This window comes from Vulcaniibacterium tengchongense, assembly GCF_003814555.1.
Classification (GTDB): Bacteria; Pseudomonadota; Gammaproteobacteria; order Xanthomonadales; family Xanthomonadaceae; genus Vulcaniibacterium; species Vulcaniibacterium tengchongense.
In genome coordinates this window covers 45,611-101,331 of record NZ_RKQN01000003.1, presented here as the reverse complement: position 1 = coordinate 101,331, position 55,721 = coordinate 45,611, and the positions used below count along the sequence as shown (strand labels likewise).

47 protein-coding genes (1 of these 47 cut by a window edge) are annotated in these 55,721 nt (G+C 73.0%); 17 read left to right on the top strand and 30 right to left on the bottom strand.

Annotation, left to right across the window (positions count from 1 at the left end):
- Both asnB and EDC50_RS10935 read left to right on the top strand, forming a co-directional pair.
- Positions 1 to 257 carry the 3' portion of an asparagine synthase B gene (gene asnB, locus EDC50_RS10940; protein WP_123770527.1) on the top strand. 1,438 nt of this gene lie to the left of the window's left edge, so the window shows 257 of its 1,695 coding nt (coding positions 1,439-1,695); its start codon lies beyond the left edge, outside the window; its stop codon occupies positions 255 to 257.
- 139 nt (positions 258 to 396) lie between these two features.
- Complete coding sequence (locus EDC50_RS10935; protein ID WP_158635685.1) at positions 397 to 999, top strand: COG4315 family predicted lipoprotein; 603 nt, start codon at positions 397 to 399, stop codon at positions 997 to 999.
- Between the two features lie 5 nt (positions 1,000 to 1,004).
- On the opposite strand, the gene EDC50_RS10930 is transcribed toward EDC50_RS10935, so the two are convergent.
- Genes EDC50_RS10930 through EDC50_RS10915 form a run of 4 tightly spaced genes read right to left on the bottom strand, consistent with a single transcriptional unit; the run spans position 1,005 to position 4,311 of the window.
- Positions 1,005 to 1,238 (bottom strand): hypothetical protein, encoded by a 234-nt coding sequence (locus EDC50_RS10930; protein WP_123770525.1) that lies wholly within the window; start codon positions 1,236 to 1,238, stop codon positions 1,005 to 1,007.
- 52 nt (positions 1,239 to 1,290) lie between these two features.
- Positions 1,291 to 2,331 (bottom strand): lysylphosphatidylglycerol synthase domain-containing protein, encoded by a 1,041-nt coding sequence (locus EDC50_RS10925; RefSeq protein ID WP_123770524.1) that lies wholly within the window; start codon positions 2,329 to 2,331, stop codon positions 1,291 to 1,293.
- 1 nt (position 2,332) lies between these two features.
- On the bottom strand, positions 2,333 to 3,550 hold the full coding sequence (gene clsB / locus EDC50_RS10920; RefSeq protein ID WP_123770523.1) for a cardiolipin synthase ClsB: 1,218 nt from the start codon (positions 3,548 to 3,550) through the stop codon (positions 2,333 to 2,335).
- A complete protein-coding gene (locus EDC50_RS10915; protein ID WP_123770522.1) occupies positions 3,547 to 4,311 on the bottom strand; it encodes an endonuclease/exonuclease/phosphatase family protein in 765 nt (254 codons plus the stop codon). Before EDC50_RS10915 ends, clsB begins: the two co-directional genes overlap by 4 nt.
- Before the next feature lie 194 nt (positions 4,312 to 4,505).
- Between EDC50_RS10915 and EDC50_RS10910 the strand changes: the two genes are divergently transcribed.
- From EDC50_RS10910 to EDC50_RS10890, 5 genes are all read left to right on the top strand, one after another.
- Entirely contained in the window at positions 4,506 to 5,678 is a 1,173-nt protein-coding gene (locus tag EDC50_RS10910) for a zinc-dependent alcohol dehydrogenase (protein WP_123770521.1), read from the top strand.
- A gap of 341 nt (positions 5,679 to 6,019) precedes the next feature.
- Complete coding sequence (locus tag EDC50_RS10905; protein WP_158635684.1) at positions 6,020 to 7,957, top strand: S9 family peptidase; 1,938 nt, start codon at positions 6,020 to 6,022, stop codon at positions 7,955 to 7,957.
- A 79-nt stretch (positions 7,958 to 8,036) separates the two neighbouring features.
- Entirely contained in the window at positions 8,037 to 8,276 is a 240-nt protein-coding gene (locus tag EDC50_RS10900; RefSeq protein WP_123770519.1) for a hypothetical protein, read from the top strand.
- A gap of 124 nt (positions 8,277 to 8,400) precedes the next feature.
- Complete coding sequence (locus tag EDC50_RS10895) at positions 8,401 to 9,369, top strand: MBL fold metallo-hydrolase (protein WP_123770518.1); 969 nt, start codon at positions 8,401 to 8,403, stop codon at positions 9,367 to 9,369.
- A complete protein-coding gene (locus tag EDC50_RS10890) occupies positions 9,366 to 10,262 on the top strand; it encodes an SDR family oxidoreductase (RefSeq protein WP_123770517.1) in 897 nt (298 codons plus the stop codon). Before EDC50_RS10895 ends, EDC50_RS10890 begins: the two co-directional genes overlap by 4 nt.
- 108 nt (positions 10,263 to 10,370) lie before the next feature.
- Here EDC50_RS10890 and EDC50_RS10885 read toward each other — a convergent pair whose 3' ends face one another.
- Entirely contained in the window at positions 10,371 to 10,973 is a 603-nt protein-coding gene (locus EDC50_RS10885) for an RES family NAD+ phosphorylase (RefSeq protein WP_123770516.1), read from the bottom strand.
- Positions 10,970 to 11,506: a hypothetical protein gene (locus EDC50_RS10880; protein WP_123770515.1), complete on the bottom strand. Its 537-nt coding sequence runs from the start codon at positions 11,504 to 11,506 to the stop codon at positions 10,970 to 10,972. The genes EDC50_RS10885 and EDC50_RS10880 overlap by 4 nt, the downstream gene beginning before the upstream one ends.
- An 80-nt stretch (positions 11,507 to 11,586) precedes the next feature.
- On the opposite strand from EDC50_RS10880, the gene EDC50_RS10875 reads away from it, so the two are divergent.
- Both EDC50_RS10875 and EDC50_RS10870 read left to right on the top strand, forming a co-directional pair.
- Positions 11,587 to 12,450 (top strand): SDR family oxidoreductase, encoded by an 864-nt coding sequence (locus EDC50_RS10875; protein WP_123770514.1) that lies wholly within the window; start codon positions 11,587 to 11,589, stop codon positions 12,448 to 12,450.
- 133 nt (positions 12,451 to 12,583) lie between these two features.
- Positions 12,584 to 13,828: a BON domain-containing protein gene (locus EDC50_RS10870; protein WP_158635683.1), complete on the top strand. Its 1,245-nt coding sequence runs from the start codon at positions 12,584 to 12,586 to the stop codon at positions 13,826 to 13,828.
- A gap of 218 nt (positions 13,829 to 14,046) precedes the next feature.
- Here EDC50_RS10870 and EDC50_RS10865 read toward each other — a convergent pair whose 3' ends face one another.
- From EDC50_RS10865 to EDC50_RS10860, 3 genes are read right to left on the bottom strand one after another with little or no spacing between them, the layout of a single operon-like run.
- The gene (locus tag EDC50_RS10865; protein WP_158635682.1) at positions 14,047 to 15,921 is read right to left on the bottom strand and encodes a hybrid sensor histidine kinase/response regulator; all 1,875 of its coding nucleotides are present in this window, start codon (positions 15,919 to 15,921) and stop codon (positions 14,047 to 14,049) included.
- Complete coding sequence (locus tag EDC50_RS16405; protein WP_158635681.1) at positions 15,918 to 16,133, bottom strand: hypothetical protein; 216 nt, start codon at positions 16,131 to 16,133, stop codon at positions 15,918 to 15,920. The genes EDC50_RS10865 and EDC50_RS16405 overlap by 4 nt, the downstream gene beginning before the upstream one ends.
- Positions 16,133 to 17,464, bottom strand: a complete 1,332-nt coding sequence (locus EDC50_RS10860; RefSeq protein WP_158635680.1) for a sigma-54-dependent transcriptional regulator — start codon at positions 17,462 to 17,464, stop codon at positions 16,133 to 16,135. Before EDC50_RS10860 ends, EDC50_RS16405 begins: the two co-directional genes overlap by 1 nt.
- A gap of 241 nt (positions 17,465 to 17,705) precedes the next feature.
- On the opposite strand from EDC50_RS10860, the gene EDC50_RS10855 reads away from it, so the two are divergent.
- Complete coding sequence (locus EDC50_RS10855; protein ID WP_123770510.1) at positions 17,706 to 18,212, top strand: hypothetical protein; 507 nt, start codon at positions 17,706 to 17,708, stop codon at positions 18,210 to 18,212.
- Positions 18,213 to 18,222: 10 nt separating this feature from the next.
- On the opposite strand, the gene EDC50_RS10850 is transcribed toward EDC50_RS10855, so the two are convergent.
- Positions 18,223 to 18,867, bottom strand: coding sequence for a DUF4142 domain-containing protein (locus EDC50_RS10850; RefSeq protein ID WP_158635679.1), 645 nt, complete (start codon positions 18,865 to 18,867; stop codon positions 18,223 to 18,225).
- Positions 18,868 to 19,150: 283 nt separating this feature from the next.
- On the opposite strand from EDC50_RS10850, the gene EDC50_RS10845 reads away from it, so the two are divergent.
- Both EDC50_RS10845 and EDC50_RS10840 read left to right on the top strand, forming a co-directional pair.
- The gene (locus EDC50_RS10845; RefSeq protein ID WP_123770508.1) at positions 19,151 to 20,317 is read left to right on the top strand and encodes a hypothetical protein; all 1,167 of its coding nucleotides are present in this window, start codon (positions 19,151 to 19,153) and stop codon (positions 20,315 to 20,317) included.
- A gap of 25 nt (positions 20,318 to 20,342) precedes the next feature.
- Positions 20,343 to 21,089, top strand: a complete 747-nt coding sequence (locus tag EDC50_RS10840) for a ferritin-like domain-containing protein (RefSeq protein WP_123770507.1) — start codon at positions 20,343 to 20,345, stop codon at positions 21,087 to 21,089.
- A gap of 369 nt (positions 21,090 to 21,458) precedes the next feature.
- Here the strand turns inward: EDC50_RS10840 and EDC50_RS10835 are convergent, their stop codons facing one another.
- From EDC50_RS10835 to EDC50_RS10820, 4 genes are all read right to left on the bottom strand, one after another.
- Complete coding sequence (locus EDC50_RS10835) at positions 21,459 to 21,887, bottom strand: CBS domain-containing protein (RefSeq protein WP_123770506.1); 429 nt, start codon at positions 21,885 to 21,887, stop codon at positions 21,459 to 21,461.
- A 108-nt stretch (positions 21,888 to 21,995) separates the two neighbouring features.
- Entirely contained in the window at positions 21,996 to 22,367 is a 372-nt protein-coding gene (locus EDC50_RS10830; RefSeq protein WP_123770505.1) for a sensory rhodopsin transducer, read from the bottom strand.
- Entirely contained in the window at positions 22,364 to 23,560 is a 1,197-nt protein-coding gene (locus EDC50_RS10825; RefSeq protein ID WP_123770504.1) for a D-arabinono-1,4-lactone oxidase, read from the bottom strand. The genes EDC50_RS10830 and EDC50_RS10825 overlap by 4 nt, the downstream gene beginning before the upstream one ends.
- A gap of 7 nt (positions 23,561 to 23,567) precedes the next feature.
- The gene (locus EDC50_RS10820; RefSeq protein ID WP_123770503.1) at positions 23,568 to 23,945 is read right to left on the bottom strand and encodes a sensory rhodopsin transducer; all 378 of its coding nucleotides are present in this window, start codon (positions 23,943 to 23,945) and stop codon (positions 23,568 to 23,570) included.
- A gap of 105 nt (positions 23,946 to 24,050) precedes the next feature.
- On the opposite strand from EDC50_RS10820, the gene EDC50_RS10815 reads away from it, so the two are divergent.
- On the top strand, positions 24,051 to 25,013 hold the full coding sequence (locus EDC50_RS10815; RefSeq protein ID WP_123770502.1) for a TIGR03885 family FMN-dependent LLM class oxidoreductase: 963 nt from the start codon (positions 24,051 to 24,053) through the stop codon (positions 25,011 to 25,013).
- A 102-nt stretch (positions 25,014 to 25,115) separates the two neighbouring features.
- Here the strand turns inward: EDC50_RS10815 and EDC50_RS10810 are convergent, their stop codons facing one another.
- The 4 genes from EDC50_RS10810 to EDC50_RS10795 form a co-directional block, all read right to left on the bottom strand.
- The gene (locus EDC50_RS10810) at positions 25,116 to 26,732 is read right to left on the bottom strand and encodes an alpha-amylase family glycosyl hydrolase (protein ID WP_123770501.1); all 1,617 of its coding nucleotides are present in this window, start codon (positions 26,730 to 26,732) and stop codon (positions 25,116 to 25,118) included.
- Between the two features lie 24 nt (positions 26,733 to 26,756).
- Positions 26,757 to 28,433 carry an ABC1 kinase family protein gene (locus EDC50_RS10805; RefSeq protein ID WP_123770500.1) on the bottom strand — a complete coding sequence of 559 codons (1,677 nt, stop codon included), beginning with the start codon at positions 28,431 to 28,433 and terminating at the stop codon, positions 26,757 to 26,759.
- A gap of 198 nt (positions 28,434 to 28,631) precedes the next feature.
- Entirely contained in the window at positions 28,632 to 30,809 is a 2,178-nt protein-coding gene (locus EDC50_RS10800) for a hypothetical protein (protein ID WP_123770499.1), read from the bottom strand.
- A gap of 167 nt (positions 30,810 to 30,976) precedes the next feature.
- Entirely contained in the window at positions 30,977 to 33,502 is a 2,526-nt protein-coding gene (locus tag EDC50_RS10795; protein ID WP_123770498.1) for a TonB-dependent receptor, read from the bottom strand.
- Positions 33,503 to 33,800: 298 nt separating this feature from the next.
- On the opposite strand from EDC50_RS10795, the gene EDC50_RS10790 reads away from it, so the two are divergent.
- Entirely contained in the window at positions 33,801 to 35,477 is a 1,677-nt protein-coding gene (locus tag EDC50_RS10790) for a trehalase family glycosidase (protein ID WP_123770497.1), read from the top strand.
- Positions 35,478 to 35,585: 108 nt separating this feature from the next.
- Here the strand turns inward: EDC50_RS10790 and EDC50_RS10785 are convergent, their stop codons facing one another.
- The 9 genes from EDC50_RS10785 to EDC50_RS10745 all read right to left on the bottom strand — a co-directional run bounded on the left by EDC50_RS10785 (position 35,586) and on the right by EDC50_RS10745 (position 48,194).
- Positions 35,586 to 36,296 carry a response regulator gene (locus tag EDC50_RS10785; RefSeq protein WP_123770496.1) on the bottom strand — a complete coding sequence of 237 codons (711 nt, stop codon included), beginning with the start codon at positions 36,294 to 36,296 and terminating at the stop codon, positions 35,586 to 35,588.
- A gap of 93 nt (positions 36,297 to 36,389) precedes the next feature.
- Positions 36,390 to 39,059 (bottom strand): sensor histidine kinase, encoded by a 2,670-nt coding sequence (locus EDC50_RS10780; protein WP_123770495.1) that lies wholly within the window; start codon positions 39,057 to 39,059, stop codon positions 36,390 to 36,392.
- 130 nt (positions 39,060 to 39,189) lie between these two features.
- On the bottom strand, positions 39,190 to 39,807 hold the full coding sequence (gene kdpC / locus EDC50_RS10775; protein ID WP_123770494.1) for a potassium-transporting ATPase subunit KdpC: 618 nt from the start codon (positions 39,805 to 39,807) through the stop codon (positions 39,190 to 39,192).
- Between the two features lie 40 nt (positions 39,808 to 39,847).
- Entirely contained in the window at positions 39,848 to 41,908 is a 2,061-nt protein-coding gene (kdpB, locus tag EDC50_RS10770; protein WP_123770493.1) for a potassium-transporting ATPase subunit KdpB, read from the bottom strand.
- 81 nt (positions 41,909 to 41,989) lie between these two features.
- Positions 41,990 to 43,717: a potassium-transporting ATPase subunit KdpA gene (gene kdpA / locus EDC50_RS10765; protein WP_123770492.1), complete on the bottom strand. Its 1,728-nt coding sequence runs from the start codon at positions 43,715 to 43,717 to the stop codon at positions 41,990 to 41,992.
- Positions 43,718 to 43,808: 91 nt separating this feature from the next.
- Entirely contained in the window at positions 43,809 to 43,901 is a 93-nt protein-coding gene (locus EDC50_RS10760; RefSeq protein ID WP_123770491.1) for a potassium-transporting ATPase subunit F, read from the bottom strand.
- An 11-nt stretch (positions 43,902 to 43,912) separates the two neighbouring features.
- Positions 43,913 to 44,623: a TorF family putative porin gene (locus tag EDC50_RS10755; protein ID WP_242002937.1), complete on the bottom strand. Its 711-nt coding sequence runs from the start codon at positions 44,621 to 44,623 to the stop codon at positions 43,913 to 43,915.
- A 172-nt stretch (positions 44,624 to 44,795) separates the two neighbouring features.
- The gene (locus EDC50_RS10750; protein ID WP_123770489.1) at positions 44,796 to 46,991 is read right to left on the bottom strand and encodes an MGH1-like glycoside hydrolase domain-containing protein; all 2,196 of its coding nucleotides are present in this window, start codon (positions 46,989 to 46,991) and stop codon (positions 44,796 to 44,798) included.
- Positions 46,992 to 47,180: 189 nt separating this feature from the next.
- Positions 47,181 to 48,194: an alpha/beta hydrolase gene (locus EDC50_RS10745; protein ID WP_123770488.1), complete on the bottom strand. Its 1,014-nt coding sequence runs from the start codon at positions 48,192 to 48,194 to the stop codon at positions 47,181 to 47,183.
- Between the two features lie 73 nt (positions 48,195 to 48,267).
- Between EDC50_RS10745 and EDC50_RS10740 the strand changes: the two genes are divergently transcribed.
- The gene (locus EDC50_RS10740) at positions 48,268 to 48,939 is read left to right on the top strand and encodes an ArsR/SmtB family transcription factor (protein WP_123770487.1); all 672 of its coding nucleotides are present in this window, start codon (positions 48,268 to 48,270) and stop codon (positions 48,937 to 48,939) included.
- Between the two features lie 69 nt (positions 48,940 to 49,008).
- On the opposite strand, the gene EDC50_RS10735 is transcribed toward EDC50_RS10740, so the two are convergent.
- On the bottom strand, positions 49,009 to 49,470 hold the full coding sequence (locus EDC50_RS10735) for a DUF3574 domain-containing protein (protein WP_123770486.1): 462 nt from the start codon (positions 49,468 to 49,470) through the stop codon (positions 49,009 to 49,011).
- A gap of 211 nt (positions 49,471 to 49,681) precedes the next feature.
- Here EDC50_RS10735 and EDC50_RS10730 point away from each other — a divergent pair, with 211 nt between their 5' ends.
- Positions 49,682 to 52,102, top strand: a complete 2,421-nt coding sequence (locus tag EDC50_RS10730; RefSeq protein ID WP_123770485.1) for a TonB-dependent receptor plug domain-containing protein — start codon at positions 49,682 to 49,684, stop codon at positions 52,100 to 52,102.
- Positions 52,103 to 52,116: 14 nt separating this feature from the next.
- Here EDC50_RS10730 and EDC50_RS10725 read toward each other — a convergent pair whose 3' ends face one another.
- The gene (locus EDC50_RS10725) at positions 52,117 to 53,439 is read right to left on the bottom strand and encodes an Nramp family divalent metal transporter (protein ID WP_123770484.1); all 1,323 of its coding nucleotides are present in this window, start codon (positions 53,437 to 53,439) and stop codon (positions 52,117 to 52,119) included.
- Positions 53,440 to 54,140: 701 nt separating this feature from the next.
- On the opposite strand from EDC50_RS10725, the gene EDC50_RS10720 reads away from it, so the two are divergent.
- Positions 54,141 to 55,103, top strand: a complete 963-nt coding sequence (locus EDC50_RS10720; protein ID WP_025297891.1) for an IS1595 family transposase — start codon at positions 54,141 to 54,143, stop codon at positions 55,101 to 55,103.
- 187 nt (positions 55,104 to 55,290) lie between these two features.
- Here EDC50_RS10720 and EDC50_RS16890 read toward each other — a convergent pair whose 3' ends face one another.
- Positions 55,291 to 55,479 (bottom strand): helix-turn-helix domain-containing protein, encoded by a 189-nt coding sequence (locus EDC50_RS16890; protein WP_374321236.1) that lies wholly within the window; start codon positions 55,477 to 55,479, stop codon positions 55,291 to 55,293.
- Positions 55,480 to 55,721: the final 242 nt, after the last annotated feature.

The window sequence follows — 55,721 nt, the reverse complement described above, 5'->3', positions numbered from 1 at the left end:
CGCAGATCAGCGACCGCGTGTTCGCCGCCGCGGCCAGCCGGTTCCCGGTGAATCCGCCGCAGACCAAGGAGGCCTATCTGTACCGGCACATCTTCGAGCAGTTCTACCCGGGCCCGGCCTGCGCGGCGACGGTGCCGGGCGGCAAGTCGATCGCCTGCTCCTCGCCGGCGGCGATCGCCTGGGACGCGGCATTCGCGAAGATGGCCGACCCGTCCGGACGCGCGGTGGCCGGCGTGCACGAGGCGGCGCTGGCGTAGCGCGGCGCGGGCGCGGGGCTTTCGCGTGCCGCTCGCTCGAGCGGCACGCCGCCGCCGTGGCCGGGGCAACGACGCGTTCACGGCGATCGGACGCGCGCGCGCGTAACGTTCCCCGCGAACTTCCACCGATTCGATGCCCATGATCACCCAGCTTCCGCTGCGCGCGGTCGCCTTGGCCTCGGCGGTCCTGTTGCTCGTGGCCTGCCAGGAACGCCGCGCCGTCGACGACACCCGGGCGCAGCGCGAGGCCGGGCCGAGCACGCGGCCCGCGCCTTCCGGCGATCCCGTCGAGGGCACGTCGATGGAGGCCGCCTCCGGCGAGGCGCCGCTGCAACTGGCGATGTCGCGCACCGCGCCGGGCCACGTGGTCGACAATTCCGGCGCCGCCGTCTACGCGCTGGAGGGCAATCGCGACGGCAACAAGTGCGACCCGCGCTGCGAGGAGGTGTGGCCGCCGGTGATCGCGCGCACCCAGCGGCCGCAGGCGGGCGTGGGCATCGACGGCGGCAGGCTCGGCGTGGTCCCGCGCGCCGACGGCACCTTGCAGGCGACCTACGGCGGCCAGCCGCTGTACCGCTACTCCGGCGACGGCGGCACCGGGCGCACCTCCGGTCACGGCGTGCGCGATCAGTGGGGCCGGTGGTCGCTGCTCGGGCTCGACGGCCAGCCGCTGCCGGACGCGTCGCCGCAGCCGGGCCGCGAGGCCGGGCGCGCGGAGCGGCCCGCGCGGCAGGCGCGCTGAGCGCCTCACATCCGGTCTTCGAGGCCCTTGACCCCGGAACTGCGCGCGCAATGCGCGCAGCAGAAGACGCGGCCGTCGTGCTCGGCGCCGTGCCCGATCACCGCGCAGCCGCAGTGCGCGCAGCGCGGGGCCAGCGCGTGGATCGCGCATTCGAACGAATCGAAGGTGCCGCCGCGGTCGCCCTGGCGGATGGTGAAGGCCTTGTCGTAGTCGTTGCCGCAGACGTCGCATTTCGCCATGGGGACCTCCAGGCCGGGGCGCGCCGTGCCTGCGGCGCGCGGGGTTGGGCGGTCAGCAATCGCGCGGCGCCACCGTCGCACGGCGGCGATCCAACCCGCGTGAAAGCCCGCCGTGCTCGTGCGCGCCGCGCCGCGGCGCCGGCGCATGGCGCAGCGCGCGCAGGCGGCGCTCCAGCGGCCAGTACGCGAGCGTGGCCAGCAGCAGCGGCGCGACGTGGTAGAGCGCGCGGTACACCGCCAGCGCCGCGAGCAGATCCGCCTGCGGCGCGCGCCGCGACAGCATCGCCAGGAACACCGCCTCGAGCGCGCCCAGGCCCGCCGGCACGTGCACCATCGCCGCCGCCACCGCCGCGACCAGCATCACCGTCAGCACCTCGGGGTAGGCGACGCGCTGCTGCAGCAGCACGTGGATCAGCGCGGCCAGCACCAGCCAGTTCGCCGTCGACAGCGCCAGCTGCAGCGCCGCGGCCGGCAGCGTCGGCAGCTGCAGGCGTCGCCCGCGCAGGCTCCAGGCGTGGCCGTGCCAGCGGGCGCAGGCCAGCAGGTAGCCGGCGGCGACGCACAGCAGCGCCAGCGCGATCGCGCGCTGCGCGCCGCCTGGCAGCGCGCCGACGCCGGCGCCCAGCCGCTCCGGCAGCAGCAGCGGGCGCCACAGCAGCACGCCGCCGGCCAGCACCAGCCAGCCGAGCCAGTTGCAGGTCACCGCGAACGCGGCGATGCGCAGCACCGTCTCCAGGCGCAGCCCGGCGCGCGAATACAGCCGGTAGCGCACGCCGCCGCCGCCGATCAGCGCGCCCAGGCTCAGGTTGAACGCGTAGCCGACGAAGCCGGCCGCCGCGGTCAGGCGCAGCGGCACGGCGTGGCCGGCGTAGCGCCGCGCCGCCACCTCGTAGCCGCAGTACAGCAGGTAGCTGAGCGCGACCAGCGCCGCGGCCGCGGCCAGCCGGCCCGGGCGATAGCGCGCGACCGCATCGGCCACGGCCGGCCAGTCGATGGCGGCGGCTTGGCGGGCGATCAGCGCGCCCACCCCGGCCAGGAACGCCAGCGCGGCGATCCGCAGCAATACGCGCCTGCGCCGGTGTCCGCGCAGCATCTCAGCCCTCCGGGCGCGCGGGGTCCGGCGCGGTCACCAGCACCAGGTCGGGCGTGTGCGCCGGCAGCAGCCCGGCCCAGGAAGGGAAGTGGCGCAGCACGTGGTAGAACACCGACACCACGAGGTTGCGCAGCGGGTTCGGCGGCGGCAGCGCCTGCGCCTCGACCAGCCGGCAATGGTCGCGGATCAGCGCGTCCAGGCGCGCGCCGAGTTCGCGGTTGAACCCGCGGTCGCGGATGAAGACGTTGGCCTCCAGGTTCAGCGACAGGCTGAGCGGGTCGAGGTTGCTGGAGCCGACCGTGGCCCAGTCGTCGTCGATCAGCGCGACCTTGCCGTGGAACGGCCGCTCGCAGTATTCGTAGATCCTCACCCCGGCTTGCATCAGCTCGCGGTACAGCACGCGCGCGGCGGACAGCGCCAGCGGCACGTCCGGCTCGCCCTGCACGATCAGCGCCACCTCCACCGAGCGCCGCGCCGCGCGGCGCAGGTCGCGCAGGAAGCCATGGCTGGGGAAGAAGTAGGCGTTGGCGATCACGATGCGCCGCTCGGCGGCGGCGAAGGCGTCGCGGTAGCGGCGTTCGATCGCGGCCGAGCGGCCGGCGTTGTCGCGGTACTCGAACAGCACCCGCGCGCCGCCGGCGTCGCCGGCCGGCGCGGTCGCGGTCGCGGCACGGCGCGGCCGCCACTCCCGCCGTTGCGGCGGTTGCAGCGTGGCCAGCAGGAACCCGCGGATCTCGCCGACCGCCGGGCCTTCCAGCTCGACCGCGTAGTCGCGCTTGGCGGCAGGGCCGAAGTCGCTGAGGTGATCGGCCGAGTAGTTGATGCCGCCGACGAAGGCGAGCCGGCGGTCGACCACCAGCAGCTTGCGATGCATCCGCCGGAACACGTTCAGGCGCAGGCCGAACAGGGTCGGCTTGGGGTCGAACACGCGGAAGCGCACGCCGGCCTCGGCCAGGGCCTCGAGGAACCCCGGCGAGAAGCGCGGCGAGCCGTAGCCGTCGACGGTGACCTCCACGCGCACGCCGCGCTTGCCGGCGTCGACCAGGTGCCGGTGCAGTTCCAGGCCGACCTTGTCCTCGAACAGGATGAAGGTCTCCAGCAGCACTTCCTCGCGCGCGTGCCGGATCGCCTCGAACGCGCGGGCGAAGAACTGCTCGCCGTTCTCCAGCAACCGCACCCGGTTGCCGGCATGCCAGCCGGCGGCGTCGAGCGCCTTCATGCCGCGCCTCCCGCGGGCGGGTCGAGTTCGACGCAGGCGAACAGGGTGGCGTGGTCGGACAGCCGCGACCACGGCCGGTCGGCGAGCACGCGCGCCTGGCTGGCCCAGGCGTGGCGCAGGTAGATGCGGTCCAGCGGCAACACCGGCCAGCGCGCGGGAAAGGTGGCGGCCAGCCGGCCCGAACTGCGCTCGAACACCTCGTGCAGGCCGCAGGCTTCGACCCGGGCGTGGCCGCGGCGGCGCCAGTCGTTGAAGTCGCCGGCGACGATCAGCGGCGCGTCGGCCGGGACCTCCTCGTGCACGATCCGGCACAGCAGGTCGAGCTGCCGCCGGCGGTGCGCCTCGCGCAGGCCCAGGTGCACGCACAGCGTGTGCAGCTCGCGCCCGTCCGGCAGCGCCAGCGTGCAATGCAGCACCCCGCGCGACTCGTGCCCGGCGATCGAGACGTCGCGGTTGACCTGCTGGAGGATCGGATGGCGCGACAGCAGCGCGTTGCCGTGGTGGCCCGCCGGATAGGCCGCGTTCTTGCCGTAGGCGAACTGCGGCCAGAGGGTGTCGGCCAGGTATTCGTAGTGGGGCACCGCGGGCCAGGCCGGGTGGCGCCGGGAATGGCCGCTGTGCTCGCCGAGCACTTCCTGCAGGAACACCAGATCGGCGCGCTCGGCGCGGATCGCTTCGCGCAGCTCGGGCAGCACGAAGCGCCGGCTGCTCATGCTGAAGCCCTTGTGGATGTTGGCGGTCAATACGCGGAGCGATGCCATGCCTCGTCGTCGCGATGCCTGCAGCGCGGCAACCTTCGCATGCGCTCGGGTCTATGCGCGGTGATGGCCCGTACGGCAAGTTTTTCACCCTCGCCGGACGCGCCGGGAAGCGGCCGGGCGCGCCGGGCGACGAAAGCGGCCGTGGCACAGGAGTTGCGTCGCTGCAGGCAGGCGTTCTTCGACGGGAACCCGCGATGCAGGCTCTCATCTTCCATGGCACCCGCGACGTGCGCGTCGAGCGCGTCCCCGACCCGCGGATCCAGGACGAGCACGACGTGGTCCTGCGCGTCACCGCCACTGCCATCTGCGGCTCGGACCTGCACCTGTACCGGGGCAAGGTGCCCGGCATGCGCGATGGCGACATCCTCGGCCACGAATTCATGGGCGAGGTGGTGGACGCCGGCGCCGGCGTGCGCCGGCTGCGCCGCGGCGACCGCGTTGTGGTGCCGTTCACGATTTCCTGCGGCGATTGCTTCTTCTGCGAGCGCAAGCTCTACGCCGCCTGCGAGAACACCAACCCGAACCGCGGCGCGATCCTCAACAAGAAGGGCATCCCGCCGGGCGCGGGGATGTTCGGCTACACCCATCTGTACGGCGGTTATGCCGGCGGCCAGGCCGAGTACGTGCGCGTGCCGCACGCCGACGTGGGACCGCTGCGGGTGCCCGACGGGTTGGCCGACGAGCGGGTGCTGTTCCTGTCCGACATCCTGCCGACCGGCTACCAGGCGGTGCTCAATGCCGGCGTGGGCGCCGGGTCGAGCCTGGCGGTCTTCGGCGCCGGGCCGGTGGGCTGCATGACCGCCGCCTGCGCGCGCCTGGTCGGGGTCGAACGCCTGTTCGTGGTCGACCATCATCCGTACCGGCTGCGCTTCGCCCGCGAGGCCTACGGCGCGGAGGTCGTCGACTTCGACGAGGTCGACGATCCGGCCGCGGCGATCATCGAGGCCACCGCCGGGCGCGGGGTGGACGCGGTGGTCGACGCGGTCGGCTTCGAAGCCAAGGGCAGCGCGCTGGAGACCGCGCTCACCCAGGTCAAGCTGGAGGGCGCCAGCGGCAAGGTGCTGCGCCAGGCGATCGCCTGCGTCCGCCGCGGCGGCACGATCAGCGTGCCCGGCGTGTACGCCGGCTTCATCCACGGCTTCCTGGTCGGCGATGCGTTCGACAAGGGCCTGAGCTTCCGCCTGGGCCAGACCCACGTGCAGAAATATCTTCCTGAACTGCTGGAGCTGGTGGCGGAGGGCGTGCTGCGCCCGGAGGAGATCATCACCCACCGGTTGCCGCTGAGCGAGGCGGCGCGCGGCTACGACGTGTTCGACCGGCGCAAGGAGGATTGCCGCAAGGTGGTGCTGCGGCCGCAGGCCGCGTGAGGCGCGAAAGTTTTTCTGCGCGCCTGCAACGAGCGCGTCGGCCGGCGCCGCGGGTGCGCGCAGCGGCGCCGCGCCGTGGCACGCATCTTGCGCGACCAGGAGCGCCGGCATGTGCCGGCAAGCGGGCGAACGGAGGCAGGCGTGACCACGCAGCGCAACCACGAAGAGCAGGGCGGCCAGCGCGAACGCCGGGAGGGGCGCGGCCAGGACGACAACCGCCCGGAAGGCCGCGGCGGCAACCGTTGATCGCCATGAGCCCGCAGTCCGCGGATCCCGCTCTCCGACCCAGCGACGCCCCGGGGCCGCGCCCCGGGGCGTTTTCGTATCCCCAGGAGCGGACCATGAAGAAGCCGTTTACGGAACAGGACCTGTACCGCTATCGCTCCATCGCCGCCATCGAAGGCGCGGCCGGCGGCGAGAGGCTGCTGTTCGTGGTCAGCCGCGCCTTGCGCCAGGCCGACCGCTACGAGTCGGTGCTGTGGCGCCTGGACGCGGCCGATGGCGAACCGGCGCCGCAGGCGCTGACCTTGCCGCAGTTCAACGTACGCTCGCCGCGCCTGGCGCCCGACGGAGAGACGGTGGCGTTCCTCTCGCGCCGCGGCGACGGCGCCCAGGTGCACCTGCTGTCCCTCACCGGCGGCGAGGCGCGCCAGCTCGGCCGCAGCGCGCACACGCCGAGCTCGATCCAGGATTGGTCGCCCGACGGCGGCGCGCTCCTGGTCGCCGCCGGCATCGCCTGGGCGGAGGACGCGGACGACGATCCCAGGCGCCCGGGCAAGGCGCGGCCGCGCGTGGTGAATTTCCTGCCCTACAAGAGCGATGGCGGCGGCTCGCGGGTCGGCGAACGCACGCAACTGTTGCGGATCGACGTCGCCAGCGGCGAGGAGCGGATCCTGGTCGGCGGTGATTTCGACCTGGTCTGCGCGCGCTATTCGCCCGACGGTCGGCGCCTGGCGTACATCCGCGGGCGCGGCGGCCGGCAGCGCCATCGCGAGGACCTGTGGCTGGCCGACGCCGACGGCGGGAACGCGCGCCGCATGACCGACGACCTGGCGTCGGTGCAGGGCCTCGCCTGGTCCCCGGACGGGCGCCGGCTCGCCTTCGGCGGCTCGCGCACCGAGGGCGACTCGCGCAGCGCGCTGTGGCTGCTCGATGTCGGGACGGGCGCGCTCGACTGCCCGTTCGGCGACGCACTGGAGGTGGAAGGCAGCGATTTCGTCTGGCACGCGGACGGGCGCCGGCTGGCGCTGATCGCCGCGCGCCGCGGCCTGCACGAGATCGTCGTCGCCGACCTCGACCGCGGCACGCTGCGGCCGCTGCATGGCGGGCTGCGCCACGTGCTGGGCCTGGGCCGCAGCCGGGACCGCCTGGCGTTCGCCGCCGAAAGCCTGCGCCAGGCGTGCGAACTGTACTCGGTGCGCTGGGACGGCGACGACCCGCGGCGCCTGACCGCGCTGAACCGCCGCTGGTTCGGGAACCGGCGGCGGCCGCGGGTGGTCAAGCGCCGCTTCGAAGTGCCGGACGGCCGCGGCGGCCTGGAAAAGATCGACGCATGGCTGCTGCGGCCGCGCCAGGGGGACGGGCCCTTCCCGCTGCTGGTGGACATGCACGGCGGACCGCAGAGCGTGGCCCTGATCGACTTCAGCCAGCACCTGTACTGGTACCTGCTGTGTTCGCGTGGGTGGGCCATCGTCGCGCCGAACGCGGTCGGCTCGGGCAGCTACGGCGCCAAGTTCGCCGAGCGCCTGCGCGGGCACTGGGGCGAGCTCGACCTGCCGCAGCACCTGGCGATCGTCGACACCTTGCAGCGCGAGGGCGTGGCCGACGAGCGGATCGCCTGCGCCGGCAAGTCCTACGGCGGTTTCCTCGGCGCCTGGGCGATCGGCCGCAGCGACCGCTTCAAGGCGGCGGTGGTCTCGGCGCCGGTGGCGAACGTCGAATCCCATGCCGGCACGTCCGACACCGGGTACTACGTCACGCCCTACGCGATGGGCGGGGAGATCGGGCAGCGGCGCGGGCGCTACCAGGCCCTGTCCCCGGTGGAGTACTGCATCGATGTCCAGGCGGCGGTGCTGCTGCTGCAGGGCGAGGACGACCAGCGCTGCCCGCTGGGGCAAAGCGAGGAACTGTTCGCGCACCTGATCCGGTGTTCGCAGGCGCCGGCGCGGATGGTGGTGTACCCCGGCGGCAGCCATTCCCTCGCCTCCAGCGGCAAGCCCGGCCACCGCGCCGATTACCACCGGCGCCTGACGGCCTGGCTGGACGAGTGGACCCGCTGAATGCGTCGGCGCCGCTTCACTGCGCATCCGCGCGCGCGGTGCTTAGCTGCGTGCGGAAGAACCGCCGACAGGAGCGACCATGAGCAAGCGACGAGGCGACCGCCCCGACGCCGACGAAGTGCATACCGGCCAGGGCGAGTTGCGCAAGCCGATGGACCGCGGCGACCAGCCCGGCCAGGGCGCCGGCGTCGCGCCGCCCGACGACGGCCGCATGCGCGACCTGCGCCGCGATCCCGTCCGCGAGCCGCGCCGCGAGTCGCCGCGTTCGCCGCCGGACCGCGCCGAGCGAACGCGCGAACGCGAGGGCGGCGGCGGGTGAGCGCGATAGCGAGGAAAATCTTGCGGCCCCCGGAAAGATCGACATCCGCATCGGCCGCGGTCGGCGGCGTACCGGCGTTTCGGGTTGGCACGCTTCTGGCGTTTCCCCAGGCGAGGAAACGTCCATGCGCGTGCATCATCTCAATTGCGGCAGCCTGTGCCCGTTCGGCGGCCGCCTGGTCGACGGCCGCAGCGGCTGGCTCGCGCCGGCGCAACTGGTCTGCCACTGCCTGCTGATCGAGACCGGCAGCGGCCTGGTGCTGGTCGACACCGGGCTCGGGCGCGACGACGTCAATCATCCGCATCCGCGCCTGAGCCGCGCCCTGACCGGCCTGTTGCGGCCGCGCTACCGCATGAGCGAGACCGCGCTGGCGCAGGTCGAGGCGCTGGGCTACTCGGCCACCGACGTGCGCGACATCGTCCTGACCCATCTGGACTTCGACCACGCCGGCGGCATCTGCGACTTCCCGTACGCGCGGGTCCACGTCTACGCCGAGGAACTGAACGCCGCCACCCATCCGCGCGGATGGGTGGCGCGGCGCCGGTACCGGCCGCCGCAGTGGCAGCGCGCGGTGCAGTGGAAGACCTACACCGCGCAGGGCGAGCCCTGGTTCGGCTTCCGTTGCGTGCGCCAGCTGACCGGGCTGCCGCCGGAGATCCTGATGGTGCCGCTGGTGGGCCATACCCGCGGCCACTGCGGCGTCGCGGTGCACGACGGCCGGCAGTGGCTGCTGCTGGCCGGCGACGCCTACTTCCATCGCGACGAGATCCCCACCGAGGCGCGCGGCTTCCCGTCGGCCCGGTGCCCGCCGGGGCTGCGCCTGTACCAGCGGTTGATGGAGGCCGACCGGCGCAGCCGCCTGATCAACCAGGAGCGGCTGCGCCAGCTCGCCTACGGGTCCGGGCGCGAGGTGCGGATCATGTGCTCGCACGACCGGCTCGAATGGGAGCAGGCGCAGCGCGAGGACGGCCTCGCGCGCGGCAGGGCAACCGGACCGGACGCGCGCGGGCCGGCGCTCGCGGCGCGGGCCGCGGCCGATCCGCGTTCCGGCGAACGCATGAACCACGCACGCACTGGAGGAACCCGGGGATGAAGATTCCGCTGAAGCCGATCGAAGACCAAGTCATGGTGATCACCGGCGCCTCGAGCGGCATCGGCCTGTGCACCGCATTGCGGGCCGCCGAGCGCGGCGCGCGGCTGGTGCTGATCGCGCGCAGCGCGCACACGCTGCAGGAGCTGGCCAGCCATATCCGCGACGTCGGCGGCGAGGCGATCGCCGTGCCCGCGGACGTCGGCAAGCGCCAGGACATGCTCGAGGCGGCGGAGATGGCGGTGCTGCGCTACGGCCGCATCGACACCTGGGTGAACAACGCCGGGGTGGCGATCTACGGCCGCCTGAGCGAAGTCAGCGACGAGGACAACCGCCGCCTGTTCGACACCAACTTCTGGGGCGTGGTGTACGGCTCGCTGGCCGCGCTGCCGCACCTGAAGCGCCAGGGCGGTGCGCTGATCAACGTCGGCAGCGAGGCGTCCGAGGCGGTGATCCCGCTGCAGGGCATGTACGCCGCGTCCAAGCACGCGGTGAAGGGCTTCACCGACGCGTTGCGGGTGGAAGTCGAGCGCGTCGACAAGGCGCCGGTGTCGATCACCCTGATCCAGCCGACCGCGGTGGACACGCCGTATCCGGAGCACGCGCGCAACTACATGGCGCGCGAGCCCAAGCTGCCGAGGCCGATGATCGAGCCGCCGAAAGTGGCGGAGGCGATCCTGAAGGCGGCCGAGGAGGGCGGCCGCGACGTCAAGGTCGGCGCCCTGTCCAAGGTGCATACCACCATGTCCGCGCTGATGCCGCACCTGGCGGACCGCATGGAGGCGCTGCAGGAGGGCCGGCAGCAGCGCGAGGTGCCGCCGATCCAGCCGGAAGGCATCCTGTACCGGCCCAGCGAGAGCGGACGCATCTTCGGGCGCGGCAGCGCGCCGGCGTGAGCGGGCCCGGGGAACGGGCGGGAGGGGAACCGGGAACGGGCGGTCGCCCGCGCCGGTTCGTTCGCCGCACGGCGCCGCGCACGCCCCGTTCCGCTTCGTTGCCCTCGCTCACCCCAGGTACAGCCGCGAATCCACCGTCACCGGATCGCTGGACAGCAGCGCGAGCCTGTCCGCGTCGGGATGGTGCGGGTTGATCAGTACGTTGTGCTCGCGCGGCATCAGCGCGCTGGGCACCTTCAGCGCCAGCGACCGGCGCTCGCGTACCCATTCGTCGCCCACCCGCTGGACCTCGGGGCGGTAGGGGCGCTCGCGCCAGTGCGGCGGCGGCGCATCGACGGCGTGCACGCACTCCAGCGGCAGCGAAGCCACCACCAGGCGCAGGTCCTGGCCGGGGCGGTCCTCGAGGTGGGCGAGGAACTCGAGCAGCGCGCAGGCCGGCGACAGCGAGGCGTAGATCGCGCTGGTGGACGCGCTGGACCAGCGTCCCGCGCGCGGGGAGGCGCCTTCGGGCGAGAACGCGGTCGGCGCCGCGCGCTCGAGGACGATGCGGTAGACCAGCGCGTGCGGCGCCGGCTCGGGCACGGCCCGGGTCGAGCCGGGCGCGGTGGCCGAGGACGGGTCGCTGGCCGGGAAGGTGTCGGCGAGCTGCTCGTCCAGGTCGCCGTCGCGTTGCACTGCGCCCGGTCCGGGCTTCTTCGATGGACGGTTCATGGTTGCGGCGTTCCGTCGCGGCCCTCGCCGCCCTGCCGTTCGTTCTGCTCGCTCTGGATCTGGCTCGGCTGCTGCGCCGGCGGGGGCTGCTGGCCGCTGGCGCTGGCGCGCGCCCGGCAATCGAGCAGGTCCTGCCCGCTCATGCCCGCGCAGGTCGTGGCGCCCGCGGTGTCCGTGCCGGCGGCGGTGCCGGCGGCGGTGGCCGCGCCGGCGCTGGTTTCCGACCCGCTGCTGGCGGCGGTGCCGGGCGCACCGGGCGGGGCGGTGGTGTCGTTCGTGGAAGAGGGCGTCACCGGCTGCTGGTCGCGCCGGTCGCAACCGGCAGCGCCGAGCAAGAGGCCGAGCGCGACGAATGCGAGCATGGGTTTCATCGGCGGTTCCCGTGTCGGGCGTCGCACATGCGACGCCGTCTTCATGCCATCCGCCGCGTGCACGGCGCGCAAAAGGCGCATGCGGCGGCGAGCGCAGCGGCTGCGCGCGGACAGGAAATATTTGCGCGCCGCCGCCGGCGCCCGCGGCGCGGCCGCGTGCACGGCGCACGCCGCGCTGGCACAGGAATTGCGGGCCCGTAGGCGATCGAAAGCGCGACCGTGGCAGAGCCAGACGCACGCCGATGCAGAACCGCCAGACGCCCCCGCAGCCGCCGCAATCGCAGCCGCGCCAGCCCGGCCGGCAGGACCGGATGGTGCCGCCGCCGGAAAGCATCCGCGAGGGCTACCGCGGCGCCGACCGCCTGCGCGGCAAGGTCGCGCTGGTGACCGGCGGCGACAGCGGCATCGGGCGGGCGGTGGCGCTGCATTTCGCCCGCGAGGGCGCCGACGTCGCGATCGCCTACCTCGAGGAGGAGGCGGATGCGCGCGAGTGCGAGCGCCTGGTGCGCGAGGAGGGCGCGCGCTGCCTGCTGTTCCGGGGCGACCTCGGCGACGCCGGAACCTGCGCCGAGCTGGTGCGCAGGGTGGTGAGCGAGTTCGGCCGCATCGACGTGCTGGTCAACAACGCCGCCGAGCAGCACGCGGTGTCCGCGCCGGAAGCGCTGAACGAGGCGCAGGTCGAGCGCACCTTCCGCACCAACATCTTCGCCTACATCTTCCTGGTGAAGGCCGCGCTGCCGCATATGGCCGAGGGCGCGGCGATCATCAACACCGGCTCGGTCACCGGCGTGCGCGGCCACGACCGGCTGATCGACTACGCCGCCACCAAGGGCGCGATCCACGCATTCACCTTCTCCCTGGCCAAGGCGGTGGCCGAACGCGGCATCCGCGTGAACGCGGTCGCGCCCGGGCCGGTGTGGACGCCGCTGATCCCGGCCAGCTTTTCCGCCGAGCAGGTCGGGCAGTTCGGCCGCGACACCCTGCTCGGCCGCGCCGGCCAGCCGTCGGAGATCGCGCCGGCCTACGTGTACCTGGCCTCGCAGGACGCCTCGTTCGTCACCGGCCAGACCATCCACATCAACGGCGGAGGACACATCAGTGCGTGACGAAACGGCGCGCGACGGGCGCGCGGAACGAACCGGAACCGGAGAACTCAAGGCCGCCGCGGCCGAGGCCCTGCGCCTGGGCGCGCGGTGCCTCGAGGCCGGGTGGGCGATGCTGACTGGAAGGAGAGAACAGATGAACGAGCGAGAGACATGGCGTAACGAAGGCCAGGGCCGCGAACGCGGCTACGGCACGCAACAGCGCTGGCAGGGCAGCCGCGGCGGCGCGTACCAGCGCGACGACGACGAATCCCGGCGCGACTGGGACGAGAGCGGCACGCCACGCTACGGCAGCGGCCGCGAGCGCTCCGGCGAGTACGGCGCGCACGACTGGGACGAGGGCGGCATGCGCGGGCAATCGCGGCGTTCCGGCCAGCCCGGCTCCTACGGCCGTTCCGACGACGAGGCCGACGAGCGCGGCTGGGAAGGCGGCCGCGGCGGACGCTGGAGCGGCGCCGGCAGCCACGCGGGGAGCCGCAGCGGCTACGGCGAACAGGAACGCGGCTGGCAGGGCCAGGACTACGCCGGCGAGCGCGGCCGCGGGTCCGAGCGGATGAGCGGCATGGGCGGCGGCCTGGGCCGCGGCGCGGGCGGCGAATACTACGGCGGCGGCGCCGACCGTTCGCGCGGCGAGGAACGCGGCGCCCAGGGCTATGGCGAGGGCCGCGGCTGGCAGGGCTACGGCGAAAGCGAGTTCCGCGGCTACGGCGCGCACAACCAGGGCTACGCCGGCAGCCAGGACTACGGCCGGCAGGGCGGCTACGGTTCGCAGTCGCAGGGGTACGGCGCGCAGGGCTACGGGTCCTCGCAGGCGCAGGGCGGCTACGGCGAAGGCGGCAGGCGCGGCCAGGGCTCCGGCCGCGGCCAGTACGGCCAAGGCTACGGCGGAGGCGGCGCCCAGGGCGGCGGGATGCAGGGCGGCGAGAGCGGGCGGCAGACGAACTACCGCGGCCGCGGCCCGCGCCAGTACACCCGGTCCGACGAGCGCATCGTCGAGGACATCAACGAGCGGCTGACCGACGACGAGTACATCGACGCCAGCGACATCACCGTGCGCTGCTCGGGCGGCACGGTCACCCTCGAGGGCAGCGTCGACGAGCGCTGGATGAAGCATCGCGCCGAGGACATCGCCGACGCCTGCACCGGGGTCAAGCAGGTCGAGAACCGGATCCAGGTCAAGCCGCGCTGGCAGCAGCAGGGCGGCGAGAGCGGCATGGGCCAGCAGGCCGGCGGCCGCAGTGGCGGCAGCATGGGCACGAGCGGCGACGCGACGACCGGCTCGACCGCGGGCTCGACCTCCGGCGGCACCCTGAGCGGCGCCACCCCGGGGCGCAGCTCGCTGGACAACGGCGGTTCGGCCTCGCAGCCGAAGAGCTCGTAGGCCCGGTAGCGGCGATGCGCCGCACGACGCCCCGCCCGCGACGGGCGGGGCGTCGCGTATCCAGGAATCGTCGACGGGCCGATCCCGGTGAATCCGTCCTCGGCCACGCGCCGTCCCGGATGCAGCACGGCGCGGCGCGGGCGAACGATCGCCCATTGGGCCGATCCGGGCGCCCGTTCTCGCCTTGCCCGCCAACGCAGGCTGGCGATGCGCGTCTTCTAGCCGGCGGCCAGTGGCGCGCCCTGGCGCGCGTCGACCGGCCGGCGGCGCTGCTGCAACCCTTCCTCGATCGCGGCGACGATCTCCTCGAGCGTCGCCGGCTTCACCAGGTGCGCCTGGAACCCGGCCAGCGCCGACTGCTCGCGGTCGGCGGCCTGGCCGTAGCCGCTGTAGGCGATCAGGTACGGCGGCCGTACCAGCTCCTGCAGCGCGCTGGCGACCAGGTAGCCCGAGCGCTGGCCGGGCTGCGATTCGTGCAGCTCCAGGTCGCACAGCACCACGTCGAACGGCCGCGCGCGGCTGGCCGAGAGCGCGGCGTCCGCGTCCTCGGCGACCGCCACGTCGTAGCCTTCCAGCGCCAGCAGCGTGCGCAACGACTCGGCGATGTCGGCCTCGTCCTCGACGATCAGCACGCTGGCCGAGCGCGTCGCGCGGCGCAGAGGCCCGTCGGCCTCGTGCGGGGCGGGCGGCGCCAGCGCCAGCGGCAGGCGCACGGCGAAGCGCGCGCCCTTGCCGGGCCCGTCGCTGTGCGCCGACACGCGGCCGCGGTGCAGCTCGACGATGCTCTGCACGATGCTCAGGCCCAGCCCGAGCCCGCGCGACTGCCAGCCGGCCGATTGCACGAACGGCTCGAAGATGCGCCGGCGCTGGTCGTCGTCGAAGCCCTGGCCCTGGTCGATCACCCAGACCACGGCTTCGTTGCCGTCGCGCGCCAGCTCGACCCGCACGCGCTGGCCGGCGCCGCCGGCCTTGATCGCGTTGGACACCAGGTTGTCGAACACTTGCCGCAGCCGCGCGCGGTCGCCGTCGACCCAGCACGGCGGCAGCGCCGGCAGCGGCTCCAGGCGCACGCCGGCGTGGCCGGCGGCGGCGCGGTTGTCCTGCAACACCTCGGCCAGCAGCCGCACCAGTTCGACCGGGCCGCGGCGCAGCTCCACCTTGCCCTGGGTCACCCGGGAGATGTCGAGCAGGTCGTCGACCATCCGCCGCAGGTGCTGCCCCTGGCGGGCGATGGTGGCCAACGCCTGGCGCCGCTGCGTCTGGTCGGCGTCGGCGCGGTTCATCAGCGCGCAGGCGCTGGCGATGCCGGCCAGCGGATTGCGCAGTTCGTGGCTGAGCACGGCGAGGAAGCGGCTGATGCGTTCGTTCGCCGCCGCCAGGGTCTCCAGCGCGCGCTTCTGGTCCTCGATGTCGGTGCTGGCGCCGTACCAGCAGCGCACGCGGCCGGTCTCGTCGGCGATCGGCACGCCCTTCACCACGTGCCAGCGGTAGGCGTCGTCGGCGCCGCGGCGGAAGCGCAGTTCCACGTTCAGCGGCTCGGCGCGCTCCATCGCCTGCTTCCAGGCCGACAGGCCGCGCTGCAGGTCGTCGGGGTGGACGATCGCGCGCCAGTCCTCGCGCCCGCTCAGGCCGGTGTACTCGTACCAGAAGCGGTTGTGGTAGCGGATCGAACCGTCCGGCTCGGCGATCCAGACCATCTTCGGCAGGTGGTCGAGCAGCGCGCGCTGCTCGGTCTCGGCCCGCAGCCGCTGCTCGATCAGGTCGGCGCGGCGGCGCTTCTCGCTGCGCCGGCGTTCGCCGACGTCGGCGACCAGCCAGGCCAGGGCGGCGCCGAGCAGCGCGAACAGGGCGAGCTCGCTGGGCCCGGGGTGCGGCGCGCGCAGCATCGCGCCGAGCGACAGCGCCGCCACGGTGAGCAGGCCCGCGCGCAGGCCGAGCAGCAGGCTGGCGGCGATCACCGCGAGATAGCCGGCGCTGGTGGGCAAGGCGCCGGCGCGCCCGTAGTGCGCGTGCAGCGCCAGCGCCGCATAGGCCAGCGGCAGGGCCAGCGCGAGATCGCGCAGCCGCAGCAGCAGCGGCGACCGCCGGATCATGGGCCGGGCTCGGGGACGTCCTGCAGCAGGTCGCGGCAGCGGCGGCATGCGTCCTGGGCGCGGCCCAGGTTGCGCGCGACCTGTTCGGGCGGGGCCCCGGCGTCGAGCAGCGCGGCGGCGGCGGCGGTGGCCATGGCCACCCCGTTCAGCTCGTTGCGGAGCCGATGCATCCATTGCCGGAACTCGCCATCGGCCCGGGCGGAGGGATCCATCAAACCTGCCCCGTGCGACGCATCCGTGCGAGCTGGTTGTGGATCGTGCGGACGCTGACGCCGAGCGCCTTGGCGGTGCGGGTGCGGTCGTTGCCGAAGTGGGCGAGGGTCTTGCGCAGCATCTCGCGCTCGACCTCGGCGTAGCTCATGCCCACCGTGAACGTGACCGTGGCGGCGTCGTTGTGCTCCACGTGCGCGGCCGGCACGCGCCGGCCGCCGGGGCGCACGTGCACGACGTCGCCGTCGCCGGTCAGGAAGCCGCGCAGCACCGCGCTACGCAGCTCGCGCACGTTGCCCGGCCAGGTGTGCTGCTTCAGCGCCCGCTCGGTGCCGTCGGCGAAGCGCTTCTCGGTGCGGTAGGCCTCGTTCAGGCGTTGCAGGAACAGGCGCGCGAGCAGGATCACGTCGGAGCCGCGCGCGCTCAGCGGCGGCAGCTCGATCTGGAAGTCGGCCAGGCGGTAGAACAGGTCCTCGCGCAACGCGCCCGCTTCCACCGCCTGCCAGGGATTGCGGTTGGTCGCGGCGACGATGCGCACGTCGACCGGGATGGCGTCGGTGCCGCCGACCCGGGTCACCGCGCCGGTCTCCAGCACGCGCAGCAGGTACACCTGCAGCTGCAGCGGCATCTCGGTGATCTCGTCGAGGAACAGCGTGCCGTGGTTGGCCTGCTCGAAGTAGCCGATGTGGCGGGTGGCCGCGCCGGTGAAGCTGCCTCGCTCGTGGCCGAACAGGTGGCTGGCGAGCAGGTCCGGCGCGATCGCGCCCGCGTTGACCGCGATCAACGGGCCGCTGCGGCCGCTGCGGGCGTGCACCGCGCGCGCGACCAGCTCCTTGCCGGTGCCGCTGGCGCCGTGCACCAGCACGGTCGCGGCGGTCGGCGCGACCCGCTCGATGTCGCTCATCACCTGGCGCATCGCCGCGCAGTCGCCGACGATGCCGAGCCGCTCGCCCGACGGCGTCGGCAACGGTTGGCTGCGCGCGGCGGCGTTGCTGAGCAGGGCGTCGAATTGCTCCGGGCACAGGGGCTTGAGCAGATACTCGCTGACGGGCAGCGACACCGCCCGCCGCGCCGTCTCCAGCGTCGGCTGTCCGGTGACGATGGCGATGCGGCTCAGTTCCGGCGCGTCGAGATCCTGCAGCAGGTCCAGGCCGTTGCCGTCGGGCAGGTCGAGGTCGAGCAGCACCAGGTCGTGGCTGCGGCTGCGGGCGAGTTGGCGCGACTGCGCGAGCGTCTGCGCATGGAAGGGCTGGAACCCGCGCGAGCGGGCGAAATCCGCGGCCGACTGGGCGAAGCTGTGGTCGTCGTCGACTATCAGCAAACTCGGGTTCACGTCGCCCTCTTTCCCTGCCAGACCCGGAGTCAGCGTAGCGAAGCTGCGGTTAATGCACCGTCGACTACGGTTCACCAAGGTGTCTGCGCACCGGTTCACGGCCGCGACACGCCGATGCCGGCATTACGTGCAGCAGGCGACGCGGAAGGTGGACATGCATCCTCATACCCCGAAACGAAACCTCGGCGCGCCCGCCGCGCGCGCTCGCGTTTCCGCCGCGCGCATGCGGCAGGCGTCGCAAGTGGCGCTGCGCGCACTCGCCTCGGCGACCTGCGCCAGCGTGCTGTCGACCTGGGTGGTCTCGCTGGCCGGGCGCAAGGCCACCGGCTCGGCGGCGAGCGCCACCAACGCCACCAGCCACTGGCTGTGGGGCGAACGCGCGCGGCGCGTGCACCGCGTCGACGTGCGCCATACCGTCGCCGGCTACGCGATCCACCATGCCAGCTCGTTCTTCTGGGCGCTCTTCTACGAGGCCTGGCGCGAGCGCCGCCCGCGCTCGCGCGCGTGGCCGCCCGCTCTGGCGGTGAGCGCGGCGGCCTATCTGGTCGACTACCATGTGGTGCCGCGGCGCCTCACCCCGGGGTTCGAGCGCCATCTGGGCGGGCCCGCGATGGCCGCGACCTACGCCGCCTTCGCCCTGGGGTTGACGCTGGCCGCCGCGCTGCGGTCGCGGGTCCGGGCGCCGGGGCCGCACCGGCCCGCCGCGGCGTCGAACGCCGGCGCGCGGCGGCAGGCGCGGGCGCCGTAGCGCCGCGCGCCTACCGGCGCGAGCCCTGCAACTGCTTGCCGTGGTCGAGGTGCTTGGCGATCGCGGCGCGCGTCTCGGTAAGGAACTGCTTCAGGCGGTCATCGGTGACGGTCGGCAGCTTCGCATCGAGCATCGCCAGCGCCTCGGTATGGCCCTTGACCATCGCGTCGACGTAGGCGTCCTCGTACGCCTTGCCGTTCAGATCCGCCAGGCGGCGCAGTTCGGCCTGGCCCTTGTCGCGCTGCGCGGCGACCGCGGGCGTGGTCGCAGGATCGACCGAGATCTGGCGCGCGAGGTCGCGCCCGGCCTGCAGGTGCTTGCTGTGCTCGCCGTGCAGCATGTTGGCGTACTCGAGCACCGGCTGGCTCGGGTTCTTGGTCCGGGCCTGCTCGGCGGCGGCGATCTCATGCTCGTCCACCGCCTGCACCAGTCCCAGCGATTCGCCCTGCGGGTCGGCAGCGGCGGCCTGCCCCTGATCCATCGTCGGCGCCGGCGCGCTGCCGGTGTTGGCGGCGGGGGCGTCGGCGTTCGGCGGGGTCACGTCGGTCTGCGGCCTGCCTTCCATGTCGTTGACGCCGTCGCGGTCGCGGTTGCAGGCCGGCAGGGCGCCGAGCGCGAGCACGAGCGCGGGAACCAGAAGGGTGCGGGTTTTCATGGCGTTGCTCCTCACAGGGTTCGATAGGGCGCCCGCCGCACCGGACGCCGCGCGGCGCCGGCGCGGAACGGAGCGTCGCCAAGCTAAGCCAAGCCCGGCGCTCGGGCCGTGAAGGCGAGGGCGACCGGGGCGGCGCGCAGCGCCGGCGCGGAAAAGCTTGCCCGCCGCCCGGCAACTCTTGCGCGTGCGTGCGCGGCGGGGCGAACGCGCGGCGCGGCGGCGGTGGCACGGCCGTTGCGTGCCTCCTTCGAGCGGCACGCATCGGCCGCGGAGGAGAAACCCCATGTCCCTGAGCCTGAGCGACATCAAAGGATGTCCGATCGAGAAGCAGCGCTTCACCTGGAGCGAGCTGGTACAGAAGCCGATCAGCAAGCTCGACGACGACGCGTTCACCCGCGTCCGCGTGATCCTGATGAACGGCGTCGAGAACGAGGCCTTCCGTTTCCAGCACGCCGCGGCGCGGATGAACCGCGACCTGCGGCTGCCGCTGGCCAAGGTGCGGCGCATCGAACACCACCAGGCCACCGCGGTGAACTGGCTGCTGGGCGCCGACCATTCGCCGCTGGAGACCACCATCGCCTACGAGCAGGTCGCGATCGAGGTGACCGCGGCGGTGGCGCAGCGCGAGCCGGACCCGTACCTGGCGCAGACCTACCGCTTCGGCCTGCTCGAGGACTTCGACCATCTGTACCGCTACTCGGCGATGCTCGACCGCCTCGAAGGCAAGGACGCGAACAACATCCTGCAGTGCTACACCGACATCCTGGCCGGCCGGCCGACGGTGGTCGAGCACCGCGCGCCCGAGGACGACCTGCGCACGCCGTTCGACGCGCGCACCGCGCACCCGCTGTCCAAGCTGCACGCGCTGACGATCATGGCCGGCGAGCAGCAGACCCACAACTACTACATGAACATCGGCCCGCTGTTCACCGACCCCGTGGCGCGCCTGCTGTACGCGGAGATCGCCTCGATCGAGCAGCAGCACGTCACCCAGTACGAGTCGATCATCGACCCGGACCAGAGCTGGATGGAGCAGTGGCTGATGCACGAGTTGATGGAGGTCTACAACTACCACGGCTGCGTCGAGCAGGAGACCAACCCGCGGATCAAGGCGCTCTGGGAGCGCTTCCTCGACTACGAGCTGGGCCAGCTCGCCTACGTGATGGAACTGTTCAAGACGCAGATGCGGCGGGACCCGCTGGAACTGCTGCCGGACCGGCTGCCCGACCCGATCCCGTTCGCCAGCCAGCGCGATTTCGTCCGCCAGACCCTGCTCGAGGAGGTCGACCTGCGCGCCGACGGCGAGCAGTACGTGCCGCTGGAGGAGGAGAGCGAGGCCTCGCGCGCGTACCGCGAGTACATGAATTCGCAGGGCTCGCCGTCCGAAGCGGTGGCCGCCGGCTACCGCTGGCAGCCGGGCACCGAACTCAGCCACCTGCGCGCCGCCTGAACGCGCCACGACACGGAGACACGCCATGCAGACCCAGATCACCACCGGCAAGAACCGCACCGGCATGAAGGCCTCGCCGATCGACTCGGGCGAACTGCTCGAGAGCCTGGAAATGCAGCAGGAGGTGCCGGCGCCGGAGCTCGGCGCGGACGCGATCCGCGCCGGTTACCTGAGCGAGGCGGACGCGGTGGGCTCGATGCCGCCGCCGGCCACGATCAAGGGCGTGTTCGGCGCCGCGATGCAGGCCTTGTCCGGCAACCGGCTTTCGGTGTTGCTGGACAAGCTCGGCGAGCGCGCCGCCTACGAGCGTTCGGGGACCCGCCTGTACGAGGCCGCGCTGCTGAAGCTGGCCCAGGTCGACCAGGCCGAGCTGCCGCGAGGGATGAGCCTGTCGGCGCTGCAGGAGATCCACGACGACGAGGCTTCGCATTTCGAGCTGCTGAGCGAGGCGATCGAGCAGCTCGGCGGCGACGCGACCTCGCAGACGCCGTGCGCGGACGTGGTCGCCGTGCAGTCGATGGGCCTGCTGCAGGTGATGGCCGACCCGCGCACCACGCCAGCGCAGGCGCTGCAGACGCTGCTGGCCGCGGAACTGGTCGACGTGGCCTCGTGGGAGCTGCTGATCGACCTCAGCGACGGCTTCGGCCTGGACGAGCTGACCGCCCGCTTCCGCACCGCGCTCGCCTCGGAGAACCGCCACCTGGAGCGGGTGCGCGGCTGGCTGGAAGCGATGCTGGCGCAGTCGGCGGAGACGGCGGCGACGCGGCAATGAATGAGCCGCGCGCTGTACGAGATGGAGTAGCAGCGGATGGCGGCCGCCCTGGCGCACCCGGGCGCGCTGGCCGGCCGCTCCGGCGGCGGCGCGCACGCAAGGCGGCAACGCCGCGATCGGGATCGCGGCCTCGATGGACGGGACGTACGTGCGTCGCGGCATCCGGTGGCCAGGCGGCGGACCGGGCGAGCCGCGGATGCGAAGGCCGGATTCCCCGGGGCGGGAACCGTTTCAGGCATTAATCGCCGCGCGTCCGCTGGATCGGCCGCGATGACACGCGGCCGCTCGGCGCGGTCCCGAGAGCGGTATCGCCGGGCGACGCTGCGGGAGCCGACGGCTCCCGCATGCGCGCATGCGGCGATCCTGGATTCAGTGGCGCATGGAGTCGTGCGGCCGGGCGACGCCCTTGAGCAGCCGCTCGGAGGCATCCTGCTCGTTGCTGTGCGCGAAATTGGCGAGCGAGACGAAGCCGACCAGGCGCTTGTCGCGGTTCACCACCGGCAGGCGGCGCACTTCCAGGTCGGCCATGTTGCGCGCCACGTCGTCGACGTCGTCGTCCTCGTAGCAGTACTTGATGTCCTTGGTCATCACCTCGCGCACCGGGCTTTCGGCGTCCAGGCCGTGGGCCAGGCCGCGCACCACGATGTCGCGGTCGGTGACGATGCCGACCAGGCGGTCGCCGTCGGTCACCGGCAGGCTGCCGACGTCCATCTTCTCCATCATCTCCGCGGCGCGGCGGATCGGTTCGTCCGGCTTCGCAAGGCAGACGTCGCGGGTCATGATTTCGCTGACTTTCATGGCGTTTCTCCCTGTTTGGCGCGGGGCGTTCGGTCAGATTGCGCAGCGTCCCACAAGCGGGATTCAATCGTCGTGAAGCGCGCGCATAGGGCGGCGAAACACTTGGCGTCACTCTCCCCAGGCGTTCGCGCAGAAGCCGGCGTTCTCGCGCCGGCGCGTGTCCTGGCGCGCGCACTGCACCACCACCGGGCGGTCGCTCTCGAACAGCAGCGCGTAGGGCTCGCCGAGGCGCACCGCCTCGGGAAAGATCAGGTCGTTCACCCGCAACCGCCGCAGCCGGCGCGGCGCCACGCCGACGCGGTAAGGCCCCACGGGTTCGCGTCGCGCGTACAGCACGGTCAGGCGGACATTGGCCAGGGCGTCGCCGGTGTTGAGCAGCGCGAACTCGTCGCGGCTGGTGAACAGCGGCTCCGGCCCGCGGGACTGGAGCGGCACGCGGCCGGCGGCGAACGCCCAGCGTCGCGCGCCGATCCCGTTCATGCCGGTACTCCGAGCAGCCGGCGCAGCGCCGGCGTGAGGAACACGCCGGCCGGATCGAACTGCGCGCGCACGGCAAGGAAGTCGTCCCAGTGCGGGTAGAGCGGGCGCAGCGCGCCGGCCTCCAGCGTGTGCTTCTTGCCCCAGTGCGGGCGGCCGCCGTAGGCGCGGAACACCGGCTCGATGTCGGCGAAGAACCCGCGCCAGGGCAGGGCATGGTTCTGGTGCAGCGAGATCGTCGCCGTGGCACGGCCGTGCGCCGGGCTGAGATAGGCATCGTCGGCGGCGACGGTGCGGAACAGCACCCGCCAGGCGACGATCCGCCGCCAGCGCGCCTTGATCCGCGCGCGCACTTCCTGGAAGCAGTCCAGGCCCTGGTCCGCCGGCAACGCGTATTCGCATTCCTCGAAGCGGTGCGGCAGCCCGCTGTGGGTGGGGATCACCTGGTGGCCGTAGCCCTCGCGCTTCTCCAGCAGGCGCCCGCCCTCCGGCGCCGCGCTGCCGCCGCCGACCGGGTTGACCAGGCGCAGCTTGACGTCGTCGCGGCGCGGGTACCAGTAGAAATCGAAGCTGCGGTTCCGCTCGACCAAGGCCGGCAGCAGCGCGCAGGCGGCATCGGTGCCGAGCGCGTACTCGCGCCGCTCCACGTCGAAGGCGGGCACCAGCTTCAGGTCCAGTTCGGTGAACACGCCCAGGGTGCCCAGCGCCACGCGCGCCGCGCGCAACCGGTGCAGGTCGGTGCGCTCGATCCGGCGGACGCGGCCGTCGGAGCCGACCAGGCGCGCGCCCAGCAGCAGCGCCGACAGGTTGGGCTGGTCGCGGCCGCTGCCGTGGGTGCCGGTGCCGATGGCGCCGCCGATGGTCTGGTCGGCCACGTCGCCGTAGTTGGGCAGGGCGAGGTCGTGCTCGTACAGCGCCTTGCCCAGCGCCTCGAGCGCGGTGCCGGCGCGCACGGTGGCCTCGCAGGCGGCGCGGTCGGCGCGGACCACGCCGGACAGCCCGCCCATCGACACGAGCACGTCCTCGCTGCGGACGATGTCGCTGGAGGAATGCCCGGCGCCGACCGCGCGCACGCGCTCCCCGCGCTCGGCCGCGGCTTTCACGATGGCCGCCAGTTCCTCCTCGCAACGCGGCCGCTCGATGCGCCGCGGCCGCGCCTCGACGCTGCCGGACCAGTTGCGCCACGCCTGCGCCATGGCGCGCTCATTCGCAGGGATAGGCGATCGTCGACATCAGCGCGTTCTCGGCCTGGCGCGAATCCAGCCGGGTGTGCTGGACGACGATCGGCACGTCGGACTCGATCACGCTCGCGTACGGCGTTTCCTTCGGGATCGGCTCGGGGTCGCGCAGTTCGTTGAAGCGCAGGTGCAGGGTGCGGCGCGGCGGCACCTCGACCCGGTACGGGCCGGCGGGCTCGCGGTCCTCGAAGTAGACGGTGATGCGCACCTGCGCCGGCGCGTCGCCGGCGTTGAGGATGCAGCAGGTTTCGTGGCTTTCCAGCTCGGGCGCGGGGCCGTGGCTCCAGCCCGGGATGTAGCCCTCCGCGATCGCCCAGCGTTTGCGTCCGATGGCCTGGTCCATGGCGCGATCAGAGCATGCGCCGCGCCAAGGCCGCGTCATGGCGGATCGCGGCGCGTTCACGGCCGCTGCGTATGCTGCGCCCGCGGCGACACGGCGAGGACGCGCATGGCGAAGATCGGCTACCACGCATCGCACGAGCAGTTCGCGCCCGAGGAGCTGCTGGAATTGGCCCGGCACGCCGAGGCGGCGGGCTTCCGCGCGGCGATGTGCTCCGATCATTTCCACCCGTGGAGCCGCGTGCAGGGCCACAGCGGGCATGCCTGGTGCTGGCTCGGCGCCGCGCTGGCGTCGACGGCGTTGCCGTTCGGCGTGGTCACCGCTCCGGCCGGGGGCCGCTATCACCCCGCGGTGCTGGCGCAGGCGGCGGCGACGCTGGCGCGGATGTTCCCGCAGCGCTTCTGGATGGCGGCAGGCACCGGCGAGGCGCTCAACGAGGCCGTCGTCGGCGCGCCGTGGCCGCCGAAGCCGGCGCGCAACGAGCGCCTGCGCGAGGCGGTGGAGACGATGCGCGCGCTGTGGCGCGGCGAAGAGGTGAACCACCATGGCAGCTTCGCGGTCGAGCAGGCGCGGCTGTACACGTTGCCGCCGGCGCCGCCGCCGGTGCTGGTGGCGGCGCTGACGCCGGAAACCGCGCGCTGGGGCGCGCAGTGGGCCGACGGCCTGATCACCATCAGCCAGCCGCGCGACAAGCTGCGCAAGCTGGTCGACGCGTTCCGCGAAGGCGGCGGCGAGGGCAAGCCGATGCACCTGCAGGTCAAGCTGTCCTACGCGCGCGAGGAGGCCGAGGCCCTGCAAGGCGCGTACGAGCAGTGGCGGACCAACGTCTTCCCGGGCGAGATCTCCGAGGACCTGCGCACGCCGGCGCAGTACGAGGCGTTGGCGCGCGAGGTGCAGCCGCAGGACATGTACCGCTTCGTGCGCGTCTCCGCCGATCCGGGACGGCACCTGGGCTGGCTGCAGGACGACCTGGCGCTCGGCTTCGACCACCTCTACCTGCACAACGTGAACCGCGCCCAGCGCGAGTTCGTCGAGGCGTTCGGCGAGCGGGTGCTGCCGGAGCTGCGCTGACCGCGCAGGAGCTTCGAACGCCGGCGGGCGCCATGCGCGCGATCGGGCGCCCACGAAGGCGGCGCGGCACCGCGCGGCGCCGAACCCTCGGTCCGCCCGGCCTCAGTAGCTGCCGCGGCGGCGGCGCAACCAGCGGTAGCCGTAGCCGTTCAGGCGGATGCGGGGCGGTGGCGGCGCGCCGTCGTAGCCGGCGTCGGCGACCACGTCCACCAGCGCGTCCAGGTCGTCCTCGCGCAGCTCGAACTCGACCGGCTCGGGCGCGAGGTTGACCAGGGCGACCAGGCTGTCGCCGCCGACCGGGTCGTCGTAGCGCAGGCCGAACACGCTCGCGCACTCGAACTTGGCCGGGCGCCCGTCGCCGCGCATCTCGCGCAGCGCCGCGCGCGTGCGCGCCAGGTCGCGGGTGCGCGCCCATAGCGAACCGGGACGCCACTGCTGCGCTTCCACGTTGGTCCGGCGATAGCCGAACGGCCCCTCGGCGACCGGCCGCACCACCAGCCGGTCCTCGGGTGCGGTGGAGAAGCCGCCGTTCTTCCCGTCGTGCCATTGCATCGGGATCCGCACCGCGTTGCGCTCCGGCCGGCTCAGGTCCTCGCCCATGCCGATCTCGTCGCCGTAGCGCAGCACCGGAATGCCGGGCAGCGAGAACAGCAGCGCGTGCGCCATCGCCACGCGCGCCGGGTCGCCGTCGAGCATCGGCGCCACGCGCCGGCGGATGCCGCGGCCGTAGATGCGCATGTCCGGATCGGGCGCGAACTGGCGCATCACCTCCTCGCGGTCCTCCGGGCTGAGCTGCTCCAGGTCGAGCTCGTCGTGATTGCGCAGCCACACCGCGCGGCGCGAGCGCGGCGGCGGCGGGCGGTTGCGCTCCAGCGCCTCGTACAGCGGCCGCGCCCGCCTGCGGGCCAGGGCGAGGAAGATGTGGTTGTTGACCCAGAAGTCGAGCACGTGGCTGAGCCGGTCCTCGTCGCCGAGATAGGCGCGGTACTGGTCGACCTGGACGTCCGCCTCGCCCAGCAGCACCGCGCCGGGCGCGCGCTGCCAGGCGTAGGCGTGGAGGTCGTCGAGCAGCCACAGGCCGTCGTCGCGCGGATCCGCCTGGCGCGCCCGCTCGATCATGTACGGCACCGCGTCCACGCGGAACCCGGCCACGCCCAGCCGCAGCCAGTACGCCATGGTCCGGTACATCTCCTCGCGCACCGCCGGGTTGGCCAGGTTGAGGTCGGGTTCGTGCCGGTAGAACAGGTGCCGGTAGTACTGGCCGGCGGCCTCGTCCCAGGTCCAGATGCTGTCCTCGACGCCGGGGAAGATCGGCTTGAGGCCGTCGTCGACGGGCTCGTCGGCCCAGACGTAGTAGTCGCGGTACGGCGAGTGGCGGTCCGAACGCGCGCGCTGGAACCACGGGTGCCGGTCGGAGGTGTGCTGCATCACCAGCTCGACCAGCACGCGCAGGCCCAGCGCCTCGGCGCGTTCCACCAGCGCGGCGAAGTCGGCGATGTCGCCGAAGCGCGGATCGACCGACAGGTGGTCGCTGACGTCGTAGCCGCCGTCGCGGAACGGCGAGCGGTAGAACGGCAGCAGCCAGATCGTGCTGAAGCCGAGCGAGCGCACGTATTCGAGGCGGTCGGTGATGCCGCGCAGGTCGCCGCAGCCGTCGCCGTCGCCGTCGGCGAACAGCGAAGGATCGATCTGGTAGATCGCCGTGTCGTGATACCACATGGGACCGGTTCGCTCCTTTGCGGGTCAGCCCCGCGGCCCGCGTTCTTCCTGCGGCTTGGCGCGGCGGTCGCTGAGCAGGACGCTGACCACGATGCCCAGGCCCAGCGCGGTGGCCAGCAGGAACAGCGCCAGCGCCAGGATCCGGTAACCGCCGCTTCCGCCGGGTATGCGCATCAGCAGCGCCGAGGCCAGGATCAGGGCGGCGACGATCAGGCCGATGCTGATCCGGTTGGCGATCTTCTGCAGGCTTTCCATCAGCGGCGATTCCTGCAACCCGGTGATCCGCACCTGCAGCCGGTTCTCCGACAGCAGCGACAGGAAGGTCGAGACCTTGCGCGGCGCCTCCTGCAGCAGGCTCTGCAGCTCCATCGCCTCGCCGGCGACCGCGGTCATCGAGAACGCATCGCGCAGCTGCGCGCGCAGGATGTAGTCGAGATGGTCCTCGACCACGTCCTTGGCGCTGAGCTCGGGGTCGAGCTGGCGGCACACGCTCTCCAGGTGCAGCAGGGTCTTGCCGAGCAGGCCGAGCTCGGGCGGCATGCGCAGGCCGCAGGCGGTGCCGGTGCGGGTCAGGTCCACCATCAGCCGGCCCTCGGAGCCGCCCTGCAGGCCCGCGGAGGCGGCATAGCGCGCGACCATCTGGCCGATGTCGCGCAGGTAGCGCTCCTCGTCGAAGTCCTCCAGCCGGGTGCCGAGCGCGATCGCCTCGTCGGCGACCTCCTCGCCGCGCCCGTCGATCGCCCAGAACAGCAGCTTGAGCAGGCGCCGGCGCTGCTTCGGCGGCACGTGCGCGACCATGCCCAGGTCGAAGATCGCCAGGCGCGCGTCCGGGGTGATCATCAGGTTGCCCGGGTGCGGGTCGGCGTGGATCTCGCCGTGGATGAAGGTCTGGTCGAGATAGCCCTGCAGCAGCGACACCGCCAGCGCGCGCAGGTCGCGGCGCGCGTAGCGCTGCGTGGCCGCCTCGATCGGCAGGCCTTCCACCAGCTCCATGGTCAGCACCCGGGTGCGGGTCAGTTCCCATATCGGCAGCGGCACCCACAGCCGCGGGTAGCGCTGCAGGTGCACGGCGAAGCGTTCGAGGTTGCCGGCCTCGAGGCAGTAATCGAGTTCGGCCAGCAGGGTCTTGCGGAATTCGTGCACCCAGTCGGCGAAGCGCAGGCGCTGCCCCACCTGGGTGGCGCGGTCGACGCGCGCGGCCACCGTGCCGAGGATGCCCAGGTCGGTGCGGATCTGCTCCACCACGCCGGGGCGCTGCACCTTCACCGCGACCGGGCGGCCGTCGTGCAGCCGCCCGCGGTGCACCTGCGCCAGCGAGGCCGAGCCCAGCGGCGTTTCGTCCAGTTCGGCGAAGAACTCGGTCACCGGCCCCCCCAGGGCTTCCTCGATCTGCGGCCGGATCAGCCCGAACGGCATCGGCTTGACTTCGTTCTGGATCCGCTGCAGCGCGGCGACGTAGGCCGGCGGCACCATGTCCGGGCGGGTCGACAGCGACTGCCCGACCTTGATGAAGGTGGGGCCCAGCGCCTCCAGGTCGTCGACGAAGCGCTCCGGGCGCGCCTCGTCCTCGAGCAGGGTCTCGGGCGGATCGAGCAGCGCGGCGTCCAGGTCGAGACCGGTGAACACGCCGGCATTGCGGTACTTGATCAGGAATCGCAGGATCTGCCCGGTGCGTGCGAGACCTCTGATGTGCTCGTTCATTGGCGTCCTCCGCGGCTCGTCGCACCGTAACCCGCGGCGCGTCAATGTCCGTTCACCGCGCGCCGACGAGCGGCGGCCGTCGAGGGCGCATGCGCGAGCTGCCTCGCGTTCGCCGCGGCAACGCGGGCCCGGCGCGGTGCGACGCACGCGCGACCGGGTGGCGCGCGTGGGACGCCGCGGCGGGGCGGACGCGTCAGGTCATCGCGTTGCGTCCGCGGTGGCGCGCCGCTGCGGCGCCCGCGCCTCGGCGGCGGGGCGCCGTTCCGTTCCGTTGCGCCCCCCGGCGGCGGGCGCCGGGCGCGGAATCGCCAGCCGCACGGTGCTCCACAGCTGCGCGGCGTTGGATTCGTCCTCGTGCGAGCCCTGCGCGCCGAACGGCTCGATGCGGTAGCGGCCGTCGGCGTAGGACCACGACCACAGTTCCGAGGTGCGCACCGCATCGGCGGCGTCGATCGCGCGCCAAAGCCTGGCCTGCGCCCCGGCCAGGCGTGCACGCGTCGGCGCCGGCAGGTCGTCGCGCTGCAACTGCCGCTGCAGCCCGGCGGCCAGCAGCGCCTGCTGCCACGCCCACACCACGGTGCCGTGGTAGGCGTCGCGCCCCAACCGCGGCCAGGCGTCGCGCGCGGCATAGGCCGGGTTGGCCACCAGCAGGCCGACGTCGGTGAGCAGCCCGGCCGGGAACGGGCGCACCACCGCTTCGAGGTCGCGCTGCAGCGTCGCCGCGTCGGGCCTGCCGAACAGAAGTTCGAAGCCGACGTCGGAATGCAGCACCGGCACCGGACGCCCGCGCGCGTCGAGGGCGATCGCGGCGAACTGCAGGTCGGCGTCGCCCAGCGCCGCCAGCGCCGCCGCCGGATCGACGCCGGCGTGCGCCGCGTATTCGCGAACGCGCCGCCGTGCCTCCGCATTGTCCATGCGCACAGCGAACAGCGCCTTGGCCCGCCGCTCCCATGCGTCCGCGCGCGCCGCGGCCTCGCGCAGGCGGCGCAGCTCCTCGGCGTCGGCGTACGGCGCGAGCAGGCCGCTGTCGACGAAGGCGCCGATCGCGCGCAGCGCCGCCGGCACCCAGACCGCGTTGACGTCCCAGGGATAGCGGCCGCGGCCGAGGCCCTCGTTGCTGTCGCGCCACTGGCCGACCGGCACGCCCGGCTTGAGCCCGATCAGGTGGGCGTGGGTCGGCGCCCGCGCGAAAGCCGCGCTGGCCTCGGCGACGAACCGCAGGTTGCGCAGCAACGCCGCGCCGCGCGCCTCGCCGCCGTCGCGGGCCGCCAGGAATGCGGCCGCACGGGCACGCCCACGCGGATCCTCGAGCAGCCACGCCGCCGCCACCGGCGCCAGCATGTAGTCGTCGTCGACCATCTTGTAGTCGTAGATCGGCGCGGAACCGGGCCGGCCGCTCTCCTCCAGGTGCCGCAGCACCGCGAACTCGCCGATGTCCTCCTCGTGCGCGACCTCGCCCCGCGGCGACAGCCGCGCCAGCACCGAGGCGAGGCCGGCCTCCACCGCCTGCGGCTGCAGCGCCGGCATCAGCAGGCGCAGCGACATCAGCGTGTCGCGGCCGAAATAGGTGTCGAAGCGCCAGGATCCGGCGAGGAACTTCTCGCGATAGCTGAGGAAGCGCAGGGCGTTGCGGCTGCGCTCGTCGAGCGCGGCGCGCCCGGTCAACAGGTCGCCGGCGGGAATCGGCGTCAGCGGCGGCTCGCCGGTCAGCGCGACGATGCGCAGGCGCAGCGCCTCGCCGGGGCGATCCGGCTGCAGGCGCAGGCGTCCGCCGGCGCGGACGAAGCGGCCGTTCTCCGCCGCCAGCGCGACCGAATACCCGGGCGCGCCGTCCAGGCGCATGCGCCGCCAGGAGACGGTGCGCCCGGCCACCTCGGGCGCCGCCGCGGTTCCCGGCGGGTAGGGCAGGCCGAGCTGGTAGTCACGCAGCACCCGCACGCTGCCGAGCACCGCGTCCTTCACCGTCAGCGCGCCGCCCTCAAGGGTGGCGCTGGCTTCGATCCCGTGCCAGGCGCGCCCCTCCACCTCCGCGCGCGCGCCGCGGACCGCGCCCAGGGTCCAGCGCACCGGCACCGCGGCTTCCTCGAACCAGACGCCGACGCCGCTGTTGCCGGCGGGGAATGCGACCAGCACGCGCGGCCGCGGACCCGAGGTGAGCAGCAGGTGCGCGGCGACCGGGCCTTCCTGGTGGAACGCGTTCTCGACCTGGCCCTCGGCGATGCGGAACTGCAGGGCGTCGGCGGGGCGTCCGGCGGCGGTTTCCCGCGGCGCCGCCGCGGATGCGGGAGGCGGGTCGTGGCGGCAGGCGGGCAGGGCCAGCAGCGCGCCGAGCAGCAGCCAGGCGCAGCGGGGCGGACGTGGCAACGTTTCGGGCATCGAGGAACCTCGTGACGGAGTCGCCGGCGCCGCGGCATCGGGGCGGGCCCGCCGTGCGGCCGCGACGGCGCGCGCCGTCCTGCGCGGGTCGCGGGCCGCGGCGCCCGGCCCGGGTGCGGGCCAGGCCGGGCGCTCCGGCGGAGGAAGCGCCCGGCCCGGCGTTGCGATCACCACAGGTACTTGACCTGCAGGTTGACCTCGCGGCCCTCCAGCGGGCGCGCCAGCAGCACGTTGTTGCTGGTGGTCGCGGCGCCGAAGATGCGCGAGTTGCTCTCGGTCAGGCCGAGCTCGTCGGTCATGTTGGTGCCGCGCAGGTTGATCTGCCAGTTGTAGCCGATGTTCGCGGTCACGCCGAAGTCCACGGTGTGGTACGAACCCAGCTGCTGCAGGCCCGACTGGTCCTGGGTATGGTCGCCGACGTGGGTGTAGGTCACGTACGGGGTGATGTCGCCCCAGGGCAGGTCGAAGCGGTAGCTCGGCGTGATCATGTAGCGCAGCTTGGGCTGGCGCTGCAGCTGCTGGCCCTCGATCGGCGCGCAGTTTTCCCCGCCGTTGATGTCGACGTAGGGCAGGCAGGCGTCGTAGTCGGTGTACTCGCCGTCCAGGTAGTTCGCCACCAGCTGGATGCGCAGCGCGTCGGTCGGGGTCAGCGCGCCGATGAAGTTCACGCCCTTGGAATCGGAGCCGTAGAAGCGCGGCGAGCCGACCGGCGTGCCCTCGCCGTCGGTCGGCTGGTACTGCAGGCCGGTGAACTTGCGCCGGTAGGCGCTGATGTCGGCGTACAGCCAGTCGGACTGGTACTTGAAGCCGATCTCGTAGTTGCGGATGCGCTGCAGCGGCACCGCGCCGCCGGCGCTGCGGATGCCGTTGTCGAAGTCCGGGAAGTGGCCGCCGGTGTTGACGCGGCCGTAGGCGGACATGCGGTCGGTGAACGCATAGTTCGCGCCGGCGGTCCAGGACGGATGCGACTTCTTGTAGTGGTTGCGGGTATAGGTGCCGTCGCAGACCGGGGTGGCGTTGTCGTACAGCGTGTTCGGGTCGCCGTCCAGGTCGACGTTGCGCAGGTTGCAGACGTTGTTGGTCGCGTCCTGGTTCTCGAGGCGCCCGGACAGGTCCAGCAGCCACTTGCCGATCCGCCACGTGTCGGACAGGTAGATCGCCATGTTGGTGGCGCGGCCGTACTGGTGGATGTGGAAGCCGCCGAAGTCGGAGAAGCCCTGCGGGTCGGTGCGGTAGCGCACTACGCCGTCCTCGCCGACGTAGCTGACCGTGATCGGGCGCGCGTTGGGCTCGTTGGTCATGAGCATGGTGTTGCCCAGCGACCACTTGTCGTTCATCCGGTAGCTGTTGATGTAGAAGCCCATCGTGAGGGTGTTGCCCTCGAACAGCTCCTTGCTCAGGCGCAGGTCGTTGTTGAAGCTCTTCAGGTACTTGTGGATGTGCCACCAGCCCTGGGCGATCACGCTGCGGTCCAGCGGCACGGTGCCGCCGCCGACGTAGGTCGCGGTGGCCGAGCCGGCCGGCAGCTCGAACCCGCCCGGCGTGTCCACCCCGTACAGCATCTCCGCCAGCGTCACCGGGTTGAAGCTGGAGAACAGGGCGTTGGTGTCCATGTCGCCCTCGTCGTACAGGAACTTGTCGCTGATCGTCCAGCCGTTGCCCAGGTCGAGGTCGAAGTTGCCGCCGAAGAAGAACATGTCGGCGCCGCGGCCGTCGGCGAGATCGACCTGCTTGCCGCCGCCGGGGTAGGTCGGCAGGAACACGTGCTGCAGGTGCTTGCTGTTGTAGGTGCCGGTCAGCGGGTCGAAGCCGGGGTAGGGGTGGAACTCGTCGCGGCCTTCCTGGATCAGCGGGATCGGCGTGATGAACTGGTTCTTGTCGTTGAGGTAACGGGCGTAGAGGACGAAGTTGCCGCCGTCGAACTCGTGCGACAGCGTGGCGGTGATCTGCCCGCCCTTGTCGGCCTTGAACTGCGGGTCGCGCACGCCGTCGGACTCGCGCCAGAAGCCGCCGACGCTGCCGTACCAGCCCTCGGCGATCTTGAAGCCGGAGAACGCGTCGAGCCGCCACAGGCCCTCGTCGCCATAGGTCATGCCGACGCTGCCGCTGGGCGTCTCCGAGCCGGTCTTGAGGAAGAAGTTCGCGGTGGCGCCCATCTGGCCGTCGGCGAACACCACCGAGGGGCCGCCCTGCAGGATCTCGACCGAGGCGACGGTGTCGTCGAGGCGGAACATCGAGGTGGTCTCGAAGAACGACAGGGTCGGCATGCCGTACAGCGGCGAGCCCATCAGCAGGGTGGAGAAGTAGGGCGCGTCGCCGCCGCCGGGGAAGCCGGCGATCTCGATGTTGGCGCCGGTCTGGCCGCCGGTGGATTCCGGCCACATGCCCGGCGAGATCTTCAGCAGGTCGGCGGTGCTCTTGGGATTGGCCTGGCGGATCTCCTCCTCGTTCGCGGTGACGATGTTGAAGCTGGCTTCGAGCTTCTTCACCCCGCCGGAGGTGGCGGTACCGGTCACCACCACGGTGTCGAGCGTGGTGCGCGCGCCGCGCTCGTCAGCGGCCGGCGCGGTCGCGCCCTGGGCGGCGGCGGCGGGCGGTTCCGTGGGCGGCGTCTGCGCCTGCGCGCACCACGGCGACAGGGCGATGGCGATGGCCACCGAGAGCGCGTAACGGTTCGTGTTCAGTCTGCACATGATCTCCCCTCTCCGAAGATTGTGATGACGTCGAAAAAACTGACAGCGCTGTCATTGTGTAATCGCGGCCGCGGGCAGCCGGCGCAAGAGCATAGGCGCTGGGGGCGGTCGTCTGGCACGCTGCGGTGCAAAAAAGCACCAGCCGGGGTGAACGCTCCGTATAGGCCGCGGCGGTGATCGCGGCGGGAGCGCGCGGTGTTAGCGCTATCGCCCGCGCCGGCCTGGCGCCGCTGCGGCAAATGCGGAACGATCGGCCGCGCCATTGCGCCCGGCCCTTCACTTTGCGAGGTGACGCAGCATGACCTGGACTCCGTTCATCGCCCGACTTGCGCTGCCGCTCGCGTTGGCCCTTCCGGCCCAGGCGCGCGAGCCGGCGCAGCCGGATCCCGCGCAGACCCGCGCCTACATCGAGCGCGGCTGGGCCACGCTGACGCGGTCGATGGACGATTGCTCCTCGTTCGGCGACGAGAAGATGGACCATCGCCCGGTGCTGTACCTGCCGGCCGGCTATCCGCGCGACGCGCGCATCGATGCGATCGCGCGGCGATGCGGCGTGGACGTGCGCGAACTGCCGCGCCGGATCGAGCGCGTCGGCGACGTCGACCCGGGCAAGCTGCCGCGGCAGGGCCTGCTGTACGTGCCCAAGCCCTACGTGGTGCCGGGCGGCTTCTTCAACGAGATGTACGGCTGGGACAGCTACTTCATCGTGCTCGGCCTGCTCGCCGACGACCGCGAGGCGCTGGCGCGGGACATGGTCGACAACGCGCTGTTCGAGGTCGAGCACTACGGCGGCATGCTCAACGCCAACCGCAGCTACTACCTGACCCGGGCGCAGCCGCCGTTTTTGGCCGAGATGGTGCGCGCGGTGCTCGACGACCCGGCGAGCTTCCCCGACCGCAAGCAGGCCGACGCCTGGCTGGCGCGCGCCTGGCCGCAGCTCGTGCGCGACCACGCCACCTGGTTGCGCGCCGAGCACCGCGCCGGCGGCACCGGCCTGGCGCGCTACTTCGACTACGGCGCCGGGCCGGTGCTGGAGTTCCGCGACGCGGGCTACCTGCGCCGGGTGATCGACTGGCTGGTCGCGCATCCGCAGCGCGATCCCGGTTTCCTGGTCGAGGCCTCGGAGCACCCGGACGACGCGGAGGCGGAACGGCTGAAGACGCGCAGCTGCGACGTGCGGGCTTCGCAGGTGTGCGCGCAGGCCTGGTCGCAGGGGCGCCGGCTCAGCGCCGATTTCTACCTCGGCGACCGCGCGATGCGCGAATCCGGCTTCGACGTGAACTTCCACTTCGGCCCGTTCGCCGGGCTGACCCACCACCATGCGCCGGTCTGCCTCAACAGCCTGCTGTACCGCTACGAGCGGACGCTGGGTGCGTTCGCCCGGCGCCTGGGCAAGGCCGCGGAGGCGCGGCGCTACGACGGCTTCGCCGGGGCGCGCAAGGCGGCGATCGAGCGCTACCTGTGGAACGCCGAGGCGGGCATGTACCTGGACTACGACTTCGTCCGCGGCAAGCCGAATCCCGCGCCGTACGTGACCACCTTCTACCCGTTGTGGGCCGGGCTGGCCTCGCCGGCGCAGGCCGAAGCGCTGCGCGGCAAGCTCGCGCTGTTCGAGCGCAGGGGCGGCCTGGCGATGAGCGGCGAGGAGAGCGGGGCGCAGTGGGACGCGCCGTTCGGCTGGGCGCCGAACCACTGGCTCGCGATCTCCGGCCTGGAGGCGTACGGCTTCCGCGACGACGCCCGGCGCCTGGCGGAGAAGTTCACCGCGACCATCGACCGCGCGCTTGCGCACGATGGCACCATCCGCGAGAAATACAACATGGACAGCGGCGATGCCGACGTCGAGGTCAGCGTCGGCTACAGCGAGAACGTCGTCGGGTTCGGCTGGAGCAACGGCGTCTACCTGAAGCTGCGCGAGCTGATCGAGCGGACCGCGGCGCCCCGGCGCGAACCCGCGGCGGCGCAGGCGCGGTGAGCTGTCCGGCGCGCCCGCAACGCCGCTTGCGGCGGCACGCGCCCGGCGCGGAACGCGGCGCGCCTGCGAGGCGGCTCGTCCGGGCCGGCGCGGCGATGCCGATGGCCCTCAACCGCCGAGGAAACGCAGGCCGACGCCCGGCTCGGTCGCGATCCAGCGCGGCGCGGCCGGGTCGTCGCCGAGCTTCTGCCGCAGCTTGCCGACCAGGATGCGCAGGTAGTGGGTGTCGTGCTCGTGCGTCGGCCCCCACAGTTCGCGCAGCAACTGCGGTTGGGTGACCACGCGCCCGGCGTTGCGCACCAGCAGCGCCAGCAGGGCGTATTCCTTGCGGCTCAGCGCCACCGTCGCGCCGTCCACCCGCACCTCGCGGCGGGCGAGGTCGACGTGCAAGCGGCCGTCGTCGTACACCGGCGGCGCCTCCGCGGGCGCGGCGTGCGAGCGCAGCAGCGCGCGCACCCGCGCCATCAGCTCCTGCACGCCGAACGGCTTGGTCACGTAGTCGTTGGCGCCGGCATCCAGGCCGCGCACCTTTTCGCCTTCGTCCGAGCGCACCGTCAGCAGGATCACCGGCACCGACGACCATTGCCGCAGTTCGGCCAGCACCTCCCGGCCGTCGCGGTCGGGCAGGCCGAGGTCGAGGATCACCAGGTCCGCGCCGTGCACGGCCAGCGCCTCGAGTCCGGCCTGGCCGCCGGTGGCCAGCCGGACCGCGTAGCCCTGCGCGCGCAGGCTGATGTCGAGGAAGCGACGGATCTGCGGCTCGTCGTCGATCACCAGGATCCGCGGCGGCGGAGCGGCGGGCTTGCTCGGTTCGCTCATGCATTGAGTTTCCGGGGTTGCGGGGACCGTGTCACGCGTGCCCGCGCGAGCGCGGCGGCGGCCTGCGCTTGCGTCCCCGCACGCGTGGCGTCGCTACGCCGGGCCCCGCGCCCCGGGCCCCGCTCCGCGCCGCTCCGGCTCGATGCGCGGCAGGACGATGCGCACGATCGTGCCGCGGCCGTCGGGGCCGGGCAGGGCTTCGACGCTGCCGCCGTGGGCGCCGACCATGCCGCGGCAGATCGCCAGGCCCAGGCCGGTGCCCTGGCGGCCGCGGTCGCCGCGCTCCACGCTGTAGAACATGTCGAAGACGCGCTTGCGCTCTTCTTCCGGGATGCCCGGGCCGCGGTCGCGCACGTCGATGCGCAGCGCGCCGGCGTGCTCGCGCGCGTCGATCGCCACCGTGGCGCCCGGAGGCGAGAACTTGACCGCGTTCTCGAGCACGTTGAACAGCGCCTGCTCGATCAGCGCCGGATGCACCCACAGCGGCGCCAGGTCCGGCGGCACCGCGATCTCGAAGCGCGCCTGCGGCGTGTACCGCTGCAGGCGCGCGGCCGCCGAGCCGATCAGTTCGGCCACTCCGATCCAGTCGCGGTTGAGGGTCAGTCCGCCGTGGCCGAGGCGGGTCATGTCGAGCAGGTTCTGGATGTAGCGGTCGAGGCGCTCGCCCTCGACCCGGATGGTGTCGAGCAGGCCGTGGCGGTCCTCCTCGCTCATCGCCCCGGCGTAGCTGTCCAGGCTGCTGGCCGCGCCGATGATCGCCGCCAGCGGCGAGCGCAGGTCGTGCGACACCGACGACAGCAGCGCCGAACGCAGCCGTTCGGTCTCGCCGCTCACGCGGGCGTCCTCCAGGTCGGCCACCAGGCGCGTGCGCACCGCGGCCTGGGCGATGTCCTCGGCCATGGCCTCGGCCAGGCGGCGCTGCTCCGGGCCGAGCCGGTGCCGTTCCGGCGGAAAACGCAGGCCGGCCACGCCGTCCGCGCCGTCCAAGGGCAGCGGCAGGAACCACCATTCCGCGCCGGCGAGGGTGTCGGTGTAGCGGCCGGCGGGCTGGCGATGGCGCAGCGCCCAGTCGGCGGCGGCGCGGTCCTTCTCCTGCGTCGGCGGGCCGTCGCCGTGCCAATCGCCGGCGCCGATGCGGATCGCCACCTCGGCGCCGAGCGAGCGCCGCAGCGCGTCGCGCCCGGCCTGCAGCACCTGGCCCAGGTTGGCGGCCGCGGCCAGTCGCCGGCCGAGCGTCTGCAGCGCGGAGGCATGCGCGTTGGCCGCGCGCAACGCCAGCACCTGCATGCGCAGCCTCGAGGCCAGCCGGCCGGCGACCAGCGCCGCGATCAGGAACAGCAGCACCGTGACCACGCCCTGGCGGGCGCCGATGAAGAAGGTGTAGCGCGGATCGATGAAGAAGAAGTTGTAGGCGAGGAAGCACAGCGCCGCCGCCAGCACCGCCGCGGCCATGCGCGTGCGCGCCGCCACCAGCACCACCGCGACGATGTACACCATCGACAGATCGTCCAGCCCGATCCAGCGCTCGGTGGCCCAGCCGAGCGCGGTCGCGAGCACCGCCGCGGCCACCGCGAGCGCCGCGTCGCTGCGGTTGAGCAGCCCCTGCAGCGGGCGCAGCGCGCGGCGCGCGCGGGCGCGCGCCTCGGGCGTGCCGACGATGGTCAGCTCGTAGTGCGCGCCGCGCTGCAGCAGCTGCTGGGTCAGGGTGCGGTTGAACATGCGCGCGAACGGGCGTTCGCGGGTGCGGCCGAGCACGATCGCGCTGGCGCCGGCCTGCGCGGCGTAGCCGAGCAGGGTGTCGACGATGCCGTCGCCGTGCAGCGTCGCGACCTCGCCGCCGAGGCGGCGGGCCAGCGCGAAGGCGCGGTCGAGTTCCTGCTGGCGCGCGGGGTCGGTGCCGGCGCCGGTCTGCACGGTCACCGCGGTCCAGGGCGCGTCGCGGCGCTCGGCGAGGCGGCGCCCGACCCGGACCAGGTACTCGGACTGGCCGCGGCCGTCGATCGCCACCAGCACCCGCCGCCGCAGCGGCACGCCGGGCAGGCCGCGCGCGAGCTGCGCCTCGCGCAGGTCGCTGTCGACGCGGTCGGCGGCGGTCTGCATCGCCAGTTCGCGCAGGGCGGCGAGGTTGCTCGGCGAGAAGAACGCCTGCAGCGCGTGCGCGGCCTGCTCGGGCACGTAGACCTTGCCCTGCTGCAGGCGCTCGATCAGCTCCCGCGGCGGCAGGTCGACCAGGACGATGTCGCGCAGCCGGTCGAACACCGCGTCCGGCACCGTTTCGGCGACGCGCACCCCGGTGATGCGGTGGACCACGTCGTTGAGGCTTTCCAGGTGCTGGATGTTGACGGCGGTATGGACGTCGATGCCGGCGTCGAGCAGTTCCATCACGTCCTGCCAGCGGCGTTCGTGGCGGCTGCCGGGCGCGTTGCGATGCGCCAGCTCGTCGACCACGGCGACCTGCGGGCGGCGCGCCAGCAATGCGTCGAGGTCCATTTCCTCGAGCGCGTGGCCGCGGTATTCGACCCGCTTGCGCGGCAACACCTCCAGCCCGTCCAGCAGCGCGGCGGTCTCGCCGCGGCCGTGGGTCTCGGCCACGCCGACGACCGCGTCGACCCCACGCCGGCGCAGCTCGCGCGCGCGGCCCAGCATCGCGTAGGTCTTGCCCACCCCGGGCGCGGCGCCGAGGAACACGGTGAGGCGGCCGGCGCCCTGGCGCTGCAGTTCGCCGATCAGGGCATCGGCCTGGACGTCGCGGGCGTCGCTCATGCGCGCATTCTCGCGTCATTTCCCCGCGCGCGGGCGGAGCGCGGCCGGCGCAGGCGCTCGCGTCCGCGGCAGCGTGGGCGGGGGGCCCAGGCGGGGCTTATCGGCGATGCGGCGAATACCGGCCGCGGCATCAGCGCGCTTCCCTGCGGTCCAGCGCCAGGTTGAGCTCCAGCACGTTGACCCGCGGCCGGCCGAACAGGCCGAGCGCCGGCTCCTCGGTGTGCTCGGCCACCAGGGCCGCGACTTGCGCGGGAGCGAGCCCGCGCGCGCGGGCGACGCGCGCCACCTGCACCCGCGCGGCCTCCGGCGAGAGGTGCGGATCGAGGCCGCTGCCGGACCGGGTGACCAGCTCGGGCGGCACCTGCGCCGGCGCGACGCCCTCGCGCGCGGCGACCTCCGCGGTGAGCGCGGCGATGCGTTCGTGCAGCGCCGGGTTGCTGCGCGCCAGGTTGCTGCCGGCGGCGGCCATCGGGTCGTAGCCGGCCGCGGAGGGGCGTGGGCGGAAGTAGCGGGAATCGGCGAACGGTTGCGCGACCAGCGCCGAGCCGCGCGCACGGCCGTCGACGAAGACCAGGCTGCCGGTGGCCTGGTGCGGGAACAGCAGGCGGCCGAGCGCGGTGCCGGCGAGCGAGTAGAGCAGGCCGCAGCCGAGCAGGACCAGCGTGGCGAACAGGACCGGCGCGCGCAGCGGCACGCGGTCGTCGAGCGGCACGGCAGCCGGGAGCGGGGAACCGTCGTGGACGTTCATGGGGATCGCCTTTCGGGAAAGAGGGATCGGATCGAGCCGTTCACAGGCCCAGCGCGACCAGGGCCAGGTCGATCAGCTTGATCGCGGCGAACGGCAGCAGCACGCCGCCGACGCCGTAGAGCAGCATGTTCCGGCGCAGCAGCGCGGTGGCGCCGGCGGGACGCAAGCGCACGCCGGCCAGCGCCAGCGGGATCAGCGCCGGGATGATCAGCGCGTTGAAGATCAGCGCCGCGAGCACCGCGTTGCGCGGACCGGACAGGTGCATGACGTCGAGCGCGGCGATCGACGGGACCGCGGCGGCGAACAGCGCCGGCAGGATCGCGAAGTACTTGGACACGTCGTTGGCCAGCGAGAACGTGGTCAGCGCGCCGCGGGTGATCAGTTGCTGCTTGCCGACCTCGACCACCGCCAGGAGCTTGGCCGGGTCGCTGTCCAGGTCGACCATGTTGCCGGCTTCCTTGGCCGCCTGGGTGCCCGAGTTCATCGCCAGGCCGACGTCGGCCTGGGCCAGCGCGGGCGCGTCGTTGGTGCCGTCGCCGACCATCGCCACCAGCCGCCCCGCCGCCTGTTCGGCGCGGATGCGGGCCAGCTTGTCCTCGGGCCGGGCTTCGGCGACGAAGTCGTCGACCCCGGCCTCGGCGGCGATCGCGGCGGCGGTCAGCGGGTTGTCGCCGGTGATCATCACGGTCCTGACGCCCATCGCGCGCAACCGGGCGAAGCGCTCCCGGACGCCGTGCTTAACCACGTCGGACAGCTCGACCACGCCCAGGGCGTGCCGGCCCTCGGCCACCACCAGCGGCGTGGCGCCGGCCCGCGCGACCTGCTCGACGCGCGCGGCCAGTTCCGCCGGCACCTCGCCGCCGAGCGCGCGCACGTGGGCGGCGATCGCGTCGCCCGCGCCCTTGCGCACGATCCGCGCGCCGCCGTCGAGATCGACGCCGGACATGCGGGTCTGGGCGCTGAACTGCACGTAGCGCGCGGCCGCCGGTTCGACCGGTGGGCTGCCCTGTTCGCGCGCCAGGCGCACGATCGACTTGCCTTCGGGGGTCGGGTCGGCCAGCGACGACAGCAGCGCGGCGTCGCGCAGCCGTTCCGGATCGACCCCGGCGAGCGGGTGGAACGCGGTCGCCTGGCGGTCGCCGTGGGTGATCGTGCCGGTCTTGTCCAGCAGCAGCACGTCGACGTCGCCGGCCACTTCCACCGCCTTGCCGGACTTGGCCAGCACGTTCGCGGCCAAGGCCCGGTTCATGCCGGCGATGCCGATCGCCGGCAGCAGGCCGCCGATCGTGGTCGGGATCAGGCACACCAGCAGCGCGATCAGCAGCAGCGGGTCGAGCGGGGCACCGACGAAGCCCGCCAGCGCAGGCAGGGTGGCGACCACGATCAGGAAGCTCAGGGTCATCGCCGCCAGCAGCATGGTCAGGGCGATCTCGTTCGGGGTCTTCTGCCGGTTCGCGCCTTCGACCAGGGCGATCATGCGGTCGAGGAAGCCGTGGCCCGGCTCGGCGCCGACGCGCACGACGATCTCGTCCGACAGCACCCGGGTGCCGCCGATCACGCCGGAGCGGTCGGTGCCGGCCTCGCGCAGCACCGGCGCGGACTCGCCGGTGACCGCGGCTTCGTTGATCGTGGCCAGGCCCTCGACGATCTCGCCGTCGGCGGGCACGAACTCGCCGGCGGAGACGATCACCCGATCGCCCGGGCGCAGCGTTGCCGCCGGCACGCGGGTTTCGCGGCCCGCGCCTTCGAGCTTGCGCGCGACCAGGTCGCGCCGCGCCACGCGCAGCGAGGCCGCCTGGCCGCGGCCGCGCGCCTCGGCCACCGCTTCGGCGAAATTGGCGAACAGCACCGTCAGCAGCAGGATCGCGGTGACCGCGAGGCCGAAGCCGCGCGGGCCGGGCGTGGCCGCGGTGATCAGCGCCGCCAGCGCGGTGCCGAGCAGCACCACGGCGATCACCGGGTTCTTCGATGCCCGCCGCGGCGCCAGCTTGCGCACCGAATCGGCCAGCGCCGCGCGCAGCGCCGCCGCGTCGAGGCCGGCGAGCGAGCGGCGGCGCCGCGCGCCCAGGTGCGGGTCGGAAGGGACGGTGGCTTGGTTCATCGTTTCGTTCCGATGTTGCTCGTCGATCGGGAACCGCGGCGCGCGGTTGCGGGGCCGCGGACTGCGTTCGGTGGCGGACGCTCAGGCGCGTGCCGCCAGGGTCAGATGTTCGGCGATCGGCCCCAGCACCAGCGCCGGCAGGAACTGCAGCACGGTCAGGATCGCGATCACCGCGATCAGGGTGAGCGCGAAGGTCGGCGTCTCCACGTGCAGGGTGCCGGCGCCTTCCGGGGCGACGCGCTTCTTCGCCATCCGCCCGGCCACCGCCAGCGGCACCAGCAGGGCGGGATAGCGGCCCAGCGCGAGCGCGACGACGCAGCTGAGGTTCCACCAGGGGCTCGCGTCGCCCAGGCCTTCGAAGCCGGAGCCGTTGTTGGCGAAGGCCGACGCATACTCGTAGAACACCTGGCCGAGGCCGTGGAAGCCCGGGTTGGAGTTGCCGGCCAGCGCGGGAAAGGCCACCGCGATCGCGCTCAGGCCCAGCACCGTCGCCGGTTGCAGCAGGACCAGCAGCGCCAGCAGGCGGACTTCCGGCGCCTCGATCTTGCGCCCGCCCAGTTCCGGCGTGCGGCCGGTCATCAGCCCCGCCAGGAACACGCCCAGCAGCAGATACACCAGGAACTGCTGCAGGCCGCAGCCGATGCCGCCCCAGATCGCGTTGATCAGCATGTCGACGATCGCGACGGCGCCGGTCAGCGGCGCCAGCGAATCGTGCATCGCGTTGACCGAGCCGTTGCTGGTCTGGGTGGTCAGGGCCGCCCACAGCGCCGAGGCGTCGGCGCCGAAGCGCGTTTCCTTGCCTTCCATCAGCGCGGCGCCGGCGGCCGTGGCGGAATGGCCCTCCGACCCGATCGCCAGGCCGGCGGAGGCGAGCGACATCGACAGCATGCAGCCGAACACCAGCGCGGTCAGCCGCCGCCGGCCGGTGAACGGGCCGATCATGAACACCACGGCCACCGGCACCAGCACCAGCGCCAGCGTCTCCAGCAGGTTCGACAGCGGCGTCGGGTTCTCCAGCGGCATCGCACTGTTCGGGCCGTACCAGCCGCCGCCGTTGGTGCCCAGTTGCTTGGCCGCGACCATCGGCGCGACCGGCCCGAGCGGGATCTTCTGCGCCTGCATCCCCGCGCTCGCATCCAGCGGCGCGAGCGTGGGCCCGGCCCGCAGTGTCGCCGGCACGCCCTGCCAGGCCAGCAGCACGGTCCACAGCAGGCACAGCGGCAGCATGAAGCGCAGCGTGGCGCGGGTCACGTCGGCCCAGTAGTTGCCGAGGTCGCGCTCGCCGCCGTCGGTCGCGCCGCGACCGGCGGCGGTGCCGGCCTCCGCCGCCCGCGGGCGGGCGCCGAACAGGCCGCGCAGCGTCGCCGCGGCGATCGCCAGCCCCATCATCGGCGTGGCCACCTGCAGGCCGACGATCGCGACCATCTGCGAGAGGTAGCTCAGCTGCGCCTGGCCCGAGTAGTGCTGCTGATTGGTGTTGGTGAGGAACGACACCATCGTGTGCAGCGCCGTGTCCCAGCGCAGGTTGGGCACGCCGTCGGGGTTGAGCGGCAGCCAGGCCTGGGCCATGAACTGCAGCCACACGATCGCGCCCACGGCCAGGTTGCTCCACGCGAACGCCTTGGCGTAGCCGCGCCAGCTCATGCCGCGCCGCGGATCGGTGCCGAGCGCGCGGTAGATCGCGCGCTCGAGCGGCCCGAACAGGCGGTCCAGGCGCGAGCGCTCGCCGCGCAGCACCCGCGCCAGATGGCGGCCGAGCGGCCAGCCCAGGGCCACGGCCAGCAGGAGAACGAACAGGGCTTCGGTCATCGGGAGTTCCTCGTCGGCGCCGCACGGCGGGCCGGCGCGGGCAAGCGCGCAGCGCGCCGAGCCGGGGCTTCGCCGTACAGGCGCGCTGGGTTCAGAAGTCTTCGGGGCGGAAGATCGCGTAGAGCAGGTACGCGGCGGCGACGACCGTCGCCACGCCGCAGACCAGGGCGAGCCAGGCGGACATTTCGGGTCTCCTCAGAAGGACGCTTGCAGCGCCGCTTCGATGCGGCCGCCGGCGTTGTCGCCGCCGAAGATGCGTTCGGCGGCGGAATCGGTGGCGTGCGCGGTCACGCGCAGTTCCAGCGGCGCTTTCAGCGTCCACACGCCGCTGAACTGCCCATGCAGGTAGGAGCCGTCGTAGGCGGCGAGGTCGTAGCGAGCGGCGGCGGCTTCGAGGCGGAATCGCGCGCCCAGCGGCAGCTTCGCGCCGATCTGCGCGTAGAGGCCGCGCCCGTCGCCGCCCAGCGCATCCGGCGAGTAGGCGAGCGCGAGCCAGTACGCGTCCCGGTGGACGAGCGTGGCGGCGAGCTCGCTCCAGTTCAGGTCGATCGTGGCCGACGGATACTGGTAGCGCAGCAGGTTGAGGTCGAGCGACCAGCCGGGCGCGACCGCGCCGGACCAGCCGAGCGCCAGGTCGAATTCGCTGCTGGCCCGCGTTCCGGGGGCGAACTCGACGTTCGATCCCCAGGCGGAGACGTACGCGCCGCTGTCGCCGGCGTAGCGAAAGCCGGCCTGCAGCGCCGGATCGCCCGCGGTCTGGGTGGTGCCGCGCCAGACGTAATCGCTGGTCAGGGCGGCACTGCCGCTCACGGTGGCGGCGTGCGAGGCGCCGGCGGACAGCAGCGCCAGCGCGCATGCTGCGCGCGACAGCGCGCGCGGGCGGAAAGGAGATGGAGACGGGGGCATGTCGTGCGGCGGAACGGGGCCGGATCGGCCACGGCGCCATTCTCGAAACCGCCGCCGTAAAACCTCCATTCCGAACCCGGGCGCGGCGCATAAATTGTGCGTAAAGCCGGGCCCGGCCACGGCCGCTTCCGCCGGGCGCCGGCCGCGCGGGCGCCAGGCGGCGGCGCGGCGGCTAGCGGAACTGCAGGCGCGTGCGGCCGGGCGGAACCTCGCGTCCGACGGTCCGCCGCGCCGCGTCCGCTCCTTCGCTCCAGAGCAGGCGGAACGCGGGGCCGGCGTTATCGACGGTCAGCGTCGGCACGCCGTTCTCGCGGCGCCATTCCAGCGAGGCGCGGTCCTCGCCGATGCGGACGTGCTCGATGCGGACGCGCTGCCACTCCGGCGGCAGCTGCGGGGCGAAGTGCAGCGTGCGCGTGTCCGCTTCGCTCCGAAGGCCGAGCAGGCCTTCGATCGCCGCGCTCAGGAACGCGGCCGAGGACCAGGTCTGCTCCGGCACCGATTCGCGCTGCGGCTCGAACGCGTCGCCCTGCATCACCTCGTGGAAGTGGCCGAGCGAATCCACTAAGGTCCACGGCACCAGCCGCCGCCACAGCGCCCACGCCTGCGCGGCGCGGCCCTGCCGCCACAGCAGGCCGGCGGCGATCGCGGTCCCGTGGCTCCAGACGCTGCCCTTGGCGTAGGCGTCGGGATCGTAGTCGGCGTCGCCGGCGGGCTTGCTGCGCAGGCCCCAGGCGGTGAGATAGGCCGGCTCCTGCAGCCGATCGAGCGTCCGTGCGGCTTCCTCCGCGGTCGCTGCGCCCAACGTCACCGCCGCCAGGTCCGCGCTGGCATAGCTTTCCATCGGCGCGCCGGCTCGGCTGTAGCCGCTGATCCAACGCCGCTCGCGCTCGTCGCGATAGCGCGGCCGCAGCGCGGCGCGCGCGCGCTCGCCCGCGGCGCGGGCCCGGCGGCTCAGCGCCTCGTCGCCCATTCGCGCGGCCAGTTCGGACATCGCGCGGGCCGCTGCCACCCACGCCGCGGACAGGGTCAGCTCGTCGCCGAGCGGGTCCTGCTCGTTGCCGCCCGTCTTGTCCGCCGGGATGCGCGGCAGGCCGTCGCGCGGGTCCACGGTCGACAGGCAATAGCGCCACGCGCGCAGCACCGCCGGCCAGTGCCGGGCGAGGAACGCGCGATCGCCGCTGGCGCGCGCGTACTCGGCGAGCACGCCCAGGAAATCGAAGGTGATGTCGACGTGCGCGTACATGTACGGGTAGTCGCGCGCCCAATCCAGGAACGGCGCGCTGTGCGACATCTCGTGCCAGATCGTGCCCTCGTCGGGATGCTGGTAGCGCAGGATGAAGTCGAGCTCCTGCGCCGCCCGGGCGTACTCGCCCTGCGCGATCAGCGCGCGCGTGCCGAGCAGGCCGTCGCCGGCGAAGTACCACGCATACTGGGGCCGGCGCGCGCCCCGCGACGGGCCATGGCCGGCGACCAGGCCGCAGCCGAGCCGCGCGTTGCAGGTCCAGGCCTGCTCCAGCGCGATCTGCGACCAGCGCAGTGCGCGGTCGACCTCCTCGTCGGGCGTCGTGATCGTCAGCCGGCGGGAGAAATCGAAGCGCGCCCGGTCTTCGGCCGCGGGGGCCTCGTCCGCCTGCAGCAGCGCGTCGGCGGTCGCGTGCACGTCCTCGTCCGCCTCGCTCTGGCCGGCGAAGACCAGCGTGGCGCAGCGAGCGTCGCCGCCGCAGGGCTGCGGTGCGAGCCGCAGGAACAACGGCCGCCGGAACGGGCCGCCGCGGCGATCGTTGTTGCGCGCCTGGCTGTGTTCCGTGGCCTGCGGCGAGGCGATCAAGGCGCGGAAGCGGCGGCTCGGCTCGCCCAGCAGGAAGCCGTGGGCGCGCGCGTCCCAGGCCATCTCCTGGCCGCCGACCGCGGCCGGCCACATCAGGTCGAGCGAGGGGCGGAAGCGCGCCACCAGGCGCACGTCGGCAGGCCCCTGCACGCGCAGCCGCACGCGCGCGCCGGGCCGCCCGTCGCGGGTCTCGATGCGCTCGCGCACCTCGAAGCCCGGCCCGCGGTAGAGGCGGGTGACGCCGAGCGGATCGACCTCCACCGCCGCGAGCAGCCCGATGCCCGCGACCGCGTCGCGCTGCGGCAGCGCGAAGTCCAGCCGGTAGCCGTCGGCGATCTGCAGCGGCGGCGCCCAGAACTCCAGCCCGTCCTCGGAATAGCCACCGGCGAACGCGCGCAGCCCGTGCGCGGCGACGTAGCGGTCCTGCCGCGCCTGGGTCGTGCTCCAGACCGGCAGCTCCGTCGTCGGCGGGGGGCGTGCCGGCGCGATGGCCGGGCACAGCAGGGCGAACGCGAGCAGGCGGGCGAGCGAACGGCGCACGGCGGGCTCCTTGGCCGGGAGGGACGTCGCGATTCAACTACAGCCGGCGTCGCGGGCGGATCGCCCGCGGCGATCCGGCACGCGAGCGCTGCCTGCGGGCCTGCGATGGCGGGCGGAGGACGGGCGCCGTGGAGCGGCCGATGGAACGCGGCCGCTCGCGATCGAAGGCGCCGCGGCTCGGGCAACCGGTTATCGCACTGCGTCCTCGCGCAGGAACGAAAGCGTCTCCGCCCACAGCGCGGTGCGCCGCGGCTGCAGATGCAGCCAGTGGTTGCCGCCCGAGATCTTCACGTCGCGCTTGTCGCGCACGCCCGTCAGCCGGTCGAACAGGCGCCGCGCGTCCTCGTCGCGGGTGACGTGGTCCCATTCGCCACGCACGATCAGGGTCGGCTGGCGGATGCGCGCGGGGTCGACCAGCGGCTGTCCCGCCCACAGCTCGGCGAGATCGGCCGCCGGGCCGTTGGGAATCTTCACCGCGTGCGGGGCGCGGCTCGCGGACTCGGGATCGGTAGCGAGATAGGCGCTGCACCAGCGTTCCAGCTCCGCATCGTCGACGGGCGTAGGCGCCTCCGGCGGCAGGCCGGTGCGCTGGCGCGGGCGCTGTTGCGCCGCGCTGACGAGTCGCCAGGCCGGCTGGCGCTGGGGGTCGCGTTCGCCTTCGCGCACCACCGGCGGGCCGAACAGCACCAGCCGATCCACCCATTCGGGGAGCGCGATCGCCGCGCGCTGCGCCGGCAGCGTGCCCCACGAATGCGCAACCAGGTGGATCGGCACGCCCGGCCTCGCCTGGCGGATGTGCCGCAGTACCGTCGCGATCTGTGCCGCCGCGGCTTCGCAACGGCCGAACGGCGGATGCGCGAACGCGTCGCCGGCGAACGCCCGCGGCCGGTCCGAGCCGCCATAGCCGGCGAAATCGAAGGCCCAGGCGTCGAAGCCGGCGGCCTGCAGCCGGTCGAGCCAGGAGACGCCCTGCATGCGCCAGCCGACCGACAGCGCCGCCGGGAACGTGGCGCCATGCACGTACAGCACGGCGTCCCCCGGTCCGGGCCGACGGACCACGGCCAGGTGCAGGGTCTCCCCGTCGTGGCGCCAGGGCAGCCGTTCGCGACGGAGGTCCGCCGCGGCCGACGCGCCGGCTTGCCAGGGCCATGCGCCCGCCGCGATGGCCCATGCCGGCCACTTCAGTACGTCTCGCCGCTTCATCGCCGCCTCCGCGCGGAAACCGTGCGGGATGCTAGGCTCGCTCCCACGCTCATGTTTCGGTGGGAGCCGAACTATGGATGCAGGCCCTTCGCTGGCGCGCGTCGCCGCCCTGATCGGCGATCCGGCGCGCGCGCTGATGCTGGCGGTGCTGATGGACGGCCGCAGCCGCACCGCCGGGGAGCTGGCGCGCGCCGCCGGCATCGCGCCGCCGACCGCGAGCGGGCATCTGGCCAAGCTGGTCGACGCCGGATTGCTGGCGATCGAGAAGCAGGGCCGGCACCGCTACCACCGCCTGCGCGGCGAGGAAGTGGCGCACGCCCTGGAAACCCTGATGGCGCTTTCGGCGCCGGCGAAGGCGCCGCGCGCCGGCCCTGCGGCGCTGGCGTTGCGCCGCGCGAGGACGTGCTACGACCACCTGGCCGGCGAGATCGCGGTCGAGCTGGCGGGGCGCTGGCGCGCCGACGGGTGGATCGCGGCCGACGGCCCATGGCGGCTCACCGGGAAAGGCCAGCGCGGCTTCGCGCGCCTGGGCATCGCGCTGCCCGACGCGACGGCGCGGCGGCCGCCGGTACGGCCTTGCCTGGACTGGAGCGAACGCCGCCCGCACCTGGCCGGCCAGCTCGGCGCGTCCCTGCTCGAAGCGCTGCTGGCACGAGGCTGGCTGCGCAAGCGGCGCGACTCCCGCGCCCTGTCGGTGACCGAAGCCGGCGAGCGGGCGCTGGCCGACTGGCTGGCGCCGTATTGAGGGTCGCGGCTCGGCACGAGCCGGGTGCGTACGAGCGCGTCGAGCGCGCGCCGGACAGGCCGAGGCCGGTCAGAACGAGACGTCGGCCGGCTGCCGCGCCCACAGCACCGACTGGTGCCCACTCGCGCGCTTCCAGGCGAGGCGGATCGCTTCGATGTCCCCGCGCCGTTGCGGGGTGTCCTCGTGCAGGATCACCAGCACCTTGGAGTTCAGGCGCTCCGGCCCCTGCCGGCCGCGGAACAGCCACTGGCCGTAGGCGTCGAACACCGTCAGGCCGTCGGGGAAGCGGGGCGTCACCTCGCGGTCGAGGAAGGCACGCCACTGCGCCTCGCTGATCGCCGACGCGGCGTCGCCTTCGGTGCCGACGCCGAAGTACAGCTCGCTGCGGACCCAGCCCTGCGCCTGCGCGGGCCGGGCGGCGTCGCCCTGCAGGCTCGAGGTCGCGGCGGCCGCGGGGGACGACGCCGGCGGCGCGGTGGCGCAGGCGGACAGCAGCAGCGCGAGAGCGGAAGCGAGCAGGGCGGTACGCATCGGCGGCTCCGTAGGGGAGAAGAGGATCGGTGCCGACCGCGCCGTCCCGAAATGAGGCCTCGGCATATGCAGATGGGCAGACGGCATATGCCGGCGCGGCGTTCGGCGGCCGGCGGGCGATAATATCGCTCCATCCGGATCGATAGCGAGTGGCGTGGCCCGGGCCGTGCGCCGCGCGCCCGTCCGCCCTCCCCATCGCACAGGAGTTCCCATGTTCCGTCCGACCGTGGCGCCGCTGGTCGCCGCCATCGCCGTCGCGCTCGCCGTGCCGGCCTTCGCCCAGGACGCCGCCGGCGACGCCACCGAGCTGGACACCGTAATCGTCACCGGCACCCGTGCGCGCGACCGCACGGTGCTGGAGTCCACCTCGCCGGTGGACGTGCTCACCGCCGAGGACCTGCGCCAGGCCGGCCTGGGCGGCGAGCTGGGCAGCGCACTGCAGGCGCTGCTGCCGTCGTTCAACTTCCCGCGGCAGTCCAACTCCGGCGGCGCCGACCACGTGCGCGCCGCGCAGCTGCGCGGGCTCAGCCCGAACCAGGTGCTGGTGCTGGTCAACGGCAAGCGCCGCCACACCAGCGCGCTGGTCAACACCGACAGCAAGATCGGCAAGGGCAACACGCCGGTCGACTTCAACGCGATCCCGCTCAGCGCGATCGAGCGCATCGAGGTGCTGCGCGACGGCGCCGGCGCGCAGTACGGCTCCGATGCGGTGGCCGGGGTGATCAACGTGATCCTCGCCGACGCGGCGGAAGGCGGTTCGCTCGAGCTCAGCTACGGCGCGCACCACACCGGCGTGGCGCCGATCGGCCGCACCGTCACCGACGGCCAGACCGGCTACTTCGCCGGGCAGGTCGGCACCCCGCTGGGCGGCGACGGCGGCTTCCTCCGCCTCGGCCTGGAGTACAGGCAGCGCAACGGCACCAACCGCGCCGGCTTCGACCGCATCCCGGTGTTCGAGGAGCAGACGCCGGACAACCTCGCCCTGGCCGGGCGCCGCAACTACGTGCTCGGCGACGGCGAGGCCAAGGACATCGACGGCTGGTTCAACGGCGAGCTGCCGGTCGGCGCCGCCGCCGAGCTGTACGCGTTCGGCACCTTCCACCAGAGCGATACCGAGGGCGCGAACTACTTCCGCTACCCCGACGGCGCGTCCAACTGGAAGGAGGTCCATCCGCAGGGCTACCGCCCGGTGTCGATCGGCGAGAACCGCGACGTGGCGCTGGTGGCCGGCCTGCGCGGGCAATGGGGCGAATGGGACTACGACGCCAGCCTCAACTACGGCCGCAACGACTTCACCTACCGGCTGCGCGATTCGCTCAACGCCTCGCTCGGGCCCGCAAGCCCGACCCGCTTCAAGAGCGGCGACTACGCGTTCCGGCAGGGCTTGTTCAACTTCGACCTCAGCCGCGTCCTCGGCGCGCATGCCCTGGCCGCGGGCGCGGAGTTGCGCCGCGAGGACTACGAGACCGGCGCCGGCGACCCGGCCTCGTACGCGGCCGGCCCGTACACCGACCGCCCGACCGGCGCCCAGGCCGGCGGCGGCCTCACGCCGCAGGACACCGCCGACCTCGGCCGCGACGTGGCCAGCGTGTACGCCGCGCTCAGCAGCCGGTTCGGCGAGAAGCTGTTCACCGACGTCGCCGCCCGCTACGAGCGCTACGACGACTTCGGCGGCGAACTGACCGGCAAGCTGGCCGCGCGCTACGAGTTCGCGCCCGCGTTCGCCCTGCGCGGCTCGCTGTCGAACAACTTCCGCGCGCCGTCGCTCAGCCAGATCGGCTTCGAGTCCACCTCCACCGGCTACGACGCCGCCGGCCAGTTGCTGCAGGGGCGGCTGCTCTCGGTCGACAACCCGATCGCGCGCGCGCTGGGCGCGCAGGATCTCGAGCCGGAGAAGTCGGTCAACCTCAGCCTGGGCTTCACCAGCCGCGTCGGCGAGCACTTCGACCTGTCCTTCGACCTGTTCCGCATCGACATCGACGATCGCATCGCGCTGACGGAACGCATCAGCGGCGACGCGCTGGCCCGGTTCGTGCTGGAACGGTTCGGCCTGCCGGGCGTGCAGAGCGCCAGCTTCTTCGTCAACGCCGCCGACACCCGCACCGAAGGCGGCGAGCTGGTCGCCAACTGGCGGCAGGGCCTGGGCGACGGGCAACTGCTGCTGACCGGCACCTGGAGCTACGCCAAGACCGAGATCGAGCGCGTCGCGGCCACCCCGGCGCAACTGCTGGCCATCGACCCCGGCTACGTGCTGTTCGGCGTGGAGGAGAGCAACACCCTCACCGATGCGGCGCCGCGCACCCGCGCGACGCTGGGCGCGAACTGGAGCGACGACCGCTGGACGCTGCTGGGGCGGGTCAGCCGCCACGGCAGCGCCAAGCGCGTGTTCAATTTCGGCGGCGGCTACGAGCCGGAGCAGACCTACGGCGCGGAGTGGCAGCTCGACGCCGAGGTCGAGTACCGCTTCGGCCCGAACTGGAGCGTCGCGCTCGGCGGCCTCAACCTGACCGACGAATACCCGGACCTGTCGAACGAGGACATCTACTACTTCGGCAACCTGCCGTACGACGTGCTGTCGCCGATCGGCAGCAACGGCGCGTACTACTACGCCCGGATCCGCTACACGTTCTGAACCGTGCCGGGCGCTCAGCCGCCGTGCGCGCCAGCGCCGGCGGCCAGCGTGTACACCAGGCACGCGGCGGCGGCGAAGGTGACCGCCACCGTGGTCCAGCCAAGGAAATTGGTGACGCGGCCGTTGGTGCGCGGCCCCATGATCCGCCGGTCGTTGGTCATCAGCAGCATCAGCAGCAGCAACGGCGGCACCGAGAACCCCTGCACGATCCCGGACCACACCAGCGCCTTCATCGGGTTGAAGCCGAGGAAGTTCAGCAGCACCGCGACGACGGTGACGATCGCCACCGTGACGTAGAAGAACTTGGCCTCGGCGAAGCTGGCGTGCAGGGTGCTCTTCTTGCCGAGCCCCTGGGCCAGGTCGTACGCGGCGCCGATGGTCATCACCGGCACCGCGAGGAAGCCCACGCCGATGATGCCCAGCGCGAACAGCAGGCCGGCCGCCTTGCCGGCCAGCGGTTCGAGCGCGGCGGCCGCGTGGGCGGCGGTCTCGACCCCGGTCTGCCCGGAGGCGTGCAACGTGGCGCCGGTGGAGAGCAGGATGAAGTAGAGGATGACGTTCGAGAAGGTCATGCCGACGATCACGTCGCGCCGGGTGCGCTCGAGCTCCTTGCGGGTGGCGCCGCGCCGCTGCGAAGCCTTGCGCAGGCCTTGCGCGATCTGCTCCTCCACTTCCTGGTTCGACTGCCAGGTGAAGATGTAGGCGGACAGCGACGTGCCGATGCAGGCGACGACCATGGTCAGGAACTCGGCGTCGAAGCGGAAGCTCGGCACCAGCGTGCCGCGCAGCACCGCCGCGGGGTCCGGCTTGGCCAGCAGCGCCGCGCCGACGTACGCGAACAACGCCAACGCCAGCCATTTGAAGACCTTGCGCAGCAGGCGGTACGAACCGAGCATCTGCAGCGCGAAGACCGCCAGCGCGGCGAGCGCGACCAGCGCGGTCACCGGCAGCGGGATCAGCAGGTTGAGCGCGGCGCCGATGCCGCCGAGGTTGGCCGCCGCCTCGATGATGTTGCCGACGAACGCGGCGAGCATGGCCGGATACAGGATCCAGCGCGGATAGCGGTCGCGAACCGCGGCGAACAGGCCCTTGCCGTAGACCCGGCCGAGCTTGGCCGACAGATAGACCACCAGGTACATCATCGGCAGCAGCACCGGCGCTATCCACAGGAAGGCGAAGCCGAACTTCGCGCCGGCGCTGGCGTAGGTGCCGATCGCGGACGGGTCGTCGTCGGCGGCGCCGGTGATCACGCCGCTGCCGATGCTGTGCAGGAGGCCCTGTTTGCGAGGTGCTTCGTCCGGCTCGTGCGGAGCGGACCGCGTCTTCGTGCCGGACATGGCGCCTCGCTGCGTCGGAAGGGTTCGCAGCCTAAGCTCGCCCCGGTCAAGGCGCCGTCGGCGGTGCGCCGCAGAGCCCCGCGGGCGAGGGCCGTACCGTGCAGTGATGCAGGCGTGGGCGCGGGCTCGCGCGGCGCAGGGGCCGCGCAGCGGCGGCCCGGCCGCCGCGGAAGTCGCGCCCGCGGCGGCCCCGCGCGGCGCCGATCGGGTGCTGCGCGCCTGCAGCCGGCGTGCAGTTGCTCCACGCGGTGCGGCGTGCAGTCCTGCGGCCTCGTCCGGGTCGAGGCGCCGTGGCGCGCCCGGTGCCGACGCATCGACCTCGGCCGCGACCTGGCGGCGGGCCTCGCCGGCCGACCTCCGTTCCGGCCGTCGTATCGTCCGGGCACGGTCCTTCGACGCATGGCGCGGCCATGCCGGGTGTCGGACCCGGGCGCTCGAGCAAGGAGGGAAGGGCGACCTGGCGCTCCGCGGCCGCCATCGCGGCGCAGATGCAAAAAACCCTCGGGATCGACGAGCCCGAGGGTTCTGCTGGAATTCGGTGGTGGCGGAGTCCTCACCAACGTCCAACCCGGATTCCGAACAGGATCGCAAGCCGTGGGGCTTCAGAGAACCTGATTAGCCCCGACCCTCAGCCGCCAGTCGCAGGATGTGCGTCGCCCACCGCCGAGCATACGGCCACCTGAAGGCGACGAGGTGGCGTCATGAGCATCAATTCCGTGCAGTTCCAGGCTGGCCTGTCCATGGCCGAGTTCATCGCCCGCTACGGCACCGAGGCCAAGTGCTACCGTGCCCTGTACCAGTGGCGTTGGCCGCAAGGCTTCCGCTGCCCGGCCTGCACTGGACGGGCCCGCTCGCGGTTTCGGCGCGGGACGACGGTCTACTACCAGTGCCGCGCCTGCCGGCACCAGACCACGCTGACCGCCGGCACGATGTTCGAGGGCACCAAGCTGCCGCTGCGCACCTGGCTGCTGGCCCTGCACCTGCTGACCGCGACCAAGACCAATCTCGCCGCGCTGGAGCTGATGCGCCACCTGGGAGTCAACTACAAGACCGCCTGGCGGATGAAGCACAAGATCATGCAGGCCATGGCCGAGCGCGAGGAACCCCGGCGGCTCAATGGCTTCGTGCAGATCGACGATGCCTACCTCGGCGGCGAGCGCAACGGCGGCAAGCGCGGGCGCGGTGCCGAGGGCAAGCAACCCTTCGTGATCGCGGTGCAGACCGACGCCCGCTTCGCCGCGCCGAGCCTGGCCGTGATCGAGCCGGTGCGCAGCTTCGACAACGTCTCGCTCGAGGACTGGATCGCACGGCGCCTGGCGCCCGGGTGCGAGACCTATACCGACGGTCTGGCCTGCTTCCGCCGGCTCGAAGACGCCGGCCACGCCCACACCACGCTGGACACCGGCGGCGGCCGTGCCGCCACCGAGGCGCCGGGCGCGCGTTGGGTGAACGTGCTGCTGGGCAACGTCAAGCGCGCCATCAACGGCACCTACCACGCCATCCGCCAGGCCAAGTACGCGCGGCGCTACCTGGCCGAAGCCGCCTACCGGTTCAACCGTCGCTTCCGCCTGCATGAGATGCTGCCGCGACTGGCCACCGCCATGCTGCGCTGCAAGCCTTGCCCCGAGCCGGTCTTGCGCGCTGCGAGCAATTTTCATGGCTGAGGGTCGGGGCTAATCAGGTCAAGGTATTGAGTTGCTCAACCACGGCGTTGCCAGCAAAACGGTGTCCGGGGTCAAACTGGAGCTTGCGTGCCGTTGCGGGCAGTAGTTTTGTCAGGTCCAAATGCGCCGTTTGGCCTGCGTCAGTTTCCCGGCGGTCTCCAGCTGTACATACACCAAACGCCTCTGGTCATCCACCGCGTCGCAACTCCCTGACACCCCGGCCCAGCTTGCGGCGCAACAGGGCCCGCAGGGTCACCCCATCCGAGTACCCGACCTGCGCGGCGACTTGGTCGACGCTGGCGTTTCCGGTGCGCAAGAGATGGACGGCATGTTCCACGCGCAGGTCCTGGAAATACGACAGCGGTGTCTTACCCAAAACGCTTTGCAGCCGCCGCGCCAAGGTGCGCTCGCTTGTGCCCGCGGCGCTCGCCGCCTCGGCCAGCGAGAACCCCTTCGCGAGCCGACTTCTGGCCCAGCACTCGAAGCGCTCCACTATCGGGTCGGCATGCGCAAGGTGGTCGGGAATCACGAACTCGGCTTGCGAACTGCGTGCCTCGACCAGCAGATAGCGTGCCACCAGGGCCGCAAGCGCCGGACTGAGCCCGCGGATGATGCGCA

What these genes read in the sequence shown, in the direction of transcription:
- EDC50_RS10935 (WP_158635685.1), top strand. Translation starts at nt 397, where the DNA reads ATGATCACCCAGCTTCCGCTGCGCGCGGTCGCCTTGGCCTCGGCGGTC.
- EDC50_RS10930 (WP_123770525.1), bottom strand. Translation starts at nt 1,238, where the DNA reads ATGGCGAAATGCGACGTCTGCGGCAACGACTACGACAAGGCCTTCACC.
- EDC50_RS10925 (WP_123770524.1), bottom strand. Translation starts at nt 2,331, where the DNA reads ATGCTGCGCGGACACCGGCGCAGGCGCGTATTGCTGCGGATCGCCGCG.
- clsB (WP_123770523.1), bottom strand. Translation starts at nt 3,550, where the DNA reads ATGAAGGCGCTCGACGCCGCCGGCTGGCATGCCGGCAACCGGGTGCGG.
- EDC50_RS10915 (WP_123770522.1), bottom strand. Translation starts at nt 4,311, where the DNA reads ATGGCATCGCTCCGCGTATTGACCGCCAACATCCACAAGGGCTTCAGC.
- EDC50_RS10910 (WP_123770521.1), top strand. Translation starts at nt 4,506, where the DNA reads ATGCAGGCTCTCATCTTCCATGGCACCCGCGACGTGCGCGTCGAGCGC.
- EDC50_RS10905 (WP_158635684.1), top strand. Translation starts at nt 6,020, where the DNA reads ATGAAGAAGCCGTTTACGGAACAGGACCTGTACCGCTATCGCTCCATC.
- EDC50_RS10900 (WP_123770519.1), top strand. Translation starts at nt 8,037, where the DNA reads ATGAGCAAGCGACGAGGCGACCGCCCCGACGCCGACGAAGTGCATACC.
- EDC50_RS10895 (WP_123770518.1), top strand. Translation starts at nt 8,401, where the DNA reads ATGCGCGTGCATCATCTCAATTGCGGCAGCCTGTGCCCGTTCGGCGGC.
- EDC50_RS10890 (WP_123770517.1), top strand. Translation starts at nt 9,366, where the DNA reads ATGAAGATTCCGCTGAAGCCGATCGAAGACCAAGTCATGGTGATCACC.
- EDC50_RS10885 (WP_123770516.1), bottom strand. Translation starts at nt 10,973, where the DNA reads ATGAACCGTCCATCGAAGAAGCCCGGACCGGGCGCAGTGCAACGCGAC.
- EDC50_RS10875 (WP_123770514.1), top strand. Translation starts at nt 11,587, where the DNA reads ATGCAGAACCGCCAGACGCCCCCGCAGCCGCCGCAATCGCAGCCGCGC.
- EDC50_RS10870 (WP_158635683.1), top strand. Translation starts at nt 12,584, where the DNA reads ATGAACGAGCGAGAGACATGGCGTAACGAAGGCCAGGGCCGCGAACGC.
- EDC50_RS10865 (WP_158635682.1), bottom strand. Translation starts at nt 15,921, where the DNA reads ATGATCCGGCGGTCGCCGCTGCTGCTGCGGCTGCGCGATCTCGCGCTG.
- EDC50_RS16405 (WP_158635681.1), bottom strand. Translation starts at nt 16,133, where the DNA reads ATGGATCCCTCCGCCCGGGCCGATGGCGAGTTCCGGCAATGGATGCAT.
- EDC50_RS10850 (WP_158635679.1), bottom strand. Translation starts at nt 18,867, where the DNA reads ATGAAAACCCGCACCCTTCTGGTTCCCGCGCTCGTGCTCGCGCTCGGC.
- EDC50_RS10845 (WP_123770508.1), top strand. Translation starts at nt 19,151, where the DNA reads ATGTCCCTGAGCCTGAGCGACATCAAAGGATGTCCGATCGAGAAGCAG.
- EDC50_RS10840 (WP_123770507.1), top strand. Translation starts at nt 20,343, where the DNA reads ATGCAGACCCAGATCACCACCGGCAAGAACCGCACCGGCATGAAGGCC.
- EDC50_RS10835 (WP_123770506.1), bottom strand. Translation starts at nt 21,887, where the DNA reads ATGAAAGTCAGCGAAATCATGACCCGCGACGTCTGCCTTGCGAAGCCG.
- EDC50_RS10830 (WP_123770505.1), bottom strand. Translation starts at nt 22,367, where the DNA reads ATGAACGGGATCGGCGCGCGACGCTGGGCGTTCGCCGCCGGCCGCGTG.
- EDC50_RS10825 (WP_123770504.1), bottom strand. Translation starts at nt 23,560, where the DNA reads ATGGCGCAGGCGTGGCGCAACTGGTCCGGCAGCGTCGAGGCGCGGCCG.
- EDC50_RS10820 (WP_123770503.1), bottom strand. Translation starts at nt 23,945, where the DNA reads ATGGACCAGGCCATCGGACGCAAACGCTGGGCGATCGCGGAGGGCTAC.
- EDC50_RS10815 (WP_123770502.1), top strand. Translation starts at nt 24,051, where the DNA reads ATGGCGAAGATCGGCTACCACGCATCGCACGAGCAGTTCGCGCCCGAG.
- EDC50_RS10810 (WP_123770501.1), bottom strand. Translation starts at nt 26,732, where the DNA reads ATGTGGTATCACGACACGGCGATCTACCAGATCGATCCTTCGCTGTTC.
- EDC50_RS10805 (WP_123770500.1), bottom strand. Translation starts at nt 28,433, where the DNA reads ATGAACGAGCACATCAGAGGTCTCGCACGCACCGGGCAGATCCTGCGA.
- EDC50_RS10800 (WP_123770499.1), bottom strand. Translation starts at nt 30,809, where the DNA reads ATGCCCGAAACGTTGCCACGTCCGCCCCGCTGCGCCTGGCTGCTGCTC.
- EDC50_RS10795 (WP_123770498.1), bottom strand. Translation starts at nt 33,502, where the DNA reads ATGTGCAGACTGAACACGAACCGTTACGCGCTCTCGGTGGCCATCGCC.
- EDC50_RS10790 (WP_123770497.1), top strand. Translation starts at nt 33,801, where the DNA reads ATGACCTGGACTCCGTTCATCGCCCGACTTGCGCTGCCGCTCGCGTTG.
- EDC50_RS10785 (WP_123770496.1), bottom strand. Translation starts at nt 36,296, where the DNA reads ATGAGCGAACCGAGCAAGCCCGCCGCTCCGCCGCCGCGGATCCTGGTG.
- EDC50_RS10780 (WP_123770495.1), bottom strand. Translation starts at nt 39,059, where the DNA reads ATGAGCGACGCCCGCGACGTCCAGGCCGATGCCCTGATCGGCGAACTG.
- kdpC (WP_123770494.1), bottom strand. Translation starts at nt 39,807, where the DNA reads ATGAACGTCCACGACGGTTCCCCGCTCCCGGCTGCCGTGCCGCTCGAC.
- kdpB (WP_123770493.1), bottom strand. Translation starts at nt 41,908, where the DNA reads ATGAACCAAGCCACCGTCCCTTCCGACCCGCACCTGGGCGCGCGGCGC.
- kdpA (WP_123770492.1), bottom strand. Translation starts at nt 43,717, where the DNA reads ATGACCGAAGCCCTGTTCGTTCTCCTGCTGGCCGTGGCCCTGGGCTGG.
- EDC50_RS10760 (WP_123770491.1), bottom strand. Translation starts at nt 43,901, where the DNA reads ATGTCCGCCTGGCTCGCCCTGGTCTGCGGCGTGGCGACGGTCGTCGCC.
- EDC50_RS10755 (WP_242002937.1), bottom strand. Translation starts at nt 44,623, where the DNA reads ATGCCCCCGTCTCCATCTCCTTTCCGCCCGCGCGCGCTGTCGCGCGCA.
- EDC50_RS10745 (WP_123770488.1), bottom strand. Translation starts at nt 48,194, where the DNA reads ATGAAGCGGCGAGACGTACTGAAGTGGCCGGCATGGGCCATCGCGGCG.
- EDC50_RS10740 (WP_123770487.1), top strand. Translation starts at nt 48,268, where the DNA reads ATGGATGCAGGCCCTTCGCTGGCGCGCGTCGCCGCCCTGATCGGCGAT.
- EDC50_RS10735 (WP_123770486.1), bottom strand. Translation starts at nt 49,470, where the DNA reads ATGCGTACCGCCCTGCTCGCTTCCGCTCTCGCGCTGCTGCTGTCCGCC.
- EDC50_RS10730 (WP_123770485.1), top strand. Translation starts at nt 49,682, where the DNA reads ATGTTCCGTCCGACCGTGGCGCCGCTGGTCGCCGCCATCGCCGTCGCG.
- EDC50_RS10725 (WP_123770484.1), bottom strand. Translation starts at nt 53,439, where the DNA reads ATGTCCGGCACGAAGACGCGGTCCGCTCCGCACGAGCCGGACGAAGCA.
- EDC50_RS10720 (WP_025297891.1), top strand. Translation starts at nt 54,141, where the DNA reads ATGAGCATCAATTCCGTGCAGTTCCAGGCTGGCCTGTCCATGGCCGAG.